The organism is Actinomycetospora sp. C-140 (assembly GCF_054796175.1).
The window spans coordinates 115,344-160,717 of sequence record NZ_JBTWNF010000018.1 but is presented as its reverse complement, the minus strand read 5'-3'; the positions used below and the strand labels follow the sequence as shown (position 1 = coordinate 160,717).

Below are 45,374 nucleotides of genomic sequence, written 5' to 3'. Positions count from 1 at the left end.
CACGCCGAACTGCTCACATGCGCGGAGCGCACCTCAGGAGCGGACGCGGTCCGCGACGGTCGTCGCCAGGCCCACGCCGCGGCGCACCACGGCGCCGGCGAGCTTCGTCGACTTCCGGCCGACCTTGCCCATCAGCTCGCCGAGGTCGGTGTGCGGGGTCACGAGGACGCGGCGCATCGCGAACGGCGAGGCGTCCGGACCGGCCAGGCCGGCGCGGGTCGTGATCGCGGCGCGGTAGCCCGCCCGTTCGGCGAAGTCCATCGTCCGCTCGTCGTAGTCACCCTTGTTGCCGTTCGGGTAGGCGAGCAGGTCCACGGTCTGGCCGAGCCCGTCCTCGAGCTCGCGCCGGGAGTCGGTGAGCTCGGCGAGCTGGGTGTCCGGCTCCTCCCGCGCGAGGATGGGGTGCGTCACCGTGTGGGACCCGACGCCGTGCCCCGTGGCGGCCAGGGCGCGGGCGCCGTCCCAGTCGAGGAACAGCGACGGCGAGGCCGCGGGCGCGGAGGGCGCGATGCGGGCGGCGATCGCGTCGACGGCGGCGACGCGGGTGGCCCGGTCGACGAGCTTGAGCTCGCTCTTGAGCGCCTCCTGCGTGGCGTGGCGGGCCTGGGGCGTCGACAGGTCGTGGGTCCGCCCGGCCCATTCGAGGTGGGCGACCTCGGCGCGGTCGAACGCGGCCGCGAGGTCCTCCCACCAGGCCCCCACCGTGCGGCTCAGGATGTCCGAGACCAGGAAGAACGTGCCGTGCACGCCGTGGCGGTCGAGCGCGGGCACCGCCGCGTCGAGCCAGTCCGCGTAGCCGTCGTCGAACGTCAGCGCGACCGACCGCGGCGGCAGCGAGCCGCCCGCGGCGAGGATGTCCACGGCGTCGGAGAGCGGGACCACCGTGGCCAGCCGGTCCAGCAGCGCGAGCTGCCGTTCGAAGCCCCGGCGACCCGTGTCGGGGTCGGCCGGCGCGTACGGCGTGGGGTCGATGTTGTGCCAACCCAGCACCAGCAGCCGACGGCTCATGGCGGCCGATCCTAGGAGCCGCCGGTCGCACGCCCGACGACGGTGCGGCGTCGTCGTGTGTCCGGATCCGCGGCAACGACGGGGGGTCCCCGGACGTCCTAGAACGGGAGGGGAGCGGGAGGACGGCCCTCCTCCGGCCGCTGATAGCTTCGCGCAGCGACCGTGTCGACCACCGTCGGTGGTCGGCAGGCGACATGGAGGACCAGGTGATGGAGCGCGGTGAGCACGACATCCGACGGGGGATCGCCCACGGAGGGGAGTGTTGTGACCGGTAGGGCGCTGATCCTCGTCGAGAACCTCTCGGTCCCGGCGGACCGCCGGGTCTGGCAGGAGTGCATGACGCTGCGCGACCACGGCTGGGACGTCGAGGTCATCTGCCCGCAGGGCGACGACCGCGACACCGAGCCCGAGGCGGTCGTCGACGGCGTCCACATCCAGCGCTACCCGCTGGACGCGGCGACCGGCGGGCCGTCGGGCTACCCCCGCGAGTACGGGCAGGCGCTCTGGCGGACCTACCGGGCCACCCGCAAGGTCCGCCGCCGCGGCCCGATCGACGTCGTGCACCTGTGCAACCCGCCGGACCTGTTCTTCGTCATCGCGCTGGTCCTCAAGCTCGGCGGCACGCGGGTGATCTTCGACCAGCACGACCTGATCCCCGAGCTCTACCTCTCCCGCTTCCGCCCGAAGCGCGACGCCCTGTACTGGGCGATGCGCCTCGTCGAGTTCCTCACCTACCGCACCGCGGACGTCGTCGTCTCGACCAACGAGAGCTACCGCGAGCTCGCCGTGCGGCGCGGGCGCGTGCGCCCCGAGCGGACCTTCACCGTGCGCAGCGCCCCGGCGGGCGAGCGGTTCCACGAGGTGCCCGTCGAGCCCGCACTCCGGCAGGGCAAGAAGCACCTGCTCGCCTACCTCGGCGTCATGGGCCCGCAGGACGGCGTCGACTACGCGGTGCGCGCGCTGGCGCACCTGCGCGCCGAGCACCGCGACGACTGGCACGCCGTGTTCATGGGCAACGGCGACGCGCTCGACGACGTGCGGGCGCTCGCCCACTCGATGGGCCTCGCGGACTGCACCACGTTCACGGGGTGGACGAACACCCCGGACATCCTGCGCTACCTCTCGACGGCGTCGGTCGGGCTCGCCCCCGACCCGCGCAACCCCCTCAACGACCTCTCCACGATGAACAAGATCGTGGAGTACATGGCGATGGGGATCCCGGTCGTCTCGTTCGACCTGCGCGAGTCGCGGGTCTCCGCCGACGAGGCCGCCGTGTACGCGAGCGACAACTCCGAGGAGGAGTTCGCCGGGCTGATCTCCGAGCTGCTCGACGACCCCGAGCGCCGCCGGCGCATGGGTGAGATCGGCCGCGACCGGGTCACCGGCCCGCTGTCGTGGAAGCAGTCGGAGCAGGCCCTCGTCGCCGCGTACGACCTGGCCCACCGACCCCGGAAGCGATGACGACAGGACAGCCACAGGGGTCGAGCTCCGCTCCGCTCCGTCTCCCGAAGCTCCAGGTCCTCGTGGCCGGCTCGTCCGCCCGCACCTACGGCGGCATCCCGGCGATGCAGCGGCTCCTGGAGAAGTGGGTCCCCGACGACGTCGAGCTGCACGTCCACGCGACCTTCACCGAGGGCGGCGCCGCGACGCGGCTGCGCCAGTCGGTGATCGGCGTCGGCGGCGCGGTGCTGAGCCTGCTGACGCGGCGCATCGACGTGGTGCACGTCAACCTCTCGAAGAAGGCGAGCGTCCTGCGCAAGGGCGTGATCCTCGCGGTCGGCCGCGCCCGCGGCGCCGCGACCGTCGTGCACGCGCACGCCGGCCTCTTCCTCGACTGGTTCGACGGGCTGCCCCGCCCCGCCCAGCGGCTGGTGCGCCGCCTGCTGGTGGCCGACCGCGTGATCGTGCTCAACGAGGAGGTCCGCGACGGCTACGCGCGGCGCCTCGGCGTGCCGGCCGAGCGGATGGTCATGATGACCAACCCCGTCGAGTGGCCGGCGACGGTGCCCGCCCGCGACGGGGACGGCCCCGTGGTCGCGGCGTTCCTCGGCGCCCTGCGCGAGAAGAAGGGCGTCTTCGACATCGTCCGCGCCGTCGCGCTCCTGCCCGCCGAGCAGCGCGAGCGCCTGCGGGTCGTCGCCGCGGGGCACGAGGACCCGGCGCCGCTGCGGGCGGCGATCCGCGAGGCCGGCATCGGCGACGCCATCGAGGTCTCGGGCTACCTGGGGCCCGACGAGCGCGACGCGCTCCTGGCCCGGGCCCAGATCCTGCTGCTGCCCAGCCACGCCGAGGGCCTGCCGATGTCGGTGCTCGAGGCCATGGCCTGGGGGCTGACGCCGGTGGTGACGCCGGTCGGCGGGCTCCCGGCGCTGATCCGCGACGGCGACACCGGCGTGCTCGTGCCCGTCGCCGACGCGGAGGCGCTGGCCACCGCGCTCGGCAAGCTCCTCGTCGACGACACCAGCCGGCACGCGATCGGCGCCCGCGCCCGCGAGGACGTCCGCGGGTACGCCGCCGACGCCTGGGCGGCCCGGCTCGCCGACCTGTGGCGCTCGCTCGCGGGGGTGACGGTGTGAGCGGCATCCGGGCCCTGGAACGGGGCGACCTCGACGCCGTCGCCGGCCTGTTCGACCAGGTCATGGGCACCGGCTCGAGCAGCACCGCGCAGGTCGCGCGGTACTTCGGGCGGATCCTGCTCGACGACCCGTGGGCCGACCCGGACATCCCGTCGCTGGTGCACGAGACCGCCGACGGCGAGATCGTCGGGTTCATCGGCGCGAGCACGCGGCGGGTGCGCGTCGACGGGCGCGCCGCGCGCGTCGCGGTCAGCAGCAACCTGGTCGTGCGGCCCGACCAGCGCCCTCGCGGCGTCGGCGCGCTGCTCCTGCGCAAGCTCATGGGCGGCCCGCAGGACCTCACCCTCGCCGACCGCTCCAACGACGACTCCCTGCGCATGTGGCGCGAGCTCGGTGGCCAGGAGCTCGTGCACGCCAGCGTCGGCTGGTACCGCGTGCTGCGCCCGGGCCGCGCGGCGGGCGCCCTCATGGACTCCCGCGAGCGCGAGGGCCTGCTGCGCCGCGCCGCGCGGGCCGTCGGCGGCCCGGTGGACGCGCTCGCCGGGCGGGTGCCGCGGCTCGGTACGGAGCCCCCGGAGCCCGCGGGCAGCCGCGAACCGCTGACGCTCTCGGAGCTGCTCGAGCAGATGAGCAGCATCGGGCGCCGGATGCGGCTCTACCCGGACTACGACGCGGCGTTCCTCAAGTGGGCGTTCGACGAGGTCGACGCCGTGCCCCGCGTCGGGCGGCCGGTGGCGCGCCTCGTGCGCGGCGCGGGCGGCCGCGTGCTCGGGTGGTTCGTCTACGTGCTGCCGGAAGGCGGCGTGGCGCAGGTCCTGCAGGTCGGCGTCCCGGGCAACGACCCGGACCCGGTGATCGACCACCTGTTCCGGTCGGCGTGGGACGAGGGTGCCGCGGTGGTCCACGGCCGTCTCGAGCCCGTCCTCTCCGGCGTCCTCTCCCGACCGGGTGTGATCGTGCGGCGCTCGGCGCGCGCGCTCGTCGCCTCCCAGGACTCCACGGCACTGTCGCTGCTGGGCTCCACGCGTTCCCTCATGAGCCATCTCGACGGCGAGTGGCTCGTGTCCCACGCCCGCCGTCTGTGACGGGCGACCCCGGGCCCGCCCGGGACGACCGCCGCGTCGTGCCACCATCGACGCGGCCCGAGAAGCCACAGGAGGACGTGCGGGTGGGTGCCAGCGAGGAAGCGGTCGGCAGGCCGGCACGGGGACTGGCCGTCCTCATCGTCTCCCCGGCCCGCGCGGACCTGCTGGAGCGCGCCCTCGCGAGCGTCGACAAGTGGCTGCCCGAGGCCCGCGTCCACGTGTGGGACAACCGGGACGCGGCGACGCCCGCGATCGCCGAGCTGGCCGAGCACCGCCGCGACGTCACGTGGACGTTCTGGGACGCCGACCTCGGCCCGGTCACGGCCACTAACCGCCTGATGGCGCAGGCCGGCGACGACGACGCCCTCCTGCTCGACCCCGCGGTCGAGCTCCTCGGTCCGCTGACCGCCGCGCGCGAGGTGCTCGCCGAGCCCGGCGTCGCCGCCGTGTCCCCCGCGGTCGTCGACGCCGACGGCGCGTGGCTGCCGTGGGACGTCGCCCGGCGCTCGCAGACCGTGGTCCGCAACCTCGTCGGCGTCGCCGGCTGGTCGGACGCCCTGCGCGGACGCGGCGCGAGCGAGCTCTACGCCACCGCGCCGGACACCGTCGACGGCTACCTGCTGCGGCGCTGCCTGCTGATCTCCCGGGACGCGTGGGACGCGGTCGGGACGTTCGACGAGCGCTTCTTCGACGGCGGCGAGGAGGCGGCCTGGCAGCGCGCCGCGCGGGCGGCCGGGTGGTCGCTGCGCCTCGTCTCCGAGCCCGAGCCGCAGGCCCGCGTGGCCGCGCCCGACGGGCTCCTGCGCCCGGCCGCCGGGGACGTCCCGAGCGACGAGCGCACGGTCCAGCGCCCCGACGACCTGCGGCGCGCGTCGCGGACGATGGTGCTGGGCATCCGCAACAACGGCGGCCGCGGCGCCCTGTTCTCCGCCGGGGCCGCGGTGCTCGACCGCGTCCGTCCCGCCCCGCGCGCCCGCCGGCGGCGCGAGCGGACGGCGGCGGCCGCCCGGGCCGGAGGCCGGCCCGCGATCGTGGTCATCTCCAACGGCCTCGAGCTCGGCGGCGCCGAGCGGCAACGGGTGATGCTCGCCAACGAGCTGCTCGAGCGCGGCCACCCGGTGACGGTCGTCGCCCTGCAGAAGCTCGGCCCGTACACCGCCGAGCTCGACCCGCGCGTGCGCCTGCTCCTGCAGCCCTGGTGGCAGCCGCTGGTCGACGTCGGGACCGACGAGGCGATCCTCGTCGGCGGCGTCACCAACACCGAGATCGGCTTCGCGCTCGGCTGGCGGGCCCAGGGCCGGCTGCACGGGCAGCGGCGGCTGTGGATGCCGGCGAGCCACGACCCCGCCGAGCTCGACCACGCCACGTACAGCGAGCACCAGGCGCGGGCCCTGCGCTCGGCCGACGCGCTGCTCGTGCTGGCGCGCCAGCACCACGTCGACCTCACCCGGTTCCAGGCGCTGACCGACACCGTGATGATCGCCCCCAACGGCATCCCGGCGGCCCCGGAGCGGCCCTACCGGCCCGCGGCCGACGGCGGGCCGGTGCGCTTCGGGATGATGACCCGCATCGTCGAGTACAAGAACCCGCTGCTGCTCGCCGAGGCGCTCGACGCCCTCGACCGGCCCGGGGACTGGACGCTGGACATCTTCGGCGAGGGCCCCGACCGCGCCGACCTCGAGCGCCGCACCCCCGAGCACCTGCGCGACCGCGTGCGCTGGCGGGGCCGGGCGTTCGGGCCGGACGAGGCCTTCGAGCAGATGGACGTCCTGTGCGTCCCCAGCGGGTTCGAGGCGTTCCCGCTGGTCATGGTCGAGGCGATGATGCGCGGCGTACCCGTGATGGCGTCCATCTCCGGCGCGGTGCCCGAGATGCTCGACGACGGCCGCGCCGGGATCATGGTCGACCCGCTGACGCGCGAGCGGTGGACCTCCGAGCTGCGGACGGTGATCGACGACCCGCAGGGCACCGCGGCGCTCGCCGCCGCGGGCCGTGAGCGGGCGCTGTCGCACTACACGGTGGCCGCGATGGTCGACGACTACCAGCGCGCCTTCGCCCGCCTGCTCGGCCACCCGATCCCCGGGGCTCCCGCCGACCCCGCCCTCGTGCTGTGAGCCGCGACGTGTCCGGGCGGCCCGCCCGCCTGTGCCTCGTGCTCAACGCCGCGCTGGTCGGCGGGGCCGAGGTCGTGCTCCTCGAGATGTTCCGGCACCTCGACCCGGAGAAGGTGCGCCCGGAGCTCGTGTGCCTGCGCGAGGGCGGGACGCTCGCCGACGACTTCCGCGCCTCGGGCTTCGACGTCACCGTCTTCGACCGCCACGGGTGGTCCGACCTGCGGGAGACCGCGAAGCTGTTCACGCACTTCCGGCGCACGAAGCCCGACGTCGTGCTGGTGCCCCACTTCCAGCGCGCCCCCCTGGTGCTCGGACCGTGGTTCGCGAAGCTCGCCCGGGTGCCGGCGAACGTCATCGCCGTCCACAACATGGACCTCCACCACGTCGGCGACCGGGCGCTGCCGCCCTACGTCGTCGAGACCCTCAGGGTCACCGACGGCCTGGCGCTGCTGGTGCCCAGCCAGAGCGCGTACCTGCGCGAGCACGAGGGCGTCGGCCGGTTCCCGTGGCGGCGGGTCCCCGAGTACGTGGTGCCCAACGGCATCCGGATCCCGGAGCTGCCGACGCCGACGCAGCGGGCGGAGGTGCGCGCGGAGCTCGGGTTCGCCGACGACGACGTGGTCGCGGTGATCGTCGCGCGGATCACGCCGATCAAGGGCCACGACCTCCTCCTGCGGGCCCTCGCGCGCCTCGCGCCGGACCACCCGCGTCTCAAGGTCCTCGTGGTCGGCGAGGGGCCGCTCGCCGAGGAGCGGGCCGCGCTGGCCGAGGAGCTGGGGGTCGCCGACCGCGTGGTGTTCACCGGGCTGCGCCGCGACGTCCCGCGCCTGCTCGCCGGCGCCGACCTCGGCGTGCTGCCCTCGAAGCACGAGGGCGTGCCGATGTCGGTGATCGAGCAGATGGCGGCGGGCCTGCCCGTCGTCGCCTCGGCCGTCGGCGGCCTGCCCGACATCATCGGCGACGGAACCGAGGGCTACCTGCTGCCCGCGGGTGATCTCGACGCACTCACCCGACGTCTCGGCGAGCTGGCCGGCGACGACGAGCTGCGCCAGTCGTTCGGCAAGGCGGCCCGCTCGCGCGCCGAGCGGGACTTCAGCATCGAGACGACCGCACGCTGCTGCGAACGGATGATCTCCGACCTGCTCTCGCGCTGAGGACAACCGGCAACGGGGCTGCACGTCTTCCAGGGGAGGGGCACCGGAGGGCCCTCGGCCACCACGCCCGCCGGGCGGGCCGCCGTGCCTGGTTCGCTACCGTTTCCGGTGCCGTGCAGGCTTGACACGGGCCTGGAGCAACAGCCCGTCACATTAGGATGTGCCGGCGCACCATCCTCGGGCGGCGCGCCGGAGGCGATCGGACGAAAGGCACGCAATGAGCCCGCTCCTGATCCAGTGGGACCGCATCCGCCGTCGGTGGGCGCTGATCCTCGTCATCGGCCTCGTGGCCGCCGCGGGCGCGTTGGGGGCCTCCCTGCTGCAGGGGACGACCTACACCGGGCGCGCGGCCCTCACGATCGTCTCCCAGGACCGCGCGCCGGAGCAGGACACCGTGCTCGCGCAGGGCTACGCCGACTACTTCAACCAGGCCTCCTCGCAGGAGGTGCTGCGCCAGCGCGCCGGCGTCTCCACGGACCTGACGCTCAACGCCCGCATCGCCGCCTCCAGCCCGATCGTCTACGTCGAGGCCACCGGCAAGAACCCGGACGTCGCGCAGGAGGCGTCCACGAAGATGGCCGAAGCCCTGCGTGACGACGTCAACGAGGGCCTGCAGGGCAACAGCGCCGCCCAGATCCAGCAGCTCACCGGCCAGCTGAACGCGGCGCGGGCGCAGAACAACTCCGACGAGGTCGGCCGGCTCCAGGACGCGATCTCGAACCTGCAGAGCGGCACCAACCAGCTCCAGGACCTCCAGCTCAACGCCGGTGTCTCGTCCAACCCGTCCAACGCCGCCCGCAACACCGGCGCCGCGCTGGTCGGCGGCCTGCTGCTCGGCGCGCTGCTCGCGATCGCGCTCGGCCGCTTCGAGAACCGGATCGTCACCCAGGGCGAGGTCCGCGACCGTCTCGGGCTCTCGGTGCTGGCCACCGTCGGCGGCCGCCGCCGCTCCGGCGAGGACGGCCGCGGGCAGCTGCTGCGCTCGCTGATGGGCCTCACGAACCCCTACGGCATGCCGACCCCGGGCGCGCTGGCCATCACCGGCCCGTACTCGACGCGGGCGTCGAAGTCGCGCATCGCGGTCGCGCTGGCCGGCCTGCGGGCCCTGCAGGGCCAGACCACCCTGCTGCTGCAGACCGACCTCGAGGCCGACCCGCTGCCCTCCGAGCTCTCCACGCTCTCCGGTGTCGCGGACTTCCTCGCCGAGCGCGGCGGCAGCCGCGTCGACGGCAAGATCTTCACCAACGGCCGCGCGCTGCTCGTGGCGCCGCAGGGCAGCAAGCGCGACGACCTGTTCGCGCTGTTCTCCAAGTCCCACGTGCAGCGCCTGGTCAGCCAGGGCACGGCGCTCGCCGACCTGGTGATCATCGACGCGCCGCCGGTCGAGTCGGTCGAAGGCCAGGTCGTCTGCTCGGTGGCCGACCGCGCCCTGCTCGTCATCGAGGAGGGCGAGACCCGCGCCAAGCACGCGTCCTCCGCCCTCGACGCGCTCGGCCGCACCGGCTCCACGGCGCTGGGTGTCGTGCTCGTGCGCAACCCCAACCAGATCGTCGACCCGGGCTTCCTGGCCGAGCGCAACTGGACCCCGGTCCAGCTCCCGGCCGGCCCGCCCCAGGGACGTCCCACGCCGCCGCCGGCTCCCGCCGCACCGGCGCCGCAGGGCGGTCCGGGTCCGCGACCCGGCCAGCAGGTGCCGCCGGCCGACCGCACGGCGCCGATCTCGGCGAAGAAGCTCGAGGAGGCCCGCGAGGCCTTCGGACAGGGCGCCGGCACGTCCGGCGGTGCCGGGACGGCGGCGGCCGCGGGAGCGGCGGGTGCCGCGGGCGCGGCCGCCGGTGCCGCTGCCGGGGCGGGTGCCGCCAACGGCACGAACGGCACCAACGGCTCGCACCGCGGCGTGAACGGCGCCGCGGCGGCCGACCCCAAGGGCGCGCGCCGCGACGAGAAGCCCGCGAGCGGGTCGGGTCCGGCGCGCCCCGAGTCGAAGGAGCCCTCGGCCGGCGGCTCGTCGGCCGCGTGGCCCAGCCCCGCCGGGCGATCCGGTCCGTCGCCGTCGCCGGGTCAGTCCTCGGGGGCCGGCGGCCCGACGCCGGGGGGCAAGCCCTCGCCCGGTGGCCAGCAGGTCCCCGACGCCGTGGCCGGCCCGTCCGCGCGCGTCGTGCGCCGCTCCGGCACCGAGGGCGGCAAGCCGTCGCCGCAGCCGAAGCCCGGCGGTGAGCCGCCGAACGGTGCCCCGCAGGGCGCCCGTCCCACGGGCGCGACGCCGAAGCCGTCGCCCTCCGCCCCCGGGAAGCCGTCGCCCACGGGGCCGTCGGCCAAGCCCGCCGACGCGTCCGGCCAGGCCGGTCCCGCGGGCTCCGGCTCGTCCGGGACCGCGGCCAAGCCCTCGCCGTCCGGGCCCGCGGCCAAGCCCTCGCCGTCCGGCCCCGCGGCCACGCCGTCCCCCTCCGGTCCGGGGGCCAAGCCCTCGCCGACGGGGCCGTCGGCGAAGCCCGGTCCGGGCGGGCCCGCCTCCGGCCCGGCCGGCCGCGGACCCGCCGCTGCGCCGTCCACCCCGAAGCCCGCCTCCCAGCCCGCCACGACGCCGGGCTCGCCGGAGGGCGCCAAGCGGATCGGGACGGCCCGCTTCACCTCGAGCCGTCCGACCGGCGGCAACGGCGCGACCGGGGGCAACGGTGCCGCCGGCGCCTCGAACGGCAAGGAGAGCGCCACGAAGCGCTCCGACTCGCTGTCCGCCCCGACCGTGACGATGCGTACGGAGAAATGAGCCTGCTCACGCAGCGCCGCGAGGGGTCCTCCCGGCGCACCGAGCTCGTCGTCGCCGCGGTGGCCTGTGTGGTCGTGGCCGGGGTGGCGTTCGTCGAGCCCACGCGGGTCGGCGTCCTGCTCGCGGGCGCCGCGGTGGCGGCCCTCGTCGCCCTCGTCGCGCTGGGCGACCCGTTGCTGGCCCTCGTGCTGGTGTTCGCGGCGTCGTTCGGGCGGCTCGCGCAGAAGCAGGTCATCCCCGTCGAGCTGCTCACCCCGGCCCTCATCGGGCTGGTGCTGGCGTACGCGCTGGCCATCAAGCGCGGCGCCAAGCAGGCGCCGACGTTCGGGGTCGTCGAGTGGCTGATGGCGACCTATCTGGCCTGGAACATCCTGTCCTGGATGCTCGGGCACGACCTCCCGCCGATCGACCCCGTGACCGGCGCCGACCAGGACGTCTGGCGGTGGATCTTCACCGGGACGATCGTGCCGTTCGCGGCCTACGTCCTGGCGAAGGGCGTGGCCGACGACGAGCGCGGCGTGCGCTGGATCCTGTGGTCGACGGTGGTGTTCTCGGCGTACTCGGCGTGGGTCAGCATCGTGCAGTTCCACGGCCCGAAGTCGCTGATCTGGCCGAAGTACATCGTCAACGCCCCGGCGTGGGACGGCCGCGCCAACGGCGTGTTCAACCAGCCCGTGGTCAACGGCCTGATCCTCGACATGGGCTTCCTCGCGTGCGTCTTCCTGGCGACCCGGCCCGGCGTCGGGCGCTGGACGAAGGTCGCGCTGTACGCCCTGGCGGCGGCGAACGCGTACTCGGTGTACCTGACCCACACCCGCGTCTCGATGCTCGCGCTCGTCATCGCGATCGGCATGGGCATCGTGTTCGCCCAGGGTTGGCGGCGTCCGTTCGTGGTGTCGCTGCTCGTCGGCGTCGCGGGCGTCGCGGCCAACGCCTCGACGTTCTTCTCGTCCGATCGCGCGAGCGGCGGCGTGGGCTCGTCCTACGAGGTGTTCGACCGCCTCAACATCATGGCCACCGCCTGGCAGGCCATCCAGGAGCACCCGATCATGGGGATCGGCATCGCCCGGTTCCTGGCCTACAACACCTGGTACCACGTGCAGTGGTCGCAGGACGTCGAGTGGAACCGCGGCTACAACCTGATCTCGCACGAGAACGAGATCGGCATCGCGGCCGAGCTCGGCATCCCGGGCGCGCTGATGTGGATCGGCGTCGTGGTCAGCGTCCTCTACCTCATGTGGCGCGCGCTGCGTGAGCTGCCGGCCAACGAGTTCCTCGGCCAGCCGCTGGCCCTGCTCGGCGGCATCGCCATGATCACTCTGGTGATCAACGGGCTCACCGTCGACCTGCGACAGCTCGACTTCGCGACGTTCGTGCCGTTCCTCTACGCCGGCATGGTCGTCGTCCAGCTCGAGCGGCATCGGGCGCGCGGCGTCCGGCCCCGGCCGGGCGTGCCGGGCAGCGGCCTGCCCGGCGGGATGTCCGGCGACGACCAGCGGGCCTGGTGGGACGTCCACGACCGGCCCCACGCCGAGGCGGGCGCCGTCGGCGACACCGCGAAGGGGCCCGCGGACCGCCGCCTGCAGCCCTCCCGGTGATCGCGCCGACGACACGTCCCCGGACGACCCGACCGGTGCCCGCCCTATGATGGCGGGGCCCGGCCGGGCGGACGCGCCGGGCTCGCGTGCACGCGAGACGCCGGCGATGACGGAACGATGAGCCAGCCACCGCAGCCCCCGGGCCGTGATCACGAGGGGCCGCCGGCCCCCGCGGGTCCGACGGGCCTCGACGCGGCGACGACGCATCTCGGCGTGCGGGACGACGAGGACGACCTCCCCCACGACCCGAAGCGCTCCGCGGTCCCGGACAGCGAGCACGACCCCTCCCTGGAGGGCATGGGCTCGCGGCTGCGCTCGGGGGCGAAGTTCGCCTCGGTCGCGCTGATCTTCACCCAGCTCATCTCGCTCGCCCAGACCATCGTCGTGGCGCGCATCCTGAGCCCCGCCGAGATCGGCGTGTTCACGCTCGGCACGATCTTCGCGAACTTCCTGACGACGATGACCGACGGCGGCATGCGCGCCGCGCTCATCCAGCGGGGCCGCGAGGTCGAGGACGCCGCGAACACCGTGTTCTGGGTGGGGCTGTTCACCGGCACCGCGATGTCGCTCGGCGCGCTCGCCGCGTCACCGCTGCTGTCGCTGTACTTCGACGACAGCATGGTCGGGCTGATCTGCGCCGCGACCTGCGGCACGCTGCTGATCCACTCGCTGCTCAACGTCCCCGAAGCGCTGATGCAGCGCCGCTTCAACTTCAAGCGCCGCCTCATCGTCGACCCCACCACCGCGGCCACCTTCGCGCTGGTCACGGTGACGCTCGCCCTGCTCGGCTTCGGCGTGTGGGGCATGGTCATCGGGCTCTACGCCTCCCAGCTCGCCACGCTGATCGCCTGCTGGGCGCTCGCCGGCTGGCGCCCGGGCAAGGGGCGGTTCGTCTTCCGGATCTGGCGCGAGATGGCGGGCTTCGCGGGCCCGCTGATCGTCTCGGCGGTCGTCGACCAGGGCCGCGAGGCGGTGCAGTCCGCGCTCGTCGGTGGGCGGCTCGACATCGCGTCGGCCGGGCAGTACCGCTACGGGCGCCGCATCGCGATCCTGCCCGGCCAGGCGATCATCCAGGTCGCCTCCTACGTGCTCTTCCCGGCGTTCGCCCGCATCGCCCAGGACGCCACGCGCTTCCGCGACGGACTGCTGCGCTCGCTGCGCATGCTCTGGGTCGCCACGACCCCGTTCGCCGCCGTGCTCGTCGCCCTCGGCCAGCCGATCATCGTCGTGCTGCTGGGCCGGCAGTGGCAGCCCGCCGGCGTGTTCGTCGCGGCGATGGCCGGGTTCGGCCCCGGCGTCGCCATGGCCGCGATCGGCATGGAGTCGATCAAGGGCGCGGGCCGCAGCAAGCTCATCAACTGGCTCACCGTGCTGAGCATCGTCGTCGGCATCGGCGGCCTGATCCTGCTGCTGCCGTTCGGGCTCGTCGGCGTCGGCCTCGCCGCGTCGATCGACTCGCTCGTGGGCGGGATCGTCGCGCTGCTGCTCGCCCGCGGCCTGGCGGGTGTCTCGCTCAGCGACCTGGCCCGGGTGATGGTGCCGCCGCTGATCGCCGCGACGGTCGCCGGCGCCGTGGTGGGCGTGCTCGAGCACGGGTTCGTGCACTCCGCCGAGCACCCGGTCTGGCTCGGCCTGATCCTGCTCACCGGCGAGGGCCTGCTGCTGCTCGGCATCTTCGGCGGCCTGCTCTACCTCATGGCCCCGGACGCGATCCGCGAGCTGCGCGACGGCCTGCTGCGCCGGGGCCGCGGCGGCGGGGACGACGACGAGGGCGACGAGGACGCGGACGACACCGCCGGCCCCACCGGCCCGCGGCCCGACGACCGCCCCGAGTACCTCGACGCGCCCACCGAGGTCCTGCCGATCTTCGGGCTCAACGGACCGGGCGACCAGGTGTACTCGCCGTGGCGGCCGATGGTGGGGCCGCCGCGGCCGCCCGCACCCCCGCGCCGTCTCGAGCGCCCGCCGCGTCCGCCCCGTCCGGCCCCGGCGCCGCCGACCTCGCCGGTCGCCGCCGACGAGCGGGCCCGCCGGTTCCAGGACGCGGGCCTCGACGCCCCGACCACCGCGATCCCGCCGACGCGCGGCCCCGGGGCACCGACGATGCCGGGCGTGCCGCCGGTGTCGCCCGGGGGTGGAGCGAAGGACGCCCCCGCTGCCCCGGACGCAGCGAAGGCGCCCCTCGCTCCGACGGGGCCGGCGGGCGGCGAGGGAGCGAAGGCGTCCCCCGCTGCGCCGGACGCAGCGAAGGCGCCCCTCGCTCCGGACGACGCGGCGGCTCCGGCGCGCCCCCCGCGGCGCACCGTGAAGGCCACGGTCCGCCCGGCGACCCGACCCGCGACGCCGCCGTCGTCCGCGCCGGCCGACGGCGACGGCGACGAGGCACCGGCCACCGAGACCCTGAGCACCCGCGCCGGGTCGGCGGAGCCCACCGTCGAGGAGCCCGCGCCCGCGGACGAGGACGACGGCCCCGCCACCGAGACGTTGGCGACGCGACCCCGGCCCACGCCGCAGCGCACGTCCTCGCCGAAGCCGAAGCCGGAGCCGGAGCCGAAGCCGGAGCCGAAGCCGGAGCCGGAACCCGCGAGCCCGGCCGGCGGCGACGACGACGCTCCCGCCACCGAGACGATGGCCACGACGCCGGCGGCGCCCGAGCCGGTCCGGGAGGACAGCGAGGACGCCGGCGACGCGGGGGACGAGGACGACGCGGCGCGCACCGAGACCCTGCGCACGACCCGCACCAACGGGAACGGCAACGGGCACCACGGTCCCGCGGCGCGGACCGGCTCCGGGAGTAACGGCCGCGGCACGGGCCCGTCCCGTCTGGTGCCGATGGTCCAGGTCCCGGGGTCCGACGACAGCGACGCCGACCACGACGCCGAGTCGCCCGACACCCGCCGCTGACCTCAGCACCCGGGTGGCGCGCCGCCCGTGCCGTCGGCGAACGGCTCGGCGCAGTCCGCGAGCCGCGGCGTGCCGAGCGCGCCGCCGCCCGGGGTCCCGGGGGCGCTGTTGGTGACCACCGCGAGCTTCTTCAGCAGGTCGAGCATCTGCTCGGAGCTGATGTTCGGGAACTCGTCGAGGGCGGTCGACTGCACGTCGAACGACCCCTCGGGGTCGCCGCCGGTCTCGTCGACGACGTAGCCGCCGTAGGTCATGAGCGCCTCGGCGACCTTGCGGGTGTCGGGCTCGGTGATCGTCGACAGGTCGGTGCCGGGCGGGAGGGCGAGCAGCGAGCCCATGTGCACCTCGGGGTTCTCGCCGCCGTACTTCCCCTCGTAGCCCGAGTCGGCCTTCGTCGCCGGCCAGCGGAACCCGCCGCCTTCCTTGGAGCAGCTGGTGGTGCAGGGCAGGCTGAACTTCAGGGCGTGGCGGATCGGCTCCGCGCCCGTGAGCTCGCCCTTCCGGATCGTGCCGCCGATCCCCGACATCCCGGATCCGCCGTGGCAGCCGTCGATGCCGTCGCCGGTGAGAGAGAGCGGCGCCCAGCCGTGGTCCCACGAGGGGTCGCCGCCGGCGTCGAGCGTCATGGGCTGGCCCTGGACGACGGTCTTCCGGTCCGGGGTGTCGGCGAGCAGCGTGGAGCAGTTGTTCCAGCTGCCGTCGGCCGTCATGTCGGGGTCGACGAGCACCTGCCCGCCCGGGTCGCCGTCGAGGGTGCGCGCCGGGGCGTGGGGGTCGACGGAGATGTTCTCGATGTCGGGGTAGACGTTGCCGATCTTCGCGTCGTACGGCTGGTACTGCGCGCCGCGGGCGAGGGGCAGGTTCCAGATCGAGTTCCAGGCGAACGGGCGCTGGTAGACGTCGCGGGTGGGGGCGGTGCCCGCCGTGGCGGTCCCCGTCGGCAGCAGCACCATGAGGACCGCCAGCACCGCGAGCAGCACGGTCCGCCTCACGGGAGGGTCACCCCCGGCGCCACGACGCGGAGACCGTCGATCCGGACCGAGGTCGCCGGCCCGGAGTCGCGGTAGATGCCCTGCTTGAGGTAGTTGGAGTCGCTGGTCATCGACGCGCGGTTGGTGCGCGGCACGGTCTGCTGGCCGTTCTCCCAGGCCTCGACGAACCCAGCGTCGTGGTCGCGGGAGAACTTCACGTGCAGCGTGTAGTCCACCCACTCGCCCTTGTGGACCGGCCCGATGGTCGGGCGCGGCTCACCCTTGAGCCCGTCGCCGCCGATGTCGACGGTGCCGCCGTCACTGATGTTGATCGCGAGCGGTGGCGAGCCCTCCCCGGCGTGCCACTGCATGACGATGAACCACACACCGGTCGGGTTCTGGAAGTCCGCCGGGAACTTCATCGACCACTGGTACCAGCGCTCGTCGCCCTCCTTGACCACGGCGCCGGCCGCGTCCGACCGCACCTCGGCGCGCTCGCCGCCGCCGAAGTCGGGGACGTCCCCGGGACCGATGTCGAACTCGGCGGCGTAGCGGCCCTGACGGACGTCGTCGGTGACGATCCGCATCGTGCGGTCGCCCGTGAAGCCGCCGCACCCGGCGTTGACCGTCGCCGTCTGGCAGGTGTCCCACTGGCCGAAGTTGCCGGTCTCGTAGTCGCCCACGAACACCTCGCGGCCCACGACGGCCGGACCGTCCGCCGCGGCGGCGGGCGGCGCTCCCGCGACGCCGCCGGCCAGACCGAGCACGGTCCAGCCGAGCGCCGCGGCGGCCAAGCGCCGGCGTCGGGACGTCCCACGACGATCACCCCGCCGACCGTTGATCTCCATCGCGCGCTCCTCCACCTACCGTTCGTCGCACCACGAGTCACATCGACCGCAGTGACCACACAATTGGTCCGTTCGGCGCAGAACAGTGACCGCTCGTCGCAGGTGACCGCAAGGCACACGTTCCGGCGAGTGGGTGAGACGTCAGACGTGGGTAGGGCGTGACCGACGCACCGAGAACCGCAGGTCCCGGGGGCGCACGCCGAAGCCTCAGGAGCGGCCCGATACATTTCCGGACCGGACACCTGAACGGAGATGTCCACCCGTCCGTGGTTCCGTCGACGCAGTCGAGCGGCGGGCGGTGGAGGGCACCGGGGGAGTTGTGACCGTGACCAGCAGGACGCAGGAGGCTCCACCCGTGGGCCAGCAGCGGACGACCCGCCCCGCGTTCAGTTTCCTCACCACCGCGTACCGGACGGCCGACACGCTGCCGCGCACCATCCGGTCCGTCCTCGACCAGACGCGCACCGACTGGGAGCTCGTCATCGTCGACAACGGCTTCGACGACGAGATCGCGGCGGTCGTCGAGCCCTACCTGACCGATCCCCGCATCCTGTTCACCCGCCAGGAGAACGCGGGCGCGAGCGGCGGCACGATGGCGGCCGCGGCGCTCGCGACGGGTCGGTACCTGGTGCCGCTGAACTCTGACGACGCCGTGGCCCCCGAGTTCTGCGCCCGCACCGGCGAGCTGCTCGACGGGCACCCGGACGTCGCCGCGGTGACCACCGACGCGCACCAGTTCGTCGACCCGGGCGAGCGCCTGCTGGCGCACAGCTACCTCACCGACGCCGGGGTGCGCGCGACGCCGGACGGCCAGGAACCCCTGCGGCTCGCCGACGTCATCGACGGCCCGAGCCCGTACTACACCGCGGCGATCCGCCACGAGGTCTGGGACGAGCTGGACGGCATGACCTCGGAGACCCCGCTCGTCGACGACCTCGACTTCTGGCTGCGGATGATCGTCACGGGTCACGACGTCCGCGTGATCCCCGACCGGCTGGGGCGCTTCCGCGTCCAGGCGGGCTCGGTGAGCAGGCCGAACGACAACGAGCGCATCGAGCGGTTCGAGGCGCAGCGCGAGCGTGCGATGCGCAACGCCGTCGAGCGCTCCGGCGACCCGGAGGCCCAGGAGGCGCTCGACCGCGTCGTGCACCGCGTCCGCTACGAGCAGCACATCCGCCGGGCGCGCTTCGCGTTCCGCGAGGGCGACCTCGAGGCCGCGCGCAGCCACGTGCGTGCCGCGTACGCGCTGCGCCACAGCGCGCGCACCGCCACGGTCCTCGCCGGCCTGCGCTTCGCCCCCGGCGTGCTCGGCGCCGTCCACCCCGTCAAGCAGCGCCTGCAGAAGGGCTGGCGGTCGGCCCGCTCGGCCGACTGGCTGCACCGGCTGCGCGGCAACCCACGGAGGTCCCCGGAGTGAGGTTCCTGGTCCTGACCTCGAGGCGCCTCGAGTCACGCCAGAGCGGCTACGACATCCGCGTCGCACACCTCTGCGCCCACCTGCCCGGTGAGGCCCACCTGGTGGTCGCGCCGATGGAGGCGCTGGGCCCGCCTGGTCCCGGGCTGCCCGGCACCGAGGACCTCTTCGCCAGCACCGAGGAGCTCCCGGCGCTCACGGGCCCGGCGAAGAGCCTCAAGCGCCACCTGCGCCGCTCCGACGACCACGTGCTCGCGGCGTTCCACCCCGCCGAGTTCGCGCGCGCGGCGGCCCGCCTCCAGGAGATCGTCGACGAGCGGGGGATCACCGACGTCGTCGTCTTCGGCGGCGACGTCGCCGAGCTGGCTGCGACCCTGCGCGGGCCGCGGGTGACGCTGGACGTCTGCGACTCCACGGCCCTGACCACCCACCGCTCGCTCGCGTGGAGCTCGACCCCCGCACAGGGCCTGCGGCGCTGGAAGGACCGCCTGAAGGTCCACCGCAAGCGCGCCACCGAGTCGCGCTTCGCCGGCCGCTTCGACCGGGTCGTGACGATCAGCGCCGCGGACTCGCGGGCGGTCGAGGGCCGGCGCGCCCCCGGCACGGTCGGCGTCGTCCCCAACGGCGTCGACGAGGCGTTCGTCGGTCCGCTGCCCGCGCCGGGCGAGCGCCGGGGCGTGGCCTTCTGGGGCAACCTGACCTTCGGCCCCAACCGGGACGCGCTCTGGTTCTTCGTGCACCAGGTGTGGCTGCCGACGCTGCGCCACGAGGGCGTGGAGCTCTGCATCGTCGGGGCCGGTGCCCCGGACTGGCTGGTCGAGATCGCCGCGCGCGAGCCGCTGCTCACGCTCACCGGGTGGGTCGACGACCTGCGCCCGGTCGTCCGCCGCTACCCGATCATGATCAACCCGATGCGGTCGGGCAGCGGGCTGAAGAACAAGGTGCTCGAGGCGTTCGGCCTGGGTCTCGTCGTCGTCACCACGACGATGGGCGTCGAGGCGCTGCCCGAGGTCGTCGACGGCACGCACATCGTCGTCGCGGACGACGCCGCGGGCCTCGCGGGGGCCGTCCTGGCCGTCCTCGACGACGCGCCGCGCCGCGAGACGGTCCGCACGGCGGCTCACTCGCTCGTGAACGAGGTCTATCGCTGGGACGTGATCGGACGGGCCTGGAGCGCCCTGTTCGTGGACGCCTCGACGCCCGCGTCCCGCCCGACGGGCTGAGGCCACCGCCCGCCTCTCACCCTGGGTGATCAAGGCGATACGCCGGGCGATCGCGCCGGGCCGGGCCCCTAGAATGAGCGTGCTGTCGTGCTGCCGGACCGTCGGTGCGACCGCCTCGCTCCCCACCACGGTCCACGGTCCGCTCCCCCATGACAGGTCCGCCCGACGGCTCCGGCCGTGCCCCGACGCCCGCGGAGACCGGTGACGCACCCGGTCCCGCGGCGACGCCGGACGCCGGGCACAACCCGTCGCTGAACAAGCTCAGCCGGACCCTCAAGCGCGGCGCGACGATCTCCGCGGCGATGCTGTTCGTCACCCAGCTCATCTCGCTGGGGCAGACGGTGGTCGTCGCCCGCCTGCTCACGCCGGCCGAGATCGGCGCGTTCACCCTCGGCACGATCTTCGCGAACTTCATGATCGTGATGGCCGACGGCGGGATGCGCGCCGCACTCATCCAGCGCGAGACCGACGTCGAGGAGGCGGCGAACACCGCGTTCTGGGCGAGCGTGTTCACCGGCGTCCTCATGGCCACCGGCGCGCTGGCCGCGTCCCCGCTGCTCGCGCTGTTCTTCGGCGACCGCCTGGTCGCCCTCATCGCGGCCGCCACGTCGGGCACGCTGCTCGTGCACTCGCTGCTCAACGTGCCCGAGGCGCTCATGCAGCGCCGCTTCAACTTCAAACGGCGGCTGATCGTCGACCCGCTGACGGCCGGGTCGTTCGCCGTCGTCACCGTCACCATGTGCGCCCTCGGCTTCGGCGTGTGGGGCATGGTCATCGGCCTCTACGCCTCACAGATCGCGACGCTGATCGCCGCGTGGTGGCTCGCCGACTGGCGCCCGGGCAAGGCACGCCCGAGCTACCGGCTGTGGCGCGAGATGGCGCGCTACGCGTTCCCGATGATCGTCCAGAACCTGGCCAAGGACGCCCGCGAGATCGCGTCGCAGTCGATCGTCGGGCGCAGCCTCGACATCGCGACCGCCGGCCAGTACCGCTACGGGCGCCGCATCGGCATCCTGCCCGGCCAGGCGATCATCCAGGTCGCGTCCTACGTGCTCTTCCCGGCGTTCGCCCGCATCTCGGGCGACGCCGTGCGCTTCCGCCGCGGGTTCGTCCGGGCGCTGCGCCTGCTCTGGACCGCGACCATCCCGCTCGGCGCCTTCCTCGTCGCGGCCGGCGGGCCCGCGATCGTCGTGCTCCTCGGGCCGCAGTGGGCGCCCGCCGGCGTCTTCGTCATGGCGATGGCCGGCTTCGGCCCGGGCACGGCGCTGAACGCGATCGGCGTCGAGTCGATCAAGGGTGCGGGGGCGAGCAGGCGCCTGCACTGGGCGACGGCGGTCTCGCTCGTCCTCGGCATCGGCGGGCTCGTCGCCCTGCTCCCGTTCGGGCTGCTCGGCGTCGGCCTCTCGGTCTCGATCGAGGGGATGGTCGGCGGCATCCTCACGGTCGCCCTGGCCCGCCCGCTGGTGAAGGCCTCGTGGGGCGAGCTGCTCAAGGTGCTCCTGCCGCCGCTCGTCGCCGCCGTGCTGGCCGGGGCGGCCACCTGGGCGCTCGAGCACCAGGTGCTCCTGTCCGACACGCGCCCGGTGCTCCTCGGGCTGCTCTACCTGGCGGCGGACGCGGCGCTCTTCGGCGCGGTCTACCTCGGCGTGCTGGCGGTGCTCGCGCCGTCGACGGTGGGCGAGCTGCGCGGGCTCGTCGCGAAGTTCGCGAAGCGGCGGCACGGCGGGTCGGGCTCGGACGACTCCGGCGCCGACGAGGGCCCCGTCGACGACGACCAGCGGCGCGGCGAGGACGACCTGTTCGACGTCCCGACCCTCGTCCTCGCGCTCGGCGAGCTGCGCACCGAGCGCCTCCACGCACCGGTACCGCCGCCGGGCGGGCGCCACAGCCGCCCCGAGGCGGCCCCCCAGGCGCCCGGCGGGCCCGCCACCGGCCTCTCCCCCGCCACCTCGCACGCGCTCACCGCGGCGCTGCGCGACGCCGCCCGCACCGGCCGCACGGGACGGCCCCGCCACGCCCTCGCGGCACCGGAGGACGGCGGTCCGCCCGTGAGCCCGCCGGTCGGCACGCCGCTGACGAACGGGCGCGGGGCGAACGGGCACCACAGCAGCGGGAACGGGCACGGCGCCACCGGGCACGGCACGAACGGCAACGGGCACCACGGCCCGGCGTCGCAGGGTCAGCCGACGGCGACGCTCGGCGCGGTCCCCCGCGACCGGGGCTGACGCCCGGCCCGGACCTCGACGGGATCGTCGTCTCGGTGACGATCGCTGTCACATCTGCGAGGGGTCGTCACCGAGACCGCGATCATCGCGCCGCTCCCTGCCCGGACCCGGCACGACGGCGCCTGACGAGCCGACGACGACGATGTTCGGCGCGTCGCCCTCCCCGTCGCGGCCGGGCTCGGTGGAGCGAGGGCGTCCCTCGCTGCGCGCGACGCAGCGAGGGACGCCCTCGCTCCGTCACTGCGGCTACGCCTGCCACCGCACCCACCGAGATCAGCGCGCCGGCGCGATCCTCCGCACCGTCGGGTCGACGACCACCCAGCTCCCGCCGTTCGCCTCGACCTCGGGCATCGCCCGGCGCATCTCGGCGAGCATGTCGGTCACGAACAGCACGACCTCGTCGGGACGGCGGTCGGCGACCGCGGACGGCGGCAGGATCGGCACGGGCACGCCCGGGAACCGCCGGCCCTGCTTGCCCGGCGAGGCGTCCGCGACGGCCGGCAGCAGGTCGGGGCCGATGCCGGCGCGGTTGAGCAGCGGCACCGCCCGGGACGCGGCCGCGTAGCCCAGGACGGCGTGCCCGGCGTCGCGGGAGGACTCGAGGTGCGCGCGCAGCTCCTCGGCGCTGCGGCTCGCCGCCTCCTCGAGGGCGCCGACCGCGCCGGGATCGGTGACGCCGAGGGCCGACTCGCGCTCGAGCAGGGCGTCGACGCCGGCCTGGTCCCGCGGGCCGTCGTCGTCGCGCCGGCGGGCGGCGAGCAGCACCGTGCCGCCGTAGAGGTCGAACAGGAAGCCGTGGGTGACGTCGAGGCCGAGCTCGCCGAGCATCCCGCGGAGCACGGGCGTCGCGTAGTAGGCGAAGTGCCCGTGGCGCAGGGCGTTCCAGCCGCCGTCGGTGACGATCGCGGCGAGCGTGTGGAACTGCAGCAGCAGCACCCCGCCGGGCGCCGTCGCCGCGACGCGCTCGGCGAGCCCCGCCCGCTGGTCGGCGGCGTGCATGAGCCCGAAGCAGTCGATCACCACGTCGGCGGGCTCCTCGGGGCTCTCCTTGAGACCGGCCGCGCCGAGGAGGTCGAGCCACGAGCCGCCGTGCGGGCTGCCGAACTCGCGCACCGTCCCGCCCTCGGGCAGCAGGCCGGCGGTCTGCACCCGCGCGACGGCGTCCCGTGCCTGCGCGACGAGGGCGTCCGGCTCGGCGCCGCGCGGCTCCTCGGGCGTCGTCGGGTCCTCGGCGAGCTGGGCCAGCCCGCAGCCGGCGCACAGCCACATGCGCAGCGGGTGCACCGGGTCGGGGCCCGGGTCGTCGACCGCCGGGAAGTGGTCCGCGGCGGGCTGGTCGCCGAGGTCGAGCACGATCGTGCCGTCGGCGCCGCCGCACCAGCGACAGGTGGGGTCGGGATGGCTCACGGCGCCGATCCTGTCAGGAGCGCTCGCGGCGGGGATGGGAGGCTCCGGGGCGTGGAGGTACGCACAGCAGGTATCGAGGGGGTGCGGGTCCTCGTCCCGACGCCGCACCGCGACGACCGGGGACTGTTCACCCGCACGTTCGACACGGCGATCGCCGCGGAACACGGCATCGACCTGGGCCCGGAGGCGCAGGACAGCCAGTCCCGCTCGCGGCAGGGCACGATCCGCGGCATGCACGGGCGCCGCGGCCGCGGCGAGGCGAAGCTGGTCCGCGTGGCGCACGGGGCGGTGCTCGACGTCCTCGTCGACGCCCGGCCGGACTCGCCGACGTTCGGGACGGTGGAGTCGTACCGCCTCGACGACGAGGACTTCTGGCACCTCTACGTGCCGCCGGGCCTGCTGCACGGCTTCCAGGCGCTCACCGAGGTCGCCGACGTCTGCTACCGGATCGACCGCCCGCACGCGCCGGGCGAGGACGTCGGCGTCGCGTACGACGACCCGGACCTCGCGATCACCTGGCCGCAGGAGGTCACCGCGATCTCCGAGCGCGACCGCACCGCCGGCGCCTGGAAGGACCTGCTCGCCTCCATGTGAGCGAGCTTTGGGGCTATAGCCCCGAAGTTCGCTCACATGGGCGGCTCAGCTGGGGCGCAGGGACTCGTCGAGGGTGCCGGCGGCCTGGCGGTCCTTCAGCACGGCGAGGCGGGTGAAGCGCCGGTCGAACGCCTCCTGGGTCAGCCCCCGGGCGCGGTACTCGCGGATCAGCTCGGCCGCGCCGTCGGCGACCGACCAGGCGGGCCGGAACTCCGGCAGGAACTTGCCGATCTTCGTGAAGTCGACGCGGTACGAGCGCGGGTCGCCGCCCGTCTCGCCGGTGATGACCAGCTCGGCGTCGGGCACCGCGACCTTCACCGCGTCGGCGATGTCGCGCACCTGCACGTTGTTCTCCGTCGAGCCGACGTTGAACGCCTGCGCGCGCACCGTGTCCGCCGGGGCGGCCAGCGCGGCGACCACGGCCCCGCCGATGTCCTGCGCGTGGGCCAGCGGCCGCCAGGGCGTGCCGTCGCTCATCACGAGGATGCGGTTCGACAGCAGGGCGTGGCCGACGAGGTTGTTGAGCACGATGTCGGCGCGCAGGCGCGGCGAGAAGCCGAACGCCGTCGCGTTGCGCATCGACACCGGCACGAAGTCGGCGTCGGCCATCTCGACGAGGTCGGCCTCGACGCGCACCTTCGACTCGGCGTAGGGGGTCACCGGCTTCATCGGCGCCTCCTCGTCGAGCACGTCCTCGGTGCCCGACGCGCCGTACACCGAGCACGTCGACGCGTAGACGAAGCGGCCGACCCCGGCCTCCTTGGCCAGGCGCGCCAGGCGGGTCGAGGCGTGGTGGTTGATGTCGTAGGTGTGCTGGGGCGCCAGCGCGCCGAGCGGGTCGTTCGACAGCGCCGCGAGGTGCACGACGGCGTCGAACCCGGCGAGCTGGTCGACGGTGACGTCGCGCAGGTCGACCGCGAGGGCCGGCGGCTCGGGAGCGGGCAGGTCGCCGAGCACGCAGTCGGCGTACAGGCCGGAGTCGAGCCCGGTGACCTCGTGGCCGGCCGCGGTCAGCAGCGGCGCCATCAGGGTGCCGAGGTAGCCCTGGTGTCCGGTGAGCAGGACGCGCATCGCGGCGGTCCCTCCTTCGTGTGACGGTGCCTCAGAGAGACGACGGTACGGGGGCCGCCAGCAGCGCCCGCGTCAGGTGGAACCCCTCCGCGTAGCGCACCCCGGCCTGGACCCCGCGGACGCGCGCGAGGCCCCGGAAGGTCTCCTCGTCGAACCACGCGCGGGCGACCTGGGACGGGTAGGACTCGTGCAGCAGGCGGACCTTGTCGGCCACCACGTCCGGTGCCAGCGGCCACAGCAGCGGCGGCTGCGCGAGGTCCGGTTCGGCTTTGAGGATCTCGTACCCCAGCGCCAGGTGGTCGCGGAACACGGTGGGGACGAGGCGCGCGAGCTCGCGATGGTCCTGGTGGTCGTCGCCGCGGTGCCCGACGAGGACCAGGTCCGGCTCGCAGGTCCGGCGGAACGCCTCGAGCTGCTCCTTCGCCCACTCCCAGTGGGTGGGCAGCCGGCCGTCGGGCATGTCCAGCACGGTCACCGCGAGGTCGGCGCCCGGACAGAACGCCGCCAGCGCCGCCCGCTCCTCGGACTCGCGCGGGGTGCCCCCGCCGGACAGCACCAGCGCGCGCACCCGCAGACCGGGACGCGCCCGGCACAGGGTCAGCAGCGTGCCGCCCGCGCCGATGGGGATGTCGTCGCAGTGCGCCGCGAGCAGGACCAGCTCGTCCAGCGACTCGGGGCGCAGCGCGCGCATCAAGGGGTGTCGCGCTCGGAGAGCTCCTGCGCGACGAGGCTCTCCAGCGGCGGCCGGTCGATCGCGCGGGCCGCCTTCTCCCACACCATCCACGGCCGGGTGCCGGCCCGGTACGAGGCCTCGAGGGCGTTGCGCTCCTTGAGCGTGTCCGCGGGCTGCCAGAAGCCCTCCCACGGGTAGGAGAGCAGCTTGCCCTCCTTGGCCAGGGTCATCCCGGCGTCGCCGACGAGGTCGCCGTTCTCCGGGATGTAGTCGATGACCTCGGGGCGCAGCACGAAGTAGCCCCCGTTCTCCCGGATGTGCATGTCGGTCACCGGGTAGATCGAGTTCACCCGGTCCGAGCCGTCGACGTCGACGATGTGGAACACCGCCTGGGGCGGCACCGCGAGCAGCGAGGCCGTGGCGTCGCTCGCGCGGAACTTGTCGACCATCGCGTCGAGCGGGGCGTCGGTGAGGACGTCGGCGTAGTTCGCGAGGAACATCTCCTCGCCCTCGACGAGGTGGCGCACCCGCCGCAGCCGCTCGCCGATCGGCGACTCGAGCCCCGTGTGGACGAAGTGGATCGTCCAGTCGGCGATGTCGGAGCTCTGCAGCTCCAGCTCGCCCTCACGCAGCACGAAGTCGTTCGACTCGGTCTCGCGGTAGTCGAGGAAGTAGTCCTTGATGTGGTGGGCGCCGTAGCCCAGGCACAGGATGAACTCCTTGTGCCCGAAGTGGGCGTAGTAGCGCATGACGTGCCAGATGAGCGGGCGCGGCCCGACCATCTGCATGGGCTTGGGGACGTCGGAGTCGCCGTCGCGCATCCGCATCCCGAATCCGCCGCAGAAGAGGACGACCTTCACGGTTCGAGAACCTTGCCAGAGCCCGGTGCGACCACCTGCAGGGAGGGGATGGGGAAGACGAGCGCCCCGCCCCAGCCCGCGACGTGGGCGAGCTGCGCGGTGATCTCGTCGCGCAGGTTCCACGGGAGCACGAGCACGTAGTCCGGACGGTCGGCGTCGATCCGCTCCGGCGGGTGGATCGGGATGCGCGTCCCCGGGGTGAACCGGCCGTGCTTGTAGGGGTTGCGGTCGACCGTGTACGCGAGCAGGTCGGGGCGGATGCCGCAGTAGTTGAGCAGGGTGTTGCCCTTGCCCGGCGCGCCGTAGCCGACGACGGTCTTCCCGGCGTCCGCGGCGTCGACGAGGAAGCGCACCAGGTCGTTGCGGATCCGCGAGACCTCGCCCGCGAAGCCGGCGTGGCCCTCGACCGTGTCGAGCCCGGCCGCGGCCTCCTCGGCGAGCGCGTCGGCGACGGCCTGCGAGGGCTGCTGGCCCAGCTCGGTGGGTCGCGCCCAGCACCGGATCGAACCGCCGTGCGTCGGCACCAGCTCGACGTCCACCAGCTCCAGCCCGCCCGAGCGCAGCGCCTTCTGCGCCGTGCCGACCGTGTAGTACTGGAAGTGCTCGTGGTAGATCGTGTCGAACTGCCGGAGGCGCACCAGCGTGAGCAGGTGCTGCACCTCGATCGAGACCCAGCCGTCGTCGGCCACCATCGCCCGCAGCCCCTGGGTGAAGCCCACGAGGTCGGGGATGTGCGCGTAGACGTTGTTCGCGACGACGAGCGCGGCCGGGCCGTGCTCCTCGCGGACCGCGGCGCCGGTCTCGGGCGAGAGGAACGCCGTCAGCGTCGGCACGCCCTTCTCCCGGGCGGCCTGGCCGACGTTGACGCTGGGCTCGATGCCCACCGCGCGCATGCCGTCGGCGACCACGTGCTGGAGCAGGTAGCCGTCGTTGCTGGCCGCCTCGACCACCAGCGAGTCCGGGCCGAGCCCGGCCCGCTCGGTGGCCGCGGTGACGAAGCGCCGCGCGTGGTCGACCCAGGACGTCGAGAACGACGAGAAGTACGCGTACTCCGTGAACGTCTCGTCCGGGTCGATCAGCGGGGGCAGCTGCACCAGCAGGCACGACCGGCACACCCGGGGGTGCAGCGGGAACGTCTGCTCGGGGGCCTCGAGGCCCTCCGCGGTGAGGAAGAGCTCGCACGGGGGCGTCGCGCCGAGGTCGACGAAGCTGGCCAGGTCGGCCGAGCCGCAGAGCCGGCAGAGAATCTTGTCCAAGGGTCCCGTCTCAGTAGGCGCCGTCGCCGCGGAACACCGCGGAGACCGTCTTCCACATGATCACCAGGTCCATCGCGGGCGACCAGTTCTCCACGTAGCGCAGGTCGAGACGGACCGACTCCTCCCAGGAGAGGTCCGACCGGCCGCTGACCTGCCAGAGGCCGGTCATGCCCGGGCGCACGAGGAACTTGCGCTTGGCGGCGTCGGTGTAGGCCTCGATCTCGCCGGGCAGCGGCGGGCGCGGGCCGACGAGCGACATCGAGCCGCCGAGGACGTTGAGCAGCTGCGGCAGCTCGTCGAGCGAGTACCGGCGCAGGAGCTGGCCGATGCGGGTGACGCGCGGGTCCCGGCGGAGCTTGAACAGCGGCCCGGAGCCGTCGTTCGTGCCGGCCAGGAGGTCGTCACGCAGCTTGTCGGCGTCGGGCACCATCGACCGGAACTTGATCATCTTGAACGTCCGGCCACGCTGCCCGACGCGGGTCTGGCGGTAGAACACCGGGCCGCCGTCGAGCTTGACGATCAGCGCGATCACCGCGAAGACCGGCAGCAGCACCAGCAGGATCGCCGCGGTGGTGACGCGGTCGAACATCAGCTTGAACACCCGCGGCACGCCGGACAGGCGCGGCTCGGTGAGGCGCAGCAGCGGCAGCCCGTCGACCGGCGCGACGTGCAGGCGCGGTCCCGCGACCTCCATGAGGCCCGGGTCGACGACGAGCTCGGAGCCGGTGCCCTCGAGATCCCACGCGAGGCGGTGCAGGCGCTTGGGGCTCCAGCCCGGCGTCGGGGCGACGGCGACGACGCCGTAGCGCCCGCTGCCCACGCTGGTCGACAGGTCGTCGAGGTCGCCGATGACCGGGACGCCGGCCACGTGGCCCTGCCCCTCCTCGCCGAGGCCGGTCGGGGTGCAGGCCGCGATGACGACCCAGCCCATGTGCGGCACGCGGCGGGTGCGCTCGACGAGGTCGCGCACGGCCTGCTCGGTACCGACGGCGAGCACCGGCAGCATCCCGCGCCCGCGCTTGCGGGCCTGGTGCAGCCAGCGGCGCAGCATGTAGCGGCCCGCCATGGCGGCGAGCCCGGCGACGGGGAGGACGCCGAACACCCAGGGGCGCACGCCGAGACGCTCGAAGGCGAGCCCGCCGAGGCCCATGACGATCGCCGCGGAGACGAACGCCCGGATCAGGCGGCTCCACTCCTCGGCGCCCTGACCGATGGTGCGGGGGTCCCACGCGCGGCAGGCGACGATCGCCAGCGGCACGAGCACGGCGGCGACGCCGGCGAGGCCCCACGGGTTCGACGCCTGCGGCCCGTCGCTGCCCTCGCCGAAGCCGATGAGGGCGCCGAGCACGAGGCAGACGGCGAGGGTCATCAGGTCCGAGGCGCCGACCGCGAGCGCGAACTTGCGCTGCCAGCTGGTCGCGACCGCCACGCTGCCCGGCTGCTCCGGGCCCTCGTCCTCCCAGATCCGCACGAACCCCGGCGCCGTGGGCGCTGGTTCGACGAAGACATCGGGCTCCGGGGTCGCCGGCGCGGCGACCGCCATCCCGAGGTCGTCGGCCAGCTCCTCGGCGGGCGTGCGCACGTCGTGCTGCTCGCCGAGCTCTGCTCGTCCGTTCGTCACGTCGCCCCCGTCGTGGGTTGCAGGGTGGGGGTCCACCCCTCGCACCTCGTCGGCATGGACAGCTTTCCTGGGACGTGAGACGTCCGAGTCGGCCTCGGGTTGCCCCGACCCACGGACGTGATCCGGCACCGGCCCCCACCCCCTCTCCACAACGCGACCGACGGCAGGGAGGTCACGGGCGCCTCGCACAGGCTGATCCGGACGAGCGACGCGTCCCGTGGCGGCACGCATCCTCGCGTACACGCCGCGCGGCGCCGTGCGCCGGTCGTCCCCCCGGGTCCGAGGGCGCCACCGGAGACGACGGAGAGACGGTGACCCCGGCCGACGGCGGTCCCCGCACCGAGAGCGAGATCACGGCCCGGGTGCTCGTCACCGTCGTCCGACGTGGGCTTCACCGCGGCGCTCGGTATCGTCGGGAACGGCGCGCGCATCGACGCGTACGGGGCGTGGTCGCACCGACCGCCCCGGCGCGCCCCGCGCCGACACCCGTCCACCAGGCTTGGAGCCCAGTTGCGGAGCACCCCCGCCGTCCCGCGTCACACGGCACGTCGCGGGCTCGTGGGCGCCGCGGTCGCCCTCGCGAGTGCCCTGCTCGTGCTCCTCACCGGTGCCGCGCCCGCGGTCGCGTCGTCGCCGACACCGTCGTCGAACCAGCCGACGTGGTCCCTGCCGCAGTCGGGAGACCTGCTCTCGGCGTTCACGCGCAACGACTACGACGAGCAGGACGGCTCCCCGACGCAGGTCCCGTCGCCCGACGACCCGAACAAGCAGGCCGTGCAGTTCACCGTGCCCGGTGGGGCCCAGCGCTCCGAGATGCGCCCGAAGGTCGGTGACCAGACCGAGGGCACGACGCAGTACTACACGTACGTCGCGCGGCTCCCGAACGAGTTCCCGACCGAGGCCGACACCTGGCAGCTGCTCCTGCAGTGGCACCAGTACGGCGACTCGGGCTCCCCGCCGGTGGCCGTGGAGGTCCGCGACAACCGGCTGATGGTCGCCGCCGAGGGCGGCGACCTGCAGGACCTCGGGCCCGTCGCCGCCGGCGACAAGATCGACTTGACGCTGCGGATCGCGTTCTCGCGCGACCCCGAGCAGGGCACGGTCGACGTCTGGCGCGACGGCAACCACGTCCTGCAGGGCTACAAGCCCGCGAGCGGCACGCTCATCGACGGCGGCAACTACATGAAGGTCGGCATCTACCGCGACACCTCGATCCAGGAGACCGGCCGGGTGTTCCTCGAGGACCTGCGCGCCGGCCCGACCCTCGCCTCGGTGCAGTCGCCGGACTCCGCGTCGAGCCGGATCCCGTCCGACTCCGACCCGGCGAACACACCCGCGGGCGGCGGCGGGTCGTCGTCCGGGGACTCGCTGACGTGGATCGCGGGCGGCCTGCTCGTCGTCGTGGCCGGGCTCGCGGTGCTGTCGTTGCGGCGGCGCCAGACCCGCGGCTGAGAAGCGGTCGCTCCTGCGTGGGACCATGGCGGGGTCCCGCGGCAGCGGGCGATCCGCCGTGGTGTAAGGGCAACACCTCGGATTTTGGTTCCGATGATCCTGGTTCGAATCCAGGCGGCGGAGCGGTGCGCCCGACGGGCGGTCAGCCCTCCGGCGACGACCCCACGCGCGGCAGGACGTCGGTCGGCTTCTCCCGCGGGTCGAACGCCCGCGGGTCCGGGCCCGGGTCGCTGACGACGTCGGCGAAGGCGTCCACGGCGAGGGCGACGCCGAGCACCACGGCGACGGCGACCCCGAGCGCGCCGAGGGTGTCGGTCGGGTAGTGGATCCCGCGCACCACCAGCGAGACGCCGACCGCGACGACGAGGGCCGCGAGCCCGGCGACCGCGAGCAGCCGCAGCGCGCGCGGGAGGGTCGGCAGGCCGAGCACGAGGACCGCGCAGGTCACGGCGATCGAGGCGACCGAGGTCGTGTGCCCGCTGGGGAACGCCAGCTCGCCGCCGCGCGTGCGCTCGACCAGCGGTTTGAGCACCAGCGACGTCACGACCATCGCGGTCGTCGGGCCGGCGAGCACGAGCCCGAGGCCGCGACCGCGGCGCAGGTACCAGGCCAGGGGCGCCAGCAGCAGGAGCGCGACGACCACCGGGAGCGGGCCGCCGAGGGCGGCGAACCCCCGCGCGAGGGAGTGGGCGATCCCGGGCTGGTCGTCGAGCACCTCGGTGATGCGGGTGTCGGCGCGGCCGGCGCCCGAGTCCCCGGCGTAGCGCCAGGCGAGCACGCCGGTGATCGCCGCCGCGACACCGATGGCGATCACCACGCGGCGTCGCACCGCCGCCACCACGAGGGGTGTGCGGCCGTCGGGGACCAGACCGGACGGACCGGGGGACGTGCCCATGATCGAGCGCGGCATGGGCGGCAAGGATGCCGTAACCCCGGGGTGGGTCCGGCGACCTCCCCGCGACGGAGGACAGTGACGGCCGACGGTCGGCGCAGCGTCGACGCGAGGGCGCACCGGATCCGCCCGATCGTCGGACGCCGGCCCCCGACGGGGTCGCGCGGAGCCGGAGGTGGGCGATGCTCCCGGGTCGCACGACGGTCGAGCCCGATCCCGCCGCGCGCCGGGACGAGCTGGTCAGGAGCGCCGGCGCCGCCGCGCTCGCCGCCACGCGGGTGCCCGCCCCCGACCCGTGCGGCGGCCTCGCCGCCCTCGACGCGCTGCTCGGCGAGGCGCGCACCCTGGGCGATCCGGGGGTGCACGCCCTGGTGCTGCGGCAGACCGTGGTCGCCCGGGTCCAGCTGGCCGCCGCGCCGGGCGGCCCCGCACTCGACCACGCCGACGAGCGCCTGCTCGACGAGCTGATCGCCCTGGCCGCCGACCACGGGCTGACCCTCTTCGACGCCGACGCGCAGATGCTCGTGGCCCGCCGCGCCCTGCTCGGCGACGACGAGGACGCCGCGCTCGCCGCGGCCTCGACGGGCCTCGCGCACCTCGAGGAGCCGGTCCTGACCGACCTCGCCGCGACGGTCGCCGAGCACCACCGCAACGTGTGCTGCTCACGGCGGCTGGCCGCGAGCACGCTGGTGTCGCTCGGCATGCACGACCTCGCCGAGCCGCTGCTCGCCGGCGCCGGGACCGCCCTCGCCGGGTCGTCCCCGGACACCGCCGCCCTCGCCTACGAGCGGGTCCGCCTCGGCGTCTCCTGGGGTCTGCGCCTCGAGCGGGCCGGGCGGCGCGGGCAGGAACGGATCGCCGACGCGGCGGCCGTCGCCGGGGAGATGCGCCGCCGGGCCGCGCCGGAGGAGCTGCCGCTGCTCCGCGCCGCGACGGTGCTCGCCCGCACCGCGACCGGCGTCGCGACGACGGAGGCGTCGCGCCAGGCCTCCCGCCGCGACGCCGAGGCCCTCACCCGCGGCGACACGGTCCCGTCCCAGCACGACCGGCTGGTCACGCGCCTGGCCGCCGCCCGCGCGCTCGAGCACGCCGGCGACACCGAGGCGGCCGCCGCCCTGCTCACGCGCCTGCGGACGTGCCCGCCGCGGGGCGAGGCCAGCCTCCTGCTCTCGGTGACGCGCGAGCTCGCGCGACTGAGCACGCGGCTGTCCGAGCCGGGCGGGGCACCGCGCAGCGTCGACGCCGCGGTGCGCGACTACGTGGCCGACCTGGAGGAGGAGCTCTGGTCGCTGCACCGCGCCCGGGCGCTCTCGCTGCGGACCCGGCTCGCCCACGAGCGGCTGCGCCGCGAGCACGGGCAGGTGGCCGCGCTGGCCCTCGCCGACCCGCTCACCGGCCTGCCCAACCGCCGCGCGCTGGACCGGTGCCTGTCCGAGGCGCTCGCCCCGGCCGTCGCGATGATCGACGTGGACGGCTTCAAACAGATCAACGACACCGTCTCGCACACCCACGGCGACGAGGTCCTGCGCGGGGTCGCGGCGGCGCTGCGGTCGTCGCTGCGGGCCCCGGACCTGGTCGCCCGGTACGGCGGCGACGAGTTCGTCGTCGTCCTGCCCGACACCGCTGTGGACGACGCCGGTGCCGCGCTCGGACGGGCCTGCCGCGCCGTCGCGGGGCTCGCGGGCGCCGGGGGCCGGGCGGTGACGCTGTCGGTCGGGGTGGTCGGGGCCCGCCCCGGCGAGCCCGCCGCCGCCGTGCTCGCCCGTGCCGACGCCGCGATGTACGCGGTCAAGCGGGCGGGCGGGAACGCGGTGCTCACGGACGCCTGACCGCGGGCGGTGCCCACCGCGCGGGGTCGCCCGGCGCACACCCCGCCGGACCGGCGGCGCAGCGGTCGTAGGATCGGCCCGCGAGCCCCGGACCCGGGGCCGGCCCGCGCACGAGTGGGAGCCAGAAGAGCCGATGCCGCCGAGCCCGACCGCCGTCGTCGTCCTCGCCGCCGGTGAGGGCACCCGGATGAACTCGGCCACCCCTAAGGTCCTGCACCCCGTCGGCGGGCGCACCCTGCTCGGGCACGCCGTGCACGCGGCCGCGGGCACCACGCCGGACCACCTCGTCGTCGTGGTCGGCCACGAGCGCGAGCAGGTCGGCGGCCACGTCCTCGGGCTCGCCGCGGAGGTCGACCGCGAGGTCCTCACCGCGGTGCAGGACCGCCGCCGGGGCACCGGGCACGCCGTCGCGTGCGGCGTCTCACGCCTGCCGAGCGACCTCACCGGCACCGTGCTCGTCTCCTACGGCGACGTCCCGCTGCTGGACACGGCGACGATGCGCGCACTGCAGGCCGAGCACGCCGACGGGGACTACGCGGTGACGCTGCTCACCGCCGAGCTCGACGACCCGAGCGGGTACGGCCGCGTCGTCCGGGACGAAGCGAACCAGGTCGTCGCGATCGTCGAGCACCGCGACGCGACGCTCGAGCAGCTCGCCATCACCGAGGTGAACTCCGGCGTCTACGCCTTCGACCTCGCCTTCCTGCGCGAGGCGCTGGAGCGCCTCGACACCCACAACGCCCAGGGCGAGCTCTACCTCACCGACGTCGTCGCGACCGCCGCCCGCGAGGGCCGCGGCGTCGGCGCCGTCGAGACCGCGGACCCGTGGCTGGTGTCCGGGGTCAACGACCGCGTGCAGATGTCCGAGCTCGGCGCGGAGCTGAACCGCCGCCTGCTCGAGCGCTGGATGCGCGCCGGCGTCACCGTCGTCGACCCGCGCTCGACGTGGGTGGACGTGGGGGTGCGCCTCGAGCGCGACGTCACGCTGCACCCCGGCACCCAGCTGCACGGGCGCACCGCGGTCGCCGAGGGCGCCACGATCGGGCCGGACACCACGCTCACCGACGTCACCGTCGGCGAGCGGGCCGCCGTCGTGCGCACCCACGGATCGTCGTCGCGGATCGGCCCGGAGACCTCGGTGGGCCCGTTCGCCTACCTGCGGCCCGGTGTCGAGCTCGACGCCCGCGGCAAGATCGGCACGTTCGTCGAGGTCAAGAACGCCCGCATCGGCGAGGGCAGCAAGGTCCCGCACCTGACCTACGTCGGCGATGCGACCATCGGCGAGAGCAGCAACATCGGCGCCTCGTCGGTGTTCGTCAACTACGACGGCGTCACCAAGCACCGCACCGTCGTGGGGTCGCACGTGCGCACCGGCTCGGACAACACGTTCGTCGCCCCGGTGCAGATCGGCGACGGCGCCTACACCGGCGCGGGCACGGTCGTCCGCGAGGACGTGCCCCCCGGGGCGCTGGCCGTGTCGTCGGGGCCGCACCGCAACATCGAGGGCTGGGTGACCAGGAAGCGCCCGGGCACCGCCGCCGCCCAGGCGGCCGAGGCCGCGCAGAAGGCGGCGGACGCCGACGAGCGAACCACGCAGGAGGACCCGTGACCGTCAGCATGTCGTCGACCCCGAAGAAGAGCCTCATGCTCTTCTCCGGGCGGGCCCACCCGGAGCTCGCGGAGGAGATCGCCAAGGAACTGGACGTGTCGATCACGCCGCAGTCGGCGTACGACTTCGCCAACGGCGAGATCTTCGTCCGCTTCCAGGAGTCGGTCCGCGGCTCCGACGCCTTCGTGATCCAGAGCCACACGGCGCCGATCAACCAGTGGATCATGGAGCAGCTCATCATGATCGACGCCCTGAAGCGGGCGTCGGCCAAGCGCATCACGGCGGTCGTGCCCTTCTACGGCTACGCCCGCCAGGACAAGAAGCACCGCGGCCGCGAGCCGATCTCGGCCCGCCTGATCGCGGACATGCTCAAGACCGCCGGTGCGCACCGGATCATGACGATCGACCTGCACACCGACCAGATCCAGGGCTTCTTCGACGGCCCCGTCGACCACCTGCTGGCCAACAAGGTCCTCGCCGAGCACCTGCGCGACACCTACGCCGACCACGACCTCGCCGTCGTGGCCCCCGACTCCGGTCGCGTCCGCGTCGCCGAGAAGTGGGCGGACATGCTGGGCGGCGTCCCGCTGGCCTTCATCCACAAGAGCCGCGACAAGACCAAGCCCAACGAGGTCGTCGCCAACCGCGTCGTCGGGGACGTCGAGGGACGCTGCTGCATCCTCGTCGACGACATGATCGACACCGGCGGCACGATCGCCAAGGCCACCGAGGCCCTCCTCAACGACGGGGCGTCCGACGTCGTCATCGCGGCCACCCACGGCGTGCTCTCCGGCCCGGCCGTCGAGCGGCTGTCGACCTGCGGGGCGCGCGAGGTCATCGTCACCAACACGCTCCCGATCCCGGACGAGAAGCGCTTCCCGACGCTGACCGTCCTCTCGATCGCCCCGGTGATCGCCCGCGCGGTGCGCGAGGTCTTCGAGGACGGGTCGGTGACGAACCTCTTCGACGGGAATGCCTAGCCTCTGGACCGAGCACGTCGTCCCGCGGATCACCGACCTCGCCCTCGGCACCCCGGACGTGCGCGCGCTGCGCGAGCGGGCGCTCGCGCCGGCGCGAGGCGACGTCGTCGAGCTGGGCTTCGGCAGCGGCCCGACGCTGCCGCTCTACCCGGCGGCCGTGACGTCGGTGCGCGCGGTCGAGCCGTCGGCGGTGGCACGGCGGCTGGCCTCCCGCCGGGTCACCGCCTCGGCGATCCCGGTCGAGTTCGTCGGCCTCGACGGCGCGGACCTCGACCTGCCCGACGCCGCCGCCGACACCGTGGTCAGCACGTTCAGCCTCTGCACCATCCCGGACGCCGACCGCGCGCTGCGCGAGGTGCGCCGCGTCCTGCGCCCGGGCGGGCAGCTGCTCTTCCTCGAGCACGGCCTGTCCCCCGACCCGCGCACCGCGCGCCGGCAGCACCGCCTCGACGGCCTCCAGCAGCGCCTCTTCGCGGGGTGCCACCTCGTGCGGCCCATCGACGAGCTGGTCCGCGCCGCGGGCCTGACCGTCACGAGCCTCGAGCACGAGAGCCTGCGCGGCCCGGGCCCGATGTCGTACCTCTACCTCGGCGTCGCCACGCCCTGACCGACCGTCTCGGCGAGGCGCATGTCAACGATCTCCTCCGCGTCTCGCCTCCTCGGGGAGATCAGGAGAGCGCTGTGCACCCGGGGGCGTCGGCGGGGGTGGATGACACGCTCGTGATCTCGACGAGAGCTCGCAGCGCCGGACGAGCGAGCCACTGATCGCGATCCCGGTGACGTTCGCCGTCAGATGTGCTCGGCGCCCGCGACCCGACCCTCGGGGAGATCAGGAGCGCGGTGTGCACCGTCGGGCGCATGCGGCGGTGGATGACGCACTCGTGATCTCCGCAGCGGCCCGGACGGAGGTCAGCGCGCCCGCTGCGCGAGCATCGCCGCCTGCGGGAGGGCGGGGGCGCGGCTGTCCGGCACGGGGTCGCGGACGAGACGCGCGGTGACGTCGAACCCCGCGTCGTCGAGCAGCGCCGCGACGGCGTCGGGTCGCAGGCGGCGGAAGTCGAGGGAGACGCGGTGGCCGAACGCCTCGTCGTGGTGCGAGACGTCGTCGCCGACCTGGAACCCGAGCAGCAGGAGCCCGCCGGGGCGCAGGACGCGGCGGAACTCGGCGAGAACGGCCGGCAGCTCGGGACGCGGGACGTGGATGAGGGAGTACCAGGCGACGAGGCCGCCGAGCGAGGCGTCCGCGACGTCGAGCGCCGCCATGTCGCCGACGGCGAACGCGATCCCCGGGTGCTCGCGGCGCGCCAGCGCGACCATCGCCGGCGAGAGGTCGACGCCGCGGATCGCCACCCCGAGGGCATGCAGGTGGGCGGTGACGCCGCCGGGCCCGCTGCCGGCCTCGAGCACGTCGCCGTCGACGAGCTCCGCGAACGCCCCGAGCACCGCGCGATCGAGCGCGGCGTGCGCCAGCTCGTCGCGGAAGTGCTCGGCGTAGGGCTCGGCGATGGCGTCGTAGCCCGCCCGCGTCGCCTCCCGGTCGAGGGTCACGGACGCACCCTAGGTATCGTGGAACCCGCACTTCGGCGAGGGCCGGTGGAGAGCACCGGCCGTGATCGACGCGGTGCGGCCTCTCCCGGTCCCCGGGTCCCGGCCGCGCGCGGCGCGCCGACCCGAGAGCGACACCAGGAGAGACACCATGGCCGACGAGGTCCGCATCGCGGCGGAGACCCGCACCGAGTTCGGCAAGGGCGCGGCCCGTCGCACGCGCCGCGCCGGCAAGGTCCCCGGCGTGCTCTACGGGCACGGCACCGATCCCGTGCACCTCGCGTTCGACACCGTCGAGTTCGCCGCGGCGCTGCGCGAGAACGGGCGGAACGCCCTGCTCACGATCACCGGGCTCGGCGGGCAGCCGCAGCTCGCGCTGACCAAGAGCATCGCCCGCGACCCCATCAAGGGCTTCTTCGAGCACATCGACCTCGTGCTCGTCCGCCGCGGCGAGAAGGTCCAGGTCGACGTCCGCGTCGTGATCGTGGGTGAGGCCGCCTCCGGCACGCTCGTGTTCCAGAACGAGGACACGCTGACCGTCGAGGCCGACGCGACCAACATCCCCGAGGAGATCTCGGTCGTCATCGAGGACGCCGAGATCGGCACGCAGTTCCTCGCCGGCGACATCCGGCTGCCCGACGGCAGCGAGCTGATCTCCGACCCCGAGCTCCTGGTCGTCAACGTCACCGAGGCGCCGACCGAGGAGGCCATGGAGGAGGAGATCGACACCGAGGGTGCGGGTGTCGAGGAGGACGCCTCCGAGGACGAGGCCGCCGAGACCGGCGAGTCGTCCGAGGCTGCCGACGGCGACCAGCCCGCGGAGGGCAGCGACTCCGGCTCCTCCGAGTCCGACGAGAGCTGACCAGACACCCGTGAGCTCCGACGGTGCCCGGCCCGACGGCCCCCTGCTGGTCGTCGGGCTGGGCAACCCGGGTCCCGACTACGAGGGCACCCGGCACAACGTCGGCTTCGTCGTCGCCGACGTCCTCGCGGCCCGCACCGGCAGCCGGTTCTCGCCGCACAAGCGCTCCGGCGCCGACGTGGCCGAGGGTCGGCTCGCCGGCCGCCGCCTCGTGCTCGCGAAACCCCGTGGCTACATGAACCTCTCGGGCGGCCCGGTCGCCGGCGCCGCCCGCTTCTTCTCGGTGGAACCCACCGACGTCATCGTCGTCCACGACGACCTCGACCTCGAGTTCGGCGTCGTGCGCCTCAAGCGCGGCGGCGGCGAGGGCGGCCACAACGGCCTGCGCTCGATCTCGAAGTCCCTCGGCACGAAGGACTACCTGCGCGTCCGGTTCGGCATCGGACGCCCGCCCGGGCGTCAGGATCCCGCCGACTACGTGCTCAAACGCTGGTCCTCGGCCGAGCGCAAGGAGCTCGACGTGTCCGTCGAGCTGGCCGCGGACGCCGTCGAGGCCCTCGCGGCCGAGGGCCTGGAGCCGGCCCAGAACCGCTTCCACTGAACCCCGACCGGCCGCGAGGATCACCGGTGTGAGGGTGCTCGTGACGGGGTCGGCAGGGCTGGTGGGGCACGCGGTGCGGCGCCGTCTGGAGGCGGCGGGCGCCGAGGTGGTGCCGGTCGACGTGGACCGATGGTCGTTCGACGGGGTCGAGCAGCTCCCGTGCGATCTCCTCGACCGGGCCGCGGTCGACCGCGTGGTCGAGGCGGAGCGTCCCGCGGTGGTGGTGCACGCCGGCGGCGCCTCGGGGCCGATGGTGCTCGCCGACGACCCGGTACGGGTGGTGGAGGTCAACGTGGGGGGCACCGCCGCCGTCCTGGAGGCCGCGCGCCGTCACGGGGTGGCGCGGGTGGTGTTCTGCTCCTCGATCGCGGCGTACGGCCGGACGCCGGAGCGCCGGGTCGTCGAGGAGACGCCGCTGCACCCGGGCGACGTCTACGGCGCCACCAAGGCGGCCGGCGAACAGCTCGCCGAGGCCTACCGCCACCGCCACGGGCTCTCGACCGCGTCGTTGCGCCTCGTGGCGGTGTTCGGGCCGCGGCGGCGCACCGACTGCCTGATCCGGGACCTGCTGCTCGACGCGGCGGCGGGGCGCACGACCCGGGTCCGGGTGCCCGCCGACGCGCCCCAGCAGTTCGTCGCGGTCGACGACGCCGCCGATGCCGTGGTCGCCGCGGTGCACGCCCCGGACGCGGTCGGGGCGTACAACGTCGCCGGCGACCGGGCGCGCATCGCCGCCGAGCTGGTCGCCGCCGTGGCCGAGGTCGAGCCCCGGGTGCGCGTCGAGCTCGACCCGCCCGACCCGTCCGCGTCCGCCCGCTGGCCGGGCGTCCTCGACGTGTCCGCCGCCGAGCGCGAGCTCGGGTGGGTCCCGCGGGCGGACTTCGGCGCCGCGGTGGCGGCCTACCGCGACTGGCTGGCCGCTCGGTCGTAGGCACGCAGGCACGGACCACCACGGCCTCCGAACGGCGGCTGGTCGGGCCGCCGTGCGCGGTGGATCCTCCCGCTATGCGCGCGGTGCGCCGCCATCCCCTCGCCACGTTCTTCGTGCTGACCTACGTGATCGCGTGGGCGTTCGTCCCGTTCGGCTCCTTCGGCGCGTTCGCGCCCCTGGTCGCTGCGCTGATCGTGGTCCCGATCGCCCAGGGCCGCGCGGGCCTGCGGGAGCTCGGACGCCGGATCGTGCGCTGGCGCGTCCGGTGGTACTGGTGGGCGCTCGCGATCGGGATACCGGTCGCGGTCCACCTCCTCGCGGCGGTCCTGGGAGATCCGTCCCCGCTGCGGCTCGCGGCGTGGGGCGACGTCCTGCTGGTCCTCCTGCTGCGGCTCGTGAACCCCACCGACGGGGCGCTCGGCGAGGAGCCCGGCTGGCGGGGGTTCGCCCTGCCCGGGCTGCAGTCCCGGCTCTCGCCGCTGGCCGCGACGGCGATGCTCGCCGTGATCGTCACCGTGTGGCACCTGCCGCTCGTCCTCCTCGCCGAGGGCGACCGGGCGACGACGCTGCTCGGGATGATCCTCGGGACGGTGGGCGTGACGTTCTGGTACTCGTGGCTGTTCGACCACTCCGGGGGCAGCGTCCTCCTGGTCGTCGTCGCCCACGCCGTCGAGGGCGCCATCCAGGACGACACCGTCCTCTACTTCGCCCTCTGGCTGGCGCTGGCCGTCGTCCTCGTCGTCGTCGACCTGCGGTGGTGGCTGCGGCCCGCACCGGAGGAGGCGACGACGTCGTTCTCGCCGCGGCCCGCGCGGATCGTGCGGTGACCCGGGTCAGTCGACCGCGTTCTCCAGCCACGCCTCCTCCAGCTGCTCGCGCTCACTGAGCAGCGCGCGCAGCTCGGCGTCGAGCTCCTGGAGACGGCCGGGCTCGGTCGCCGCGGCGGCCAGCTTCTCGTGGAGCTTCGTCTCCTCGGTCGCGATCCGCTCCAGGCGACGCTCGATCCGCGCGACCTCCTTGCGGGCCGCGCGGCGGTCGGCCTCCCCGCCGCCGGGCGCCGTGGCGGCGGACGACGCCGCGATCGACGGCGGCGCGCTCTGCCCGGCGCGCCGGCGCAGGTACTCCTCGATGCCGCCCGGGAGGTCGGTGATCTTCCCGTCACCGAACAGGGCGACCGCGCGGTCGCAGACCCGCTCGGTGAGGTAGCGGTCGTGGCTGACGACGACGAGCGTGCCCGGCCAGCCGTCGAGGAGGTCCTCGAGCTGCTGGAGGGTGTCGACGTCGAGGTCGTTGGTGGGCTCGTCGAGGAGCAGGACGTTCGGCTCGGTCATGAGCAGGCGCACGAGCTGCAGGCGGCGGCGCTCGCCGCCGGAGAGGTCCGAGACCGGCGTCCACTGCCGCGACGCCGGGAAGCCGAAGCGCTCGGCGAGCTGCGAGGCCGTCTGCTCGTACTTCCCGATCGTCACCCGCTCCGCGATGTCCTCGACGGCCTGGAGCACGCGGCGGTGCATCGGCAGGTCGGCGAGGTCCTGCGACAGGTGGGCCAGGCGCACGGTGGTGCCCTGCACGCGCTGCCCGCCGTCGAGGGCGCGCTCGCCGCCGACCGCGCGCAGCAGCGTCGTCTTGCCCGAGCCGTTGATCCCGACGATGCCGATGCGGTCGCCGGGGCCGATGCGCCAGGTCTGGCGGTTCACCAGGGTCCTGCGCTCACCTCCCTCCTGGCTGCCGACGGTCAGCGTCGCGTCCTCCAGCTCGATCACCGTGCGACCCAGCCGGTGCTTGGCCATGGTCACGAGCTCGACGGTGTCGCGGGGCTCGGGGACGTCGGCGATCAGCGCCTCGGCGGCCTCGACGCGGTAGCGCGGCTTGGACGTGCGCGCCTGCGGTCCGCGCCGCAGCCAGGCCAGCTCCTTGCGCGCCAGGTTGCGGCGGCGCTGCTCGGCGGCGTCGGCGAGGCGCGCCCGCTCGGCCCGGGCGAAGATCCAGTCGCCGTAGCCGCCCTCGTACTGCTCGACGTGGCCGTCGACGACCTCCCAGGTGCGCGAGGCGACGGTGTCGAGGAACCAGCGGTCGTGGGTGACGACGACGAGCGCGGTGCGCCGGGCGAGCAGGTGCTCGGCGAGCCAGCCGATGCCCTCGACGTCGAGGTGGTTGGTGGGCTCGTCGAGGACGAGCAGGTCGAGATCCTGCACCAGCGCCGCGCACAGGGCGATCCGCTGGCGCTCGCCGCCGGAGAGCCCGTCGACGGAGGCGTCGAGGCCCCGGTCGCCGCCGGGACGCAGGCCCTCCACCACCGCGCGGCTGCGCGGGTCGGCGGCCCACTCGTGGTCGGGGACGGCGCCGCCCAGCACCGCCTCGCGGACCGTGTCCCCCGTCAGCGCGGTGTGCTGGCTCACCAGCGCCATCCGCAGCCCGCCGACGGGGCTGCGCCGGCCGCTGTCCGGCGTCAGCGTGCCGGCCAGCACCGTGACCAGCGTCGACTTCCCGCCGCCGTTGCGTCCGACGACCCCGATGCGGTCGCCGGTGTCGACGCCGAGCGAGACGCCGTCGAGCACGGGCTTCGGGCCGCCGAAGCCGATCGACACCGACTCGAGGTTGACGAGGTTGGGCACAGCATCCTTTCCTGTGCGCTTCGCGCGTGTGAGCAGTTTCGCGTGCTCTGGCACTCCGAAGTGCTCACGTGCGCGGAGCGCACCTAGGCGTAGGCCCCGGGGCCGGGGTCGAAGGGACGGGGCGGGGGCGGCGGGCCGGTGCCGCCGTCGGCGTCGACGACCTTGGCGCCGGGGACCGGCCCGTGCGCGACGCGGACCGTCCGGCACACGCCGGCGCCCGCGAGCTCGGCGGCGACGCGGACGGCGGCGTCCTGGCCGTCGCACAGGAACACGCAGGTGGGCCCGGAACCGGAGACGACACCGGCGAGCGCGCCCGCGTCGACGCCGGCACGCAGCGTGCGGCGCAGCCCCGGGTCGAGGCTGACCGCGGCGGCCTGCAGGTCGTTGCCGAGCAACAGGGCCAGTGACCGGGCCTCCCCCGAGGCCAGGGCCTCGAGCACCGGCTCGACGTCGCCGACGCGCCGGGGCGCCTCGGGGCGGGCGCGCAGCCGGTCGAGCTCGCCGAAGACGGTCGGGGTCGAGAGCCCGTGGTCGGCGACGGCCACCACCCAGTGGAACGTGTGGCGCGTCAGCACCGGGACGAGGCGCTCGCCCCGCCCGGTGCCCAGCGCCGTGCCCCCGTGCAGGGCGAACGCGACGTCCGACCCGACCTCGGCGGCCACCTCCATGAGGTCCTCGCGGCCCAGGTCGAGCCGCCAGAGCCCGGCGGTCGCCAGCAGGGCGCCGGCGGCGTCGGCGCTGCCGCCCGCCATGCCCCCCGCCACCGGGATCGCCTTGCGCAGGGCGACGCGGACCTCGGGGGCGCGGTCGGCCCGCCGTGCGAGGGCCTCGACCGCTCGCCACGCCAGGTTCGTCGTGTCGGTCGGCACGTCGCTGTCGTCGACGCCGTCGACCGCCGTGACCGACACCCCGGGCTCGATGGCGCCGGGGACGGCGGTGCTCACGCTGACCTCGTCGGCGATGCTCAGCGCCTGGAAGACCGTGACCAGGTCGTGGTAACCGTCCGCGCGGAGGTCGCCCACGGCCAGGTGCAGGTTGATCTTGGCCGGGACGCGGACGGTGACCGGCGGTCCGACGGCGGAGAGCACCCGACCAGGGTACGGACCGCGCCCGCCCGCCTTCAGGACGTCGCCTCCCCGGACGCGTCCCCGGCCGTCGCCCCGGACGCCGCCGCGCGCGCGATCGCCGTGAACGCCGCGACGTCGAGCGACTCGCCCCGGGCGCCCGGGTCGATGCCCGCGGCCCGCAGCACGGCCTCGGCCGCCGGCGCCGACCCGGCCCAGCCGGCGAGGGCGGCCCGCAGCGACTTGCGGCGCTGCGCGAACGCGGCGTCGACGACCGCGAAGACGGCGGCGCGCTCCACGTCGGCGGGCTGCCCCGCGTGCCGGGTGAACGCCACGAGCCCGGAGTCGACGCCGGGGACGGGCCAGAACACCGCCCGCGGCACCGGGCCCGCCCGGCGCGCGTCGGCGTACCAGGCGAGCTTGGCCGACGGCGCCCCGTAGGCCCGCTCCCCCGGCCGCGCGGCGAGCCGCTCGGCGACCTCGGCCTGCACCATGACGAGGCCCCGGCGCAGGGACGGCAGCACGGCGAGCAGGTGCAGCACGACGGGGACGGCGACGTTGTAGGGCAGGTTCGCCACGAGGACGTCGGGCGCGCACGGCAGGTCGCCGGGCTCCAGGCGCAGCGCGTCGGCCGTGACGACGCGCAGGTCGGCGTCCGGGGCGCGCTCGGCCGCGGTGGCCGGCAGACGCCCGGCGAGTACCGGATCGATCTCCACGGCCACGACCGTCGCCGCCGCCTCGAGCAGCGGCAACGTCAGCGACCCGAGTCCGGGACCGACCTCGAGCACGACGTCGTCCGGACCGACCTCAGCCCGGCGCACGATGCGCCGGACGGTGTTCGCGTCGTGGACGAAGTTCTGGCCCAGCCGCTTGGTCGGGCGCAGATCGAGCTCCGCGGCCAGGGCCCGCACGTCGCCTGCCCCGAACAGGCGCGCCGGACTCGTCACGCGGTCATCGTGGCAAAGACCGGAGGTGCTTAGCGGGAACCGCAGACCGGCCAGGCGCCGTAGCCGCCGCGGTCGTCGCGGACGCGCTCGGCCACCGCGATCTGCTCCTCGCGGGTGGCCTGGTCCGGACGCGAGGCGTACCGCGAGCCGCCGTAGGCGTTCCACGTCTTCTTGTCGAACTGCAGGCCGCCGTAGTAGCCGTTGCCCGAGTTCGTCGACCAGTCACCGGTCGACTCGCACTGGGCGATGCGGTCCCACTTGCCGCGGCCCACGGCCGGCGCCTCGTTCTTCGGCTTCGTGCCGCGGTGGACCACGCCGCCGACGGCCTGGCGCGTCACCTGCGACTCACCGACCTGCGTGCGCCCGGTCTCCGCGCCGTTGGTGGCGTTGACCGACCAGGTCACGACCTCCTCGCCGGCCTGCCCCGGCTCCTCGACGCGGGTCTGGCCCTGCTCGAGGTCGGGGTCGTCGACCGTCCGCATGGGCGGCGCGACCGGCCGGGTCTCGGTGACCTGGGTGACCGTGTTGCGGGTGACGGTGAGCGTCGCGCCGTTGACGAGGTCGCCCGCCACCGTGTCGGTCGGGCTCAGGCCCGCGAGGCCGTTCTGGGCGAGCAGCTCGTTGGCGTTCGCCGCCGTGGTCGTGATCTGCCGGGGGGCGCCGCCGCCGTCGACGAGGGTG

36 protein-coding genes and 1 tRNA gene (1 of these 37 only partly in view) are annotated in these 45,374 nt (G+C 74.8%); 22 read left to right on the top strand and 15 right to left on the bottom strand.

The window, feature by feature from the left end:
• Positions 1 to 33: 33 nt before the first annotated feature.
• Entirely contained in the window at positions 34 to 1,008 is a 975-nt protein-coding gene (locus tag ACR9E3_RS25895) for a polysaccharide deacetylase family protein (protein ID WP_460383591.1), read from the bottom strand.
• A 264-nt stretch (positions 1,009 to 1,272) separates the two neighbouring features.
• Between ACR9E3_RS25895 and ACR9E3_RS25890 the strand changes: the two genes are divergently transcribed.
• From ACR9E3_RS25890 to ACR9E3_RS25855, 8 genes are all read left to right on the top strand, one after another.
• Positions 1,273 to 2,469 (top strand): glycosyltransferase family 4 protein, encoded by a 1,197-nt coding sequence (locus tag ACR9E3_RS25890; RefSeq protein WP_460383590.1) that lies wholly within the window; start codon positions 1,273 to 1,275, stop codon positions 2,467 to 2,469.
• Between the two features lie 62 nt (positions 2,470 to 2,531).
• Positions 2,532 to 3,584: a glycosyltransferase family 4 protein gene (locus ACR9E3_RS25885; RefSeq protein WP_460383589.1), complete on the top strand. Its 1,053-nt coding sequence runs from the start codon at positions 2,532 to 2,534 to the stop codon at positions 3,582 to 3,584.
• Positions 3,581 to 4,669, top strand: a complete 1,089-nt coding sequence (locus ACR9E3_RS25880; protein ID WP_460383588.1) for a GNAT family N-acetyltransferase — start codon at positions 3,581 to 3,583, stop codon at positions 4,667 to 4,669. The genes ACR9E3_RS25885 and ACR9E3_RS25880 overlap by 4 nt, the downstream gene beginning before the upstream one ends.
• 83 nt (positions 4,670 to 4,752) lie before the next feature.
• The gene (locus tag ACR9E3_RS25875; RefSeq protein ID WP_460383586.1) at positions 4,753 to 6,783 is read left to right on the top strand and encodes a glycosyltransferase; all 2,031 of its coding nucleotides are present in this window, start codon (positions 4,753 to 4,755) and stop codon (positions 6,781 to 6,783) included.
• A complete protein-coding gene (locus tag ACR9E3_RS25870) occupies positions 6,780 to 7,937 on the top strand; it encodes a glycosyltransferase (protein WP_460383585.1) in 1,158 nt (385 codons plus the stop codon). The genes ACR9E3_RS25875 and ACR9E3_RS25870 overlap by 4 nt, the downstream gene beginning before the upstream one ends.
• 217 nt (positions 7,938 to 8,154) lie before the next feature.
• Positions 8,155 to 10,704: a P-loop NTPase family protein gene (locus tag ACR9E3_RS25865; RefSeq protein ID WP_460383584.1), complete on the top strand. Its 2,550-nt coding sequence runs from the start codon at positions 8,155 to 8,157 to the stop codon at positions 10,702 to 10,704.
• A complete protein-coding gene (locus ACR9E3_RS25860; protein WP_460383583.1) occupies positions 10,701 to 12,302 on the top strand; it encodes an O-antigen ligase family protein in 1,602 nt (533 codons plus the stop codon). Before ACR9E3_RS25865 ends, ACR9E3_RS25860 begins: the two co-directional genes overlap by 4 nt.
• Positions 12,303 to 12,419: 117 nt before the next feature.
• The gene (locus tag ACR9E3_RS25855; protein ID WP_460383582.1) at positions 12,420 to 15,206 is read left to right on the top strand and encodes a lipopolysaccharide biosynthesis protein; all 2,787 of its coding nucleotides are present in this window, start codon (positions 12,420 to 12,422) and stop codon (positions 15,204 to 15,206) included.
• 2 nt (positions 15,207 to 15,208) lie between these two features.
• Here ACR9E3_RS25855 and ACR9E3_RS25850 read toward each other — a convergent pair whose 3' ends face one another.
• Together ACR9E3_RS25850 and ACR9E3_RS25845 are read right to left on the bottom strand one after the other, a co-directional pair.
• Entirely contained in the window at positions 15,209 to 16,198 is a 990-nt protein-coding gene (locus tag ACR9E3_RS25850; protein ID WP_460383581.1) for a hypothetical protein, read from the bottom strand.
• Positions 16,195 to 17,025: a polysaccharide lyase gene (locus ACR9E3_RS25845; RefSeq protein WP_460383580.1), complete on the bottom strand. Its 831-nt coding sequence runs from the start codon at positions 17,023 to 17,025 to the stop codon at positions 16,195 to 16,197. The genes ACR9E3_RS25850 and ACR9E3_RS25845 overlap by 4 nt, the downstream gene beginning before the upstream one ends.
• 325 nt (positions 17,026 to 17,350) lie before the next feature.
• Between ACR9E3_RS25845 and ACR9E3_RS25840 the strand changes: the two genes are divergently transcribed.
• The 3 genes from ACR9E3_RS25840 to ACR9E3_RS25830 all read left to right on the top strand — a co-directional run bounded on the left by ACR9E3_RS25840 (position 17,351) and on the right by ACR9E3_RS25830 (position 21,887).
• A complete protein-coding gene (locus ACR9E3_RS25840; RefSeq protein ID WP_460383578.1) occupies positions 17,351 to 18,442 on the top strand; it encodes a glycosyltransferase family 2 protein in 1,092 nt (363 codons plus the stop codon).
• Complete coding sequence (locus ACR9E3_RS25835; protein ID WP_460383577.1) at positions 18,439 to 19,662, top strand: glycosyltransferase; 1,224 nt, start codon at positions 18,439 to 18,441, stop codon at positions 19,660 to 19,662. Before ACR9E3_RS25840 ends, ACR9E3_RS25835 begins: the two co-directional genes overlap by 4 nt.
• A gap of 149 nt (positions 19,663 to 19,811) precedes the next feature.
• Positions 19,812 to 21,887, top strand: a complete 2,076-nt coding sequence (locus ACR9E3_RS25830; RefSeq protein WP_460383576.1) for a lipopolysaccharide biosynthesis protein — start codon at positions 19,812 to 19,814, stop codon at positions 21,885 to 21,887.
• 273 nt (positions 21,888 to 22,160) lie between these two features.
• Here ACR9E3_RS25830 and ACR9E3_RS25825 read toward each other — a convergent pair whose 3' ends face one another.
• Complete coding sequence (locus ACR9E3_RS25825) at positions 22,161 to 23,294, bottom strand: transferase (RefSeq protein ID WP_460383574.1); 1,134 nt, start codon at positions 23,292 to 23,294, stop codon at positions 22,161 to 22,163.
• A gap of 51 nt (positions 23,295 to 23,345) precedes the next feature.
• Between ACR9E3_RS25825 and ACR9E3_RS25820 the strand changes: the two genes are divergently transcribed.
• Entirely contained in the window at positions 23,346 to 23,888 is a 543-nt protein-coding gene (locus ACR9E3_RS25820) for a dTDP-4-dehydrorhamnose 3,5-epimerase family protein (protein ID WP_460383572.1), read from the top strand.
• Positions 23,889 to 23,933: 45 nt separating this feature from the next.
• Here the strand turns inward: ACR9E3_RS25820 and ACR9E3_RS25815 are convergent, their stop codons facing one another.
• The 5 genes from ACR9E3_RS25815 to ACR9E3_RS25795 are packed head-to-tail and all read right to left on the bottom strand — an operon-like array spanning position 23,934 to position 29,369.
• The gene (locus ACR9E3_RS25815) at positions 23,934 to 24,959 is read right to left on the bottom strand and encodes an NAD-dependent epimerase/dehydratase family protein (RefSeq protein ID WP_460383570.1); all 1,026 of its coding nucleotides are present in this window, start codon (positions 24,957 to 24,959) and stop codon (positions 23,934 to 23,936) included.
• A gap of 31 nt (positions 24,960 to 24,990) precedes the next feature.
• Positions 24,991 to 25,650, bottom strand: coding sequence for a PIG-L deacetylase family protein (locus ACR9E3_RS25810; RefSeq protein ID WP_460383568.1), 660 nt, complete (start codon positions 25,648 to 25,650; stop codon positions 24,991 to 24,993).
• Entirely contained in the window at positions 25,650 to 26,492 is an 843-nt protein-coding gene (locus tag ACR9E3_RS25805; RefSeq protein WP_460383567.1) for a glycosyltransferase family protein, read from the bottom strand. Before ACR9E3_RS25805 ends, ACR9E3_RS25810 begins: the two co-directional genes overlap by 1 nt.
• Positions 26,489 to 27,748 carry a class I SAM-dependent methyltransferase gene (locus tag ACR9E3_RS25800; protein ID WP_460383565.1) on the bottom strand — a complete coding sequence of 420 codons (1,260 nt, stop codon included), beginning with the start codon at positions 27,746 to 27,748 and terminating at the stop codon, positions 26,489 to 26,491. The genes ACR9E3_RS25805 and ACR9E3_RS25800 overlap by 4 nt, the downstream gene beginning before the upstream one ends.
• Before the next feature lie 10 nt (positions 27,749 to 27,758).
• Positions 27,759 to 29,369, bottom strand: coding sequence for a sugar transferase (locus ACR9E3_RS25795; RefSeq protein ID WP_460383564.1), 1,611 nt, complete (start codon positions 29,367 to 29,369; stop codon positions 27,759 to 27,761).
• A gap of 510 nt (positions 29,370 to 29,879) precedes the next feature.
• On the opposite strand from ACR9E3_RS25795, the gene ACR9E3_RS25790 reads away from it, so the two are divergent.
• Complete coding sequence (locus ACR9E3_RS25790; RefSeq protein WP_460383563.1) at positions 29,880 to 30,821, top strand: polysaccharide lyase; 942 nt, start codon at positions 29,880 to 29,882, stop codon at positions 30,819 to 30,821.
• A gap of 52 nt (positions 30,822 to 30,873) precedes the next feature.
• Positions 30,874 to 30,944, top strand: a tRNA-Gln gene (locus ACR9E3_RS25785).
• A gap of 19 nt (positions 30,945 to 30,963) precedes the next feature.
• On the opposite strand, the gene ACR9E3_RS25780 is transcribed toward ACR9E3_RS25785, so the two are convergent.
• Complete coding sequence (locus tag ACR9E3_RS25780; protein ID WP_460383562.1) at positions 30,964 to 31,731, bottom strand: phosphatase PAP2 family protein; 768 nt, start codon at positions 31,729 to 31,731, stop codon at positions 30,964 to 30,966.
• Between the two features lie 164 nt (positions 31,732 to 31,895).
• Between ACR9E3_RS25780 and ACR9E3_RS25775 the strand changes: the two genes are divergently transcribed.
• The 4 genes from ACR9E3_RS25775 to ACR9E3_RS25760 all read left to right on the top strand — a co-directional run bounded on the left by ACR9E3_RS25775 (position 31,896) and on the right by ACR9E3_RS25760 (position 36,738).
• A complete protein-coding gene (locus ACR9E3_RS25775) occupies positions 31,896 to 33,542 on the top strand; it encodes a GGDEF domain-containing protein (protein ID WP_460383560.1) in 1,647 nt (548 codons plus the stop codon).
• 133 nt (positions 33,543 to 33,675) lie between these two features.
• A complete protein-coding gene (gene glmU, locus ACR9E3_RS25770; RefSeq protein WP_460383559.1) occupies positions 33,676 to 35,151 on the top strand; it encodes a bifunctional UDP-N-acetylglucosamine diphosphorylase/glucosamine-1-phosphate N-acetyltransferase GlmU in 1,476 nt (491 codons plus the stop codon).
• 8 nt (positions 35,152 to 35,159) lie between these two features.
• Positions 35,160 to 36,131 carry a ribose-phosphate diphosphokinase gene (locus ACR9E3_RS25765; protein ID WP_460383597.1) on the top strand — a complete coding sequence of 324 codons (972 nt, stop codon included), beginning with the start codon at positions 35,160 to 35,162 and terminating at the stop codon, positions 36,129 to 36,131.
• The gene (locus tag ACR9E3_RS25760; protein ID WP_460383558.1) at positions 36,124 to 36,738 is read left to right on the top strand and encodes a class I SAM-dependent methyltransferase; all 615 of its coding nucleotides are present in this window, start codon (positions 36,124 to 36,126) and stop codon (positions 36,736 to 36,738) included. Before ACR9E3_RS25765 ends, ACR9E3_RS25760 begins: the two co-directional genes overlap by 8 nt.
• Before the next feature lie 302 nt (positions 36,739 to 37,040).
• Here the strand turns inward: ACR9E3_RS25760 and ACR9E3_RS25755 are convergent, their stop codons facing one another.
• Positions 37,041 to 37,679 (bottom strand): class I SAM-dependent DNA methyltransferase, encoded by a 639-nt coding sequence (locus ACR9E3_RS25755; RefSeq protein WP_460383556.1) that lies wholly within the window; start codon positions 37,677 to 37,679, stop codon positions 37,041 to 37,043.
• Between the two features lie 148 nt (positions 37,680 to 37,827).
• Between ACR9E3_RS25755 and ACR9E3_RS25750 the strand changes: the two genes are divergently transcribed.
• From ACR9E3_RS25750 to ACR9E3_RS25735, 4 genes are all read left to right on the top strand, one after another.
• Complete coding sequence (locus tag ACR9E3_RS25750) at positions 37,828 to 38,538, top strand: 50S ribosomal protein L25/general stress protein Ctc (protein WP_460383554.1); 711 nt, start codon at positions 37,828 to 37,830, stop codon at positions 38,536 to 38,538.
• A gap of 10 nt (positions 38,539 to 38,548) precedes the next feature.
• Positions 38,549 to 39,139: an aminoacyl-tRNA hydrolase gene (gene pth / locus ACR9E3_RS25745; RefSeq protein WP_460383553.1), complete on the top strand. Its 591-nt coding sequence runs from the start codon at positions 38,549 to 38,551 to the stop codon at positions 39,137 to 39,139.
• A gap of 28 nt (positions 39,140 to 39,167) precedes the next feature.
• Positions 39,168 to 40,070 (top strand): NAD-dependent epimerase/dehydratase family protein, encoded by a 903-nt coding sequence (locus ACR9E3_RS25740; protein WP_460383552.1) that lies wholly within the window; start codon positions 39,168 to 39,170, stop codon positions 40,068 to 40,070.
• Positions 40,071 to 40,144: 74 nt separating this feature from the next.
• Entirely contained in the window at positions 40,145 to 40,897 is a 753-nt protein-coding gene (locus tag ACR9E3_RS25735; protein ID WP_460383551.1) for a CPBP family glutamic-type intramembrane protease, read from the top strand.
• A 6-nt stretch (positions 40,898 to 40,903) separates the two neighbouring features.
• Here the strand turns inward: ACR9E3_RS25735 and ACR9E3_RS25730 are convergent, their stop codons facing one another.
• The 4 genes from ACR9E3_RS25730 to ACR9E3_RS25715 all read right to left on the bottom strand — a co-directional run.
• A complete protein-coding gene (locus ACR9E3_RS25730; RefSeq protein WP_460383550.1) occupies positions 40,904 to 42,682 on the bottom strand; it encodes an ABC-F family ATP-binding cassette domain-containing protein in 1,779 nt (592 codons plus the stop codon).
• Positions 42,683 to 42,765: 83 nt separating this feature from the next.
• Positions 42,766 to 43,770, bottom strand: coding sequence for a 4-(cytidine 5'-diphospho)-2-C-methyl-D-erythritol kinase (locus ACR9E3_RS25725; protein WP_460383549.1), 1,005 nt, complete (start codon positions 43,768 to 43,770; stop codon positions 42,766 to 42,768).
• Between the two features lie 32 nt (positions 43,771 to 43,802).
• Positions 43,803 to 44,693 (bottom strand): 16S rRNA (adenine(1518)-N(6)/adenine(1519)-N(6))-dimethyltransferase RsmA, encoded by an 891-nt coding sequence (rsmA, locus tag ACR9E3_RS25720; protein WP_460383547.1) that lies wholly within the window; start codon positions 44,691 to 44,693, stop codon positions 43,803 to 43,805.
• Positions 44,694 to 44,722: 29 nt separating this feature from the next.
• Positions 44,723 to 45,374 carry the 3' end of a transglycosylase family protein gene (locus ACR9E3_RS25715; RefSeq protein ID WP_460383546.1) on the bottom strand. The gene runs 959 nt beyond the window's last position, so 652 of the gene's 1,611 nt are visible here — the last part of the coding sequence; its start codon lies off the right edge, out of view; its stop codon occupies positions 44,723 to 44,725.

Coding starts and splice junctions, on each gene's coding strand:
- ACR9E3_RS25865 (WP_460383584.1), top strand. CDS start 8,155: ATGAGCCCGCTCCTGATCCAGTGGGACCGCATCCGCCGTCGGTGGGCG.
- ACR9E3_RS25760 (WP_460383558.1), top strand. CDS start 36,124: ATGCCTAGCCTCTGGACCGAGCACGTCGTCCCGCGGATCACCGACCTC.
- ACR9E3_RS25750 (WP_460383554.1), top strand. CDS start 37,828: ATGGCCGACGAGGTCCGCATCGCGGCGGAGACCCGCACCGAGTTCGGC.
- ACR9E3_RS25855 (WP_460383582.1), top strand. CDS start 12,420: ATGAGCCAGCCACCGCAGCCCCCGGGCCGTGATCACGAGGGGCCGCCG.
- ACR9E3_RS25810 (WP_460383568.1), bottom strand. CDS start 25,650: ATGCGCGCGCTGCGCCCCGAGTCGCTGGACGAGCTGGTCCTGCTCGCG.
- ACR9E3_RS25845 (WP_460383580.1), bottom strand. CDS start 17,025: ATGGAGATCAACGGTCGGCGGGGTGATCGTCGTGGGACGTCCCGACGC.
- ACR9E3_RS25830 (WP_460383576.1), top strand. CDS start 19,812: ATGACAGGTCCGCCCGACGGCTCCGGCCGTGCCCCGACGCCCGCGGAG.
- ACR9E3_RS25860 (WP_460383583.1), top strand. CDS start 10,701: ATGAGCCTGCTCACGCAGCGCCGCGAGGGGTCCTCCCGGCGCACCGAG.
- ACR9E3_RS25895 (WP_460383591.1), bottom strand. CDS start 1,008: ATGAGCCGTCGGCTGCTGGTGCTGGGTTGGCACAACATCGACCCCACG.
- ACR9E3_RS25815 (WP_460383570.1), bottom strand. CDS start 24,959: ATGCGCGTCCTGCTCACCGGACACCAGGGCTACCTCGGCACCCTGATG.
- glmU (WP_460383559.1), top strand. CDS start 33,676: ATGCCGCCGAGCCCGACCGCCGTCGTCGTCCTCGCCGCCGGTGAGGGC.
- ACR9E3_RS25775 (WP_460383560.1), top strand. CDS start 31,896: ATGCTCCCGGGTCGCACGACGGTCGAGCCCGATCCCGCCGCGCGCCGG.
- ACR9E3_RS25735 (WP_460383551.1), top strand. CDS start 40,145: ATGCGCGCGGTGCGCCGCCATCCCCTCGCCACGTTCTTCGTGCTGACC.
- ACR9E3_RS25780 (WP_460383562.1), bottom strand. CDS start 31,731: ATGCCGCGCTCGATCATGGGCACGTCCCCCGGTCCGTCCGGTCTGGTC.
- ACR9E3_RS25765 (WP_460383597.1), top strand. CDS start 35,160: ATGTCGTCGACCCCGAAGAAGAGCCTCATGCTCTTCTCCGGGCGGGCC.